This window comes from Cupriavidus sp. 05N39, assembly GCF_056397325.1.
In genome coordinates this window covers 1-42,547 of sequence record NZ_JBFTNE010000115.1, presented here as the reverse complement: position 1 = coordinate 42,547, position 42,547 = coordinate 1, and the positions used below count along the sequence as shown (strand labels likewise).

Below are 42,547 nucleotides of genomic sequence, written 5' to 3'. Positions count from 1 at the left end.
CCTATTCGCACACCGCCCTCCATTTTGCTTCACTAAGGAAACGGAGGCGACAAGTATCCTGACATGGAGGGCGAGTAAAGAAAAGTGACACCTCCGTGTGCGTAAACGGCCAACCCCGTACAGCCGCGACAGCAGCTAGAAGCAACAAAACCCCGCCAAAAAACGCTAAAACCGTGCCAAAGAGATGCGCCCCCCCAATCAAACCACCTCCAACCGAAAAACAGCAACCGACCTCTCCATCCTCTGCGCCTGCTCCCGCAAAGCATCAGCCGCCGCCGCCGCCTGCTCCACCAACGCCGCATTCTGCTGCGTAACCTGATCCATCTGCGTCACCGCCTGATTCACCTGCGCAATCCCGCTGCTCTGCTCGCGCGACGCCCGGCTGATCTCATCCATCATCGCCGTCACCCGCCCGACCGCGCCCACGATGCTCTCCATGGTCGTGGTAGCGTCGCCGGCCAGCGCCGAGCCCGCCTCCACGCGCTGGACCGATTGCGAGATCAGCGTGCGGATCTCCTTGGCGGAACTGCCGGCGCGCTGCGCCAGGTTGCGCACTTCGGCAGCCACCACGGCAAACCCGCGCCCGTACTCGCCGGCACGCGCCGCTTCCACCGCCGCATTGAGCGCCAGGATATTGGTCTGGAAGGCAATCCCGTCGATCACCGCGATGATGTCGACGATGCGTTTCGAGTCGGCCTCGATCTCGCCCATGGTCTGTAGCACGCGCCCCACCGAGGCTCCGCCGGCCACCGCGATGTCGGAAGCCGCGCTGGCCAGCGCGCTGGCCTGGTCCGCGCTGCCGGCATTCTGTTGCACGATCGCGGTGAGCTGCTCCATGCTGGCGGCGGTCTGCTGCAGCGACGATGCCTGCTCTTCCGTCCGCTGCGACAGGTCCAGGTTGCCTTGCGCGATCTCGCCCGCGGCCACCAGCACGTTCTGCGCGCCCTCCTTGGTATCGCCGATCAGCACGCGCCAGGTATCCACCAGCGACAGCAGGTGCCGCTTCACATGGCTGAGTTCGTCGCTGCCATGAACCTCCAGCCGGATGCCAAGGTCGCCGGCGTTGATCCGGCCCACCATGTCCGCCACTTGCCGCACGTCCTCGCGCATGCCGCAGCTGAAACCGGCGAACAGGTAGAACGCCGCGCCCACCGCCAGCAGGGCCACGCCGCCGAGCACTTCCAGTTCCAGCTTGTCGGCTGCGATGCGCTGCTCCAGCATGGCGCGGGCAAGTGCGGAGAACTCCTTGTTGACCGAGGAGACCGCGTTGATGGCGGCGGTCGCTTCGTCGAAATAGGCCTTGGCCTCGATGTTGATGCCGCTGCTGCCCAGCATCCTCTCCTTCAGCGTGCGGTAGAAAGCATCCACGGCGGACAGTTGCGCCTGTGCGTTTTCCACCCGTGTGCGATACGCCGGCGCGCCGCGCGTCACGCGGCCGATGTCGCGCCGCACCGATTCCAGTCCGTCCTGGATCTGCTCCCCGAGCGCGGCCAGCTCAGCCTGTTGCGCCGCATCGGAATAGCCGCCCTGGCTGATGATGGCGGCCCCCCTGCCACGCGCCAGCGCGCTCAGCTCGGCCAGCCTTGGCATCGGCCCGACCATCAGCGTGACCAGGTAGTACGAACCGCTATCGGGGTCGAGCGCGAGCGATGAGCGATCCGCCACATCGCCGATAAACAAGCGGGTCTGCTTGACCAGCGCGCTGTGCATGTCGAACAGCGGCCCGGCCGTCGTGTTCAGGCCCGTTTCATGCATGCGTCGCCACGACTCCCCGAGTTTTTTCGCATCGGGCATAACGTCGAAGCCCGCCGCCGCCCCGGCTTGCTGCATCAGTCCGTCGAGGTGTGCAGCGGCCTTCGCATCCGCGCCATCGAACGTGGCGCGAAATGCCGCGTTACCCGCCAGCACGGCGTTGGCCGCACCGCGCCTGACCTGTGTCTCGCGCATGAAGTCGAGCGCGCGGTCGACGATGGCGAGGCCGCGCAGTTCGTCCTGGCTGGCGCGGATCGACTGCGCCGAGAGGCTCAGCACCGCATAAAGCGAGCCGCTCAGCGGGATCAGGAACAGGATCGCAAGCAAGAGCAGCTTGCGCGTGATCGTCAGGCGCGCCATCAGGCGCATGGCAGGAGAAAGGAAAGTCACCACGAAAGACCCCAGAAAAAGCACTCGCATGTGCCTTGTATCGGCCGCATCAAGGCGTACTGGAGCGCAGTTTTCCAGCTTTTTTTTCATGCACAACTGCGGGGCGGAAACAGCACAAGACGGGTGCAGAATGCCCGTAATTCGGGCGAAAAACAGGCACAAACCGCGTGTAGAACAGGCACAAGACGATCACGAAAGAGCGGATAAGAAAGCCGACACAAAACAGACGCAAATCAAACGTAGAACGGTAGGCATTGCGATGTCAGCGCGCCGGGCGGGTTCCGATGTGGGAAACACCCGGGCCAATGCGCGTAAGCAGTGTCCTTCTTGGGCGCTTGCGCCCCTGCTGGCCCGCGAGACCAGGATTCCCAACCCAGGAGATGCCGATGCTGAGTCCGCACGAATTTGCTACCTTGATGCTGGTCCACGATACGCAGGACCGCCTGGAACTGGATCCCGTGGATCTGGAGGCGTTGCTGGAACGCGGCCTTGTGTCGCTGGAGGAATGCGGGGCCGGCCATTGGTGCCCGCATGTCACGCCGCATGGTTTCGCCTTGCTCAGGGCGATGGGCTGGCAGGGCGATATGGCCAGGGTGCGGCATGGCGCGTCACGCGGGCAGGAAGCATCCGCGCGGTAAAGCGGCAAGGTGGTCTCGCCGCGTCCTCGCGGCTCAATGAAAGTCGCGGCTGGACACCATCAGACGGCCCAGCAGCGGACTCAGGTCCACCAGTTCCTGCGCCACCAGGTGCCTCACCTCGCCCTGGCGCTGCCACATGCCGATCACGCCCAGCAGCGTGGCGCCCAGCACTTCCTTGCGCTGGCGCTCGATCAGGTCCGGCCAGAGAATCACATTGACGGCACCCGTCTCATCCTCGATCGACGTGAAGATCGTGCCGCTGGCGGTCGCCGGCCGCTGCCGCACCGTGACGATGCCGCAGGCCCGCACACGCCGGCCGTTGCCGCAATGGGCCAGATCCTGCGCGGTGGCGTACTTCATGGCCGCCAGCCGCGGCCGCAGCAGCGCAAGCGGATGCGACTTGAGCGACAGGCCCATGCTGGCGTAATCAGCGGCCACGTCCTCGCCCAGGCGCGGCGCCGGCAGCGACAGCTTGCTCTCGGCCGGCGGTGCCTCGTAGAGCAGGTCATGATGGGCGGCCTGCAGCGCGGCGGCGCGGGCCTGCCAGCGCGCCTGGCGACGATGCCCGGCGAGGCTGGCCAGCGCATCGGCGGCGGCCAGCGCGTCGATGTCGTGGCGATCGAGCCGCGCCCGCAGCACAAGGTCCTCGACGCTGGCAAAAGGCTGCCTGGCGCGTGCCTGCTCGATGCGACCGGCAGCCGCCTCGCGCATGCCGCTCACGCGGTTGAGCCCGAGCCGCACCGCGGGTTGGGCGCGCTCGCGTCCTCGCGCCGCCCGCCCGTCCGCTTCCAGCTCCAGCGTGCTTTCCCAGCAGCTCACCGTGACATCCACGGGCGACGTACGTACGTGGTGGCGCCGCGCATCCTGCACCAGTTGCGAAGGTGTGTAAAAACCCATCGGCTGGCTGTTGAGCAAGGCGCACAGGAAAGCCGCCGGATGATGGCACTTGATCCACGCGCTGACATAGACCAGCTTGGCGAAGCTGGCGGCATGGCTTTCCGGGAAGCCATATTCACCGAAGCCTTCGATCTGCTTGCAGATGGCCAGCGCGAAGGCTTCCGGATACTTGTTGCGGGTCAGCGCGCTGACCAGCGCATCCTGGTGCTGCTTCAGATCGCCCTTGCGCCGCCAGGCCGCCATCGAGCGGCGCAGCTGATCGGCCTGGCCTGGAGTGAAACCGGCGGCGTCGATGGCCAGTTGCATCACCTGTTCCTGGAAGATCGGCACGCCCAGGGTCCGGCCCAGCACCTTCTCGATGACGTCGTTGTGATACGCCGGCGGCTTGCCGGTGCGCCGCACCTGCTCGCGCCGCTTCAGGTAGGGATGCACCATGCCACCCTGGATCGGCCCGGGCCGCACGATGGCCACCTCCACCACCAGGTCGTAGAAGGTGCGCGGCTGCAGCCGCGGCAGCATCGACTGCTGCGCGCGCGACTCCACCTGGAACACGCCGATGGTATCGGCGGCGCAGATCATGTCGTAGGTCTGCGCGTCCTTGCCGGGGATGTCCTCCATGCGGTACGGCGCGCCCGAGCGGCTCGGGATCGTCGCCAGCGCGCGGCGGATGGCCGACAGCATGCCCAGCGCCAGCACGTCCACTTTCAGCAGGCCGAGCGATTCCAGATCGTCCTTGTCCCACTGGATCACGCTGCGGTCTTCCATGGCCGCGTTCTCGATCGGCACCAGCCGCGACAGCTTGTGCCGCGCGATCACGAAACCGCCCACGTGCTGCGACAGATGCCGCGGAAAGCCGCGCAGTTGCGCGGTCAGGCTGGCCCACTGCCGCACCGCCGGTGATTCCGGGTCCAGCCCGTACTGGGCAATGCGGTCGAGAAAGGTCTTGCCGCCGTCCCACCAGGCCTGGCCCTTGACCACCTGCTCGATCACGCTGGCGTCGATGCCCAGCGCGCGGCCCACGTCGCGCAGCGCGCTGCGCGAGCGGTAGGTGATCAGCGAGGCGGCCAGAGCGGCGCGGTGGCGGCCGTATTTCCCGTAGATGTACTGGATGACTTCCTCGCGCCGCTGGTGCTCGAAATCGACATCGATATCGGGCGGCTCATCGCGCTCGCGCGACAGGAAGCGGCCGAACAGCATGTTGGCATCGCCGGGATCCACCTCGGTGATGAACAGGCAATAGCAGACCAGCGAATTGGCCGCCGAGCCGCGCCCCTGGCACAGGATGCCGCGCCCGCGGGCAAAGCGCACGATGTCGTGCACGGTGAGGAAGAAGGGCTCGTATTGCTTCTCCCGGATCAGTTCGAACTCCTCCTTCAACTGCTTGCGCCACTCGGGCTTGAGTCCGCCGGGGAAGCGCCGCAGCACACCCTTCATGGTCTCGCGGCGCAGGTAGCTGAAGGGGGTCTCACCGGGGGGCACCAGCTCTTCCGGATACTCGTAGCGCAGCGTATCGAGCGAGAAATCGCACAGCGAGGCGATCCGCACCGTCTGCGCCAGTGCCTCGCGCGGGTACAGCCGGGACAAGCGCTGCCGCATGCGCAGGTGCTGCTCGGCATTGGGCGCCAGCGTCATGCCGCACCCGGACAGCGGCTGGCCCACGCGAATCGCGCTCAGCACATCGGACAGCGGCTTGCGCGAACGCACATGCATGGTCACCGCGCCGGCCGCCGCCAGCGGCACGCCGGATTGCACCGATGCGTCCGCAAGACGCAGCCGGTGCAAGGCATCGGCATGGCCCTGCAACTGTTCGAGCGCGATCCAGCCGCGCGCGCCAAAGGTCTGCCGCATCCATTGCGCTTGCTGCAGCAACGCCTCGGGCTCGGGGCAATAAGACGGCAGCAGCAGCGCCAGGCAGTTGGGCATGCCGCGCAGGTGAGCCTGTTCCGGCTGCGGCGGCGCGGCCAGGTCGTCGGGGTGGAGCCGGTAGCTGCCCTTCTCCGAGCGCATGCGCCCCAGGGTGATCAGTTCGCTCAGGTTGCCAAAGCCTTCCCGGTCCTGCGCCAGCAGCACCAGCCGCAGCACCGGCTGGCCGGCGGAGTCCGTCAGCGTGAAGCGGCTGCCGACCAGCAGGCGGAAATCCTGCGCGGCGCGGGCCAGCGCGTCCAGTCGTTCATGGCGGCGCAGGCGGGCCTGGGTGGCTTCGCCAGGGGCCAAGGCGTCGCCGGCGGCGGGCGTGGCATCCGGCACGGCGAGGGATTCATCATCCACCCCATGCCCGCCGTCATGCTGATCGCCCTCTTCGCCGTCGTCCTCGATGAGATCGTCATCGTCGCCATCCTCATCCAGCCCCGCGGCCAATCGCGCCGCGCTGCGCGCCGCGGCGTCGCCGATGCGCTCACGCAGGTCCTTCAGCGCATGATGCGCGCGCGCCGTGCCGGCCACCGAACATTCATCGGTCAGCGCCAGCCCGCGATAGCCCAGCGCAAAGGCGCGCTCGATCAGCTCGACCGGATGCGACGCCCCATCCAGGAACGTGAAATTGGAAATGCAGTGCAGCTCCACATAATCCGGCAATACCGGCAGCAACGCGGAAAGCGCCGGCGGCAAAGCGGAAAACGAGGGCATGGCGGGCTTGCTGGACATGACAGGGAGGCAAAGGCTCAGGCGAATCTCAGGCGAACAGGCCGTGCAGGAACCAGCGGTATTCACCGCTCTCCTCGTGCCCGGGACGCTGGCGATAGACCCAGCAACGCAGGCCATCCGCACGTTCGGCGACGAAATAATCGCGCGTGGCCAGCGCGCCATCCCACCAGCCGCTCTCGATGCGCTCCGGCCGCGAGAGCAAGGTCAGCGGGCCGCCATGACAGGGCCGGTGACGCTGCACGGTGAGCGGCATCGGCTTGTCCAGCAGCCACGCCGGGCGCTCCGGCATGGCGCCTGCCGGGGCCGGCTGCGGCGCGCGCGCCGGCATTTCGTCGACGGGGCACCAGCGATTGGCGCGCTCGGGCCGGTGGTCGGGCAACGGCTGGGGTTGCAACACGTTTTCGCGGCCGAGCCGCGCCATCAGCGTATCGAGCAGGCGGCCCAGTTCGGCCGGCGTGCCGCCTGGTTCCGGAAACAGCGAATCGCTCTGCGGCAGGCAGGTCTCCATGGACTCCACCACCAGCATCAGGCCCACCGCCGGCACGCTGAACTGCACCTTGTCCAGCCGCTCCTGCAGCAGCCTGGACAGATGGACCGGATCGCGGCTGGGCTGCGCCAGGCTGACCGTCACCGGCGTAGACGGGGTCTCGGTGCCGAGCCGGTAGCGCTCGTGTTCGAGCCGCAGCACCAGCCGCGTCACGCCCGCCTGCTGTACCGCCAGCCAGCCGGCCAGCGCCAGCAGCAGGCGCTGCGCGCCCGCCATCACGCCCTGCACGGACTCGGTACGGCCCGGCAGCTCCATGCGCTGCGCGAAGGCTGCCGGCGCGCTGAACCAGGTAAAGCGCACCGGCACCTCGCCATAGGCCTGGTCCAGCCGCGCCAGCAGATCCGGCCCCAGCCGGCGCCGCAGGCCGGCACGCGGCAGGCCCCGCACCTCGCCCACGGTCCGGCAGCCGATGCCGTCGAGCCAGCCGTCGTCGGCCACGCCTTGCAGCATGGCCACCGGCAGCCGGTCCAGCAGCCGCGCCATGCGAGCAGCCCGCACCGCGCGCCGCGCCGGCCGCACCATCGCGCCACGGCGGTCCCGCCGCAGCGGCTGCGCCGCCAGCCACGCCGCCCCGAAGGCCGTGGGCCCGCAGCCAAGCTGCGGAAACACACCTAGCCGGCGCACCCGCGCATACACCGCGCGGCACAGCGCCAGATGGCCGCCGAACAGCCGCAGGCTGGCGCCGGCATCGATCATCACGGTAGCCGCATCGGGATCGGGATGGCCCGTCACATGCGGTGTGAAGTGCAGCAGCGCCAGCGCCAGCGCCGTCATCAGCTGCGCCTCGGCGGCCGGCTCGCGCTCCAGTTGCACCACCTGCGCCGACAAGGCCTGCACGCCGCCACGCCGCATCCCGGCCTGCACCCCCAGTGCCACCGCCGGCCCGTTGGCCAGCACCACCCGCTCGCGCTCCATCACCGCCACCGGCACCCGGTGGTGCAGCAGGCCGGAGGAAGCCGGGAGCGCGGCGGGCTCAGGCCAGTTCGGCTGCAACGCGTCCAGCGACAGGCGCGGCAGATGCACCGCGATCCAGTACGACATGGGCTTGCTCTCCCGCAACGGCTTGGGAAACCGGGAAATTGAAAGGGACCGGCGGCGGCGCGGACGGCGAAGCGGTCCTGGCCGGCACCGCCATCATCTCGCCCAGCGGCAGCACCAGCGGCGCATCGCGCACCGGGCCGCGCCGCTTGTGAAAAGTGATCGACAAGACATTGCCGGGTGCCGGAGACAACAGCAGCCGCAGCACCGCCGGCGACGACTCGTGCAGCACGCCGGCCGGGCGGCACGCCCAGACCACCGCGTCGCCCGCCTGCGCCAGCACCTGCAGGCGCCGCAGCGCCTCGGGACGCGCCGTTGGCAGCCACACCATCACCCCGCCAAAAGCCTGGCTGCGCAGCACCTGCTCCGCCGCCCACAGCACATCCGCCTGGGCCGCGGCCCGGCCCGCGCCAGCGGGCGGACGCACCCAGAACAGCTGGCTTGCCGGCAAACCCCATTCGGCCAGGCACATCGCATTGGGCAGGTACGGCGGCCCCACCAGCGCCACCCGGCGCTGTGCCGCCGCCAGCGCCAGCAACGCCGGGCGCAGCAGGCGCAACTCGCCCACGCCGGCGTCGGCCAGCAGCAGTTCCGTCAGCGCCCCCATCGGCCAGCCGCCGCCTGGCAACTCGGCCGAGAGCGCCGCATGGCCGGTGGGCAAGGCCGGCACGCTGCCCGCGCGGCCCAGATGGCCGAGCTGCCCCGCCCGCCACAGGCCGGGATAGCGTCGTTCCAGTGCGTCCAGCGCACCCTGCCGGTCGGCGGCGGGCGAGGCTGGGGAGAGATGGGTGGTCATGTGATGCTTGCGCCCCGGCTTGGGGACCGGGTGGAAATTTCTGATTACTGTATGTTTGTACAGTATCACGGAAGCGCGCAAGGAGGCAAAGCCGGGGTCGACAATGTGGAAACTGACAATAGTTAGCGTTCGCCATGGTTCGGTTAAACGCTGTGCGACGGCGATTGGGGAAGCGATGGCCGTGGCATTCGCTCACAGCTCCGCAACACACCCCGCCTTTGGCTGCTCCCCTATACTACGAAATATCGTATAGTGCTACTCGCCACTGTATCTCCAGCCAGCACTTCTTGAAACCAGCATGCCCACCCTGATCCCCGCAGCCAGCCGCACCATGGCAGTTTTTGAATTGTTTGCCAGGGAAAAACGCGAGCTGTCAAATTCCGATGTGGCTCGTCTGCTTTCGGTTGCCGAGAGCAGTTCCCTTGACCTATTGCATACGCTGCATTCGCTCGGCTACCTGATGCGCACATCCCGCACGCGGCGCTTCTACCCGACCGCCCGTCTGTTGGAAACCGCGCGCCAGATCTCCGAAAACGATCCCCTGACGACACTAGCGCAGGAAGCCGTCGAGCAAGTGGGCGCAAAAACCAATGAGACCGTCTTCTTCGGTGTACTCGATACCACCGCTGTCAAGGTCGTTGCCGTGCAGCCGAGCCGGATGCCGTTGCGCTATATCATCGAGGTCGGCTCACGGGCGGCCTTGCACGCCTCCGCACTGGGCAAGGCGCTGCTGGGACTCCTGCCGGAAGACGAAGCCCGCGCAATACTTGGCAAGAGCAAGCTTCGTCCTTTCACCGAGCACACAGTGGTTGACGTTGACGAACTGATGGCGCAAGTGGCGCACGGCCGCGACCTTGGCCGATACGAGGCGCGGGAAGAAGGCAGCGAGGGCGTCCACGGGCTGGCGGTGTCCGGATGGTTGGGCGGCCAGCCGGTCGGCATTTCCCTGGCCGGGCCCGCGGAGCGCATGAGAAAGAACCAGGAGGCCTATTTGACGGCCATGCGCGAAGTCCGTGATTCGCTGATGGCTGACACCTGAGCTGCCCACGACGCATAGAAATCGGCGGCCTACGCATTGCGGCGTCCTCTTCATCATTAAAAGCGCTCCCCCTTGCTCCGTGCCACGGTCGCCCCGCTGACTTACGCTGAAGGCCGCTTTCACAGATCCGCGATGGCAAGTGGAAGGTCATTTCGCCGTACATGAAGCCACCGCTGCCGCGGCAGTCCGGCGCGGTCAAAGCCGGAGCGCGTGCTCAACCCTGCCGCCAGTTGCGTCGTCTTCCTTGCAAAAGGCAACCAGCTCATCGCGGAATTCAATGCAAAGCGGAGAGAGATAGCCATCGGCGCGCCAGAACATGGCGATTTCCGGCTGCCGCAACATGTCCGGCTCGCCGATCACGCTGAGATCCCGGCCTTCGGGTTGCATAAGCGTGCGCTGCGGTACAAGGCCGAGCAGATCGGTATCCCGAAGGAGTTCGGCAATGGAAATGCCGGATCCAGTCCATTCCACGGCAACGAGCGGCGCAGGCAAGCCATTGTTGGCAAACTCATCTGCCAGCACCTGGTACAAGCTGGACGACGCCTGCGGCAGCGCCCAGCGCTCTTGCGCCAGGTCCGCCAGGGTCTTGAAAGCGCCGAGTCTGGGATGGCCTGACCGAGCGACCACTTGCAACCTCAGCGGCCGTAACGGAATGTGGCTGACATCGCGCGGCACATTGGCGGTCATCCCGCCACAAGCGAGGTCCGCATCCCCCGACTGCAGGGATAGTATGGCTCCCTGCGTCAGCCGCGTCTCAATGGAAAAAGTCGCCAGCGGCCGCCTGGCAAGGAAGCGTGCGACCACGGGGGACAGCAACCAGGAAAAGAGGTAGGGCGTCGCCGCAAGCCTGATTTTTCCTGCGCGCGCCGCGGCCTGTGCCTCCACTTCCCCCTGGAGATCGTTGGCTGCCAGCACCACGTTTCTTGCCCGCTCCAGCAGCGTCTGTCCAACCGGCGTGAGCGTGACGCCGCGAGCCGTGCGCTCGAACAGGCGCATCCCCGCATCGGCCTCAAGCCGTGCCAACGCCTTCGACAAGGCCGATTGCGTCACCCCAATGTGTTCCGTCGCCCGGTGCAGGCTTCCGTGTTGCGCCACAAGCAGGAACACCCGCAGGTCGTCGATTCGCATGGCACCTCCGGCCTGTATTGAAGTCTCCGCGAAGTATGCCTGAATGGAATCGCTTAACCCAACCGGGGAATCACTGCCAGACCTTGCGGCGGATAGAGTTGACCCCCGATGCGACAGGCTTCACCGACTCAGACAACTTGGAGACTGCTATGAATACGAATTCGGAACCCCTCGATCCGCACCTCATCGATGCGCTTGGCAAGGACGTGCAATGCCATGAGCTCCAAACCGGACGGCCGCCGCTGTTCATCGAGCCGAAGGGAGGCGAGTTGCTGGACCGTGCCCAATTTCGCGCCTGGACGCGGCGCGTGAAGCCGGTCCTGGAACAGCTCATCACAAAGCATGGCGGCATTGTGCTGCGAGGCTTCCCGACGCCGGAAACCGATGATTTTGCTGACATCGTCAATCAATATCCGCCATTTGAGGACGGCTATGTGGGCGGACGCGCCCCGCGCACGCAAATCAGCGGCAAAGTCATGGAGGCCACAAGGCTGGAAGCCAGCGCCGGGCTTGGCGTGCATTCGGAAATGGCATACCGGCGCCATTATCCGAAGCGTATCGCCTTCTTCTCGCGAGTCACGGCTCCCGTGGGCGGTGCGACTACCATCGCCGATGCGCGCAACTTTGCGTACGACATGGCACCGGAACTGGTTGCCAAGATCACTGAACTCGGCATCCGCTCCGCGCTGAGTTACGGCCCGAAGTCCGCGGCTGTCGAGAAGTCGTATGCCGACATGGACCGGCACGGCTGGAACCATGCTTTCAATACCGAAGACCCGGCGGAGGTAGAGGCGCTGTGCGCCGCCCGCGGCCTCGAACCGCTGTGGCATGACGACGGCTCGCTGACTGTCTTCACGACGCTCGAGCCGTTCATGTGCCATCCAGTGACCGGAAAGAAGCTCTATCGCTCGGGGCTGCACAGGTCGCACACCGCGACCCTGGTCCTGAGCACCGACATTCGCAAGAACCAGAAGTATCCGACCGGGATGTTCCTGGGCAAGGAGCAGCGCCTCGAACCGGCGGAGGTCGACCATATCAACGCGATTTGCGACAAGGCGACCCTTCGCTGGCAATGGCGCGACGGCGACGTGATGATCCTGGATAACCTGCAGGTATGGCACGGCCGCGATGCGTATGAGGGTCCGCGTGACGTGCAGGTCGCCCTGCTCGACTAAAGGCGAGGCGACAGGGCGGAAGCGGCGCGTTGCAGCGGTGAAGTAGCGCCCGCGGCGTGCCGGCATACCAAGGAAGGGGCGAGTTGTTCGCCAAATCTCCTTCATTGAGCTCACTCGGGCTTTCTCGCACCTCGATGCTCGATGCTCGATGGCGTCCGCGAAGCGCTTCGAGAATATACAGAAGACCTAATTACAGAAGGAGACAAACAATGATTTCAGTCAATGGACTCAGGCGCTTCGCCGGGAGCCTGGCCGCCGCGGCAATTGCCGCGTGTGGCGTTGGTTTTTCCCATGCCGCGGAGCCCGCCTATCCCTCCCACCCGGTCAAGGTCGTGGTGCCTTCCGTGCCGGGCGGCCCGATTGATGCCGTGTCGCGGTTGGTCAGCAACAAACTGTCGACGCGCCTTGGCACGAGCTTCATTGTCGAGAACAAGCCCGGCGGCAATGTGCAGATCGGCACCAACTATGTGGCGAAGTCCGATCCGGACGGCTACACGCTGCTGACCACGGCACCGGCCCACATCATCAATCCGCTGCTGTACGGCAAGCTGTCCTACGATCCCGTCAAGGACCTGACCGGCGTGGCCATGATGGCCAAGGTGCCGCTGCTCCTTGTAGTGAATGGCGACCTGCCTATCCACTCGGTTCCCGAGCTGATCGCATGGGGCAAGGCACACCCGGACCGCCTGAGATATGGCAGTTCAGGCACGGGCTCCAGCGCAAATCTCGTCGGCGAGCTGTTCTCCATGAACGCCGGTCTCAAGCTGGAGCACATCCCGTACAAGGGTGCCGCAGCCGTCCTGCCGGACCTGCTGGCCGGCCGGCTTGAAATCATGATCGACACGTTGCAACTGTTTTCGCCCTACATCAAGGCAGGCAAGTTGCGCGCCATTGCCTTCACCGGCGCAACGCGCATGCCTGCCTTGCCGAATGTGCCCACGCTGGCGGAATCCGGTTATCCGGACGTGGTTGCCAATTCCTGGCTTGCCATTGTCGCGCCGAGCAAGACGCCTCAAAGTGTGATCGACAAGCTGGCGCGCACCGTTGGCGATGTGCTGCAGGAACCCGACGTCCGCAAGCAGATCGCCGACTACGGCATGGAGCCGGACCCCATGACGCCCGCACAGCTCAACCGGTACTTCGACTCGGAAAGCAAGCGTTGGAGCAAGGTAGTCAAGGCCGGCAATATTCGAGTGGAGTGAGGAGTACAGATGACCAACGCAATGTCCGTTCCGCGCGAAACCGTGCGGGCCCAAGTCAGCGAAGCGGAGTGGACAGCCCGCGTGCAGCTCGCTGCCTGCTACCGGCTGATGGACCGGTTCGGCATGACCGACCTGATCTACAACCACATCACGCTCAAGATCCCGGGCACGGAGCATCTGCTCATCAACGCCTACGGCTACCTGTATTCGGAGATCTGCGCGTCGAACCTGATCAAGATCGACCTGGAGGGCAACGTGCTCCTGAGCCCCCAGAACGAGCACGGCTACCAGGTGAACCGGGCCGGCATGGTGATTCACACCGCTGTCCACAAGGCAAGGCCTGACGTGAGTTGCGTGATTCACACCCATACCCGGGCCGGGATGGCGTTGTCCGCCATGAAGACGGGTCTGCTACCGATGACGCAGACGGCGCTCAGGTTCCACGAGAAAACCGGCTACCACGACTTCGACAGCCCGGTGGTGGAAATGAACCAGCAGGCGGGCCTGGTCCGCTCTCTCGGCAATCATGAAGTCGTGGTGCTGCGCAACCACGGGCTGCTGGCTGTGGGCCCCAGCGTGGCCGAAACGTTCAGCCGCATGTACTGGCTGGAGATGGCCTGCCGGACCCAGGTCGATGCCATGACGTCGGGCACCGAGCTGATCATGCCGACGCCGCGTGTCATCGACGAAACGCGGGCCGTGATGGATGCACGTGCGAACACCTTCGGCACACGTGAATGGCCGGCGCTGCTGCGCCTGGTGGAGCGCATCGACCCCGGCTACAAAGACTGACTGACGTCAGCCGGCTCGGGCTCAGCGAATCGGCTACTTTCGCATGCACTGGCGCCTGATGGACGCCATCGGCGAAGTACCAACCAAGGAGCAGAACAAGCCGCTGCCGCTTAACGCTGTGGGCGCCATCGCTGCGGTGGTGGCAGCCATGGGCCTCGATCCGCTGATCGCGCGCGGCCTGTCGCTGGTCGGCCAGTGCGCGACGAGCAGCGCAACGTGGTGGCGGCCATCAGCGCCAACCTGCTGTCCGGTGAGGTCGGCCGGAGCAGGCTGTCAGGGAGATCCTGCCGGCCCTGCGTGCGGCGGCGGAACAATTGTCGGGCTTGGCCCCCGCGTTCCTCGGCCCGGCCAACCAGCCGTTCTCGCGGACAAATGGAGCCCGCCAGACCGGAGCCGACCGAGTTTGCCACGCCTGCCGCATTCGTTGTGTCGTCGTACGCGAGCGCAACGGCAACGGCAATACGCTTAGAAACGCCCCGAGTACTGGAGCATGTAGAAGTTGATGCCGGGATTGGGCTCCTTAATGCCTGCGTTGGAGTAGTGCTGGAAACGCACCGCCAGTTCCGAGTCGAACGGATCGCCAAACCGGTAGCCCGCGGCAATGCGATCGCCAAACTGGAACGCCGTCGAGAAACCCTTGGAGTCCGAGATGTGCGTCCGCGACAGCAGGTGCATGCCTGCGCCAATCTCCGCGAAAGCACCCGAGCGGCCCGAGCCCTGGATCCGGAAGATGGGCGTAAAGCCGATATCGCCCATCACGCTGCTGTTGCCGCCATGTGGATTCCAGCCACCCACGGAAGCCTCGAGACCCAGGCGAACCCGCACCGACTGCGAGCTCGTCGCCCAAAGGTCGTTCTTCAAGTTCCATCGCGCCTCCAGGCGTGCAATCGAAGCCGCGTCTCCCGCACCCAATGCGACCCCGAGACGAACCGGATCGAACCACGAGGCGTCCTCGCTGGTGGGCGCGGCACCCGCGGCGCCGCTGGCAAACGCACTGGAAAGCAGAATGATGGAGATGACGGATCGAAGCATGACTAAGGCCTTGTGAAAAGTAATTCTTGCTTTTGGTGACACGTTGCACGGCGCTGAAAGTGAGCACGAGCCATGAGGATTTCATCGCCGTGCCGAACACGCCCCAGGTTCGCGCACCTCCAGGGCGGGCTCCGCGCGAAAATCCGGAAGTATGCTTTCAGCGCAAGCGGTCGAATAGATGCCGCCAGCGCATATCTGCGTTCCACATTTGGAACGACGTGATCGCATGGAATACTGTCCGTGGAAGAAGACGCGTCGTTGGTCGCGTGGAAGGTGGTTTCAGGAAGCTTCCCGATGTATGGCCAACGAGGGGGCGAACATGGCGCGAGTCGACAGGTCGCCGGCGGCGTGGCGCCTGCAATCAAGCTGGGCACCGGCACGCTGGAAAGGTGCTTTTGGGGTTGACTGCGGAGGACTCGTTCGTAAAGCGAGTGAATTGTTGAAGGCCGGCACGGGTAATGGGCCAAATATGGGCCAAATATCCGGTGCCGGCCTGGTGCCTGAGCTAATTGGCGACCAACTGCGTGAAAGACATGACGATCTCTCACACAGCGGCAGCACGGACGATCAGCGAGCCGAGTCCAGCACCTCGCTGTCCTTCACGACGTTCTGGGCCTTGGTATAGCTCTCGATCAGCAATTGGTACGCCGGGAAGATCTTGGTGTAGATCTCGGCCCACTGCATGGCATCGTCCCGGCGCCAGGTTTTCTGCAGCTCCGAAGCCACCGCGGCGGGCCCCGGAAATATCGTCGTGCGAATTTAGCGAACCTGGGCGCCGCCGGTTTCCCGGTCAGTCGGCGCGCACCCCGACATAACGGCCAGGAGCGGGCTCGATTGGCTCGAACGTGTCGTTCCCCAATCTGGACGGCGCTGCGACCTGCTTGCCGGCATGGCGTTTCAGCCAGGCAGCCCAATGAACCCACCAGCTCCCCGGCGTGGACGTCGCCGAAGCCAGCCAGCCGTCTGCATCATCGCATCGCTCGCCGGCACGCCAGTAGCCACGCTTTTGCTTCGATGCCGGATTGATAACACCTGCAATATGTCCGCTCTCGCCAAGAACAAACTCCGACTTTCCGCCCAGTAGCTGAACGCTGCGATAGGCCGACCGCCAGGGAACGATGTGATCGTCCTTCGTGGCAAGGATATAGTTGGGCACGTCGATGCTGCCCAGGTCCATCGGATGCCTGCAAACGGTCAATTGCCCCGGCTCGCGCAGCTTGTTCTCCAGGTACATATTGCGCAAGTACCATGCATACATCGGCCCGGCCAGGTTCGTGGCGTCGGCGTTCCAGTAAAGCAGGTCGAAGGCTCCCGGCGATTGCCCTTTCAGGTAGTTGCCGACGAAATAGGGCCAGATCAGGTCATTCGGGCGCAGCATCTGGAAGACAAACGCCAACTCCTTGCCGGGATAGATGCCACTGCGCCCGATAGTCTGCTCGCGTTGCGCAACCGTCGGCTCGTCGATGAACACGCCAAGTTCGCCTGGCTCGCTGAAATCCAGCATGGTCGTCAGCAGCGTCATGCTGGCTACCGTCTTTTTACCGCGGGCCTGCTGCACGCCCAAGGCTGAAGTCAGCAACGTACCTCCGACGCACCAGCCCAGCGCGTTCACCTGAGCCGCGCCACTGATGGCCTGGCTGACTTCCAGCGCCTTCAATACGCCGTGCTCAACATAGTCGTCCCATGTGGTCTCGCTCATATCCGCTTGCGGATTGCGCCACGATACCAGGAACACGGTATGCCCCTGCTCGCAGGCAAAGCGCACGAATGAGTTCTCCGGCTGGAGGTCCAGTATGTAGAACTTGTTGATGCACGGTGGCACGATGACCAGCGGCCGCGAGGCAACCTTATCGGTCAGCGGCTTGTACTGGATCAGCTGCATCAATTCACACTCGAAGACAACGGCCCCCTCGGACGTGGCCACATTGCGGCCTACCTCAAAGGCGGATTCGTCCGTGATTGCGATGCGGCCTCGCCGCGCGTCTTCAACGTAGTTGGCAAGTCCGGAAACGAGGCTTCCGCCCTGGGATTCCAATGCCAGCTGAATGGCTTCCGGATTCGTGCCAAGAAAATTGGCGGGGCTCAAGGATTCAATATACTGGCCGACAAGGAATCTCAGCCTGCTCTTGTCGTCTTCCTCGAGACCGATTGCTTCAGTGATCTCCGAGAGAGTTCTGGCGTTATTCAGGTAGCTTTTCTTGAGAAAGCGGTACCACGGATTGCGATTCCACTCGTCCGCGGCGAAGCGTCGATCCGGATTTTCCCCACCCGTCTCTTCGCTCCATACCGACCTCATCACGGCTGCCTGCCCTTCCAGATGGCGCAGATTGGAGCGCAGCAGGCCAGAAAAATCCATGCTGCAGGACAAGAACCTCTGCCCGGCCATATACTCGGCCGTTTTTTTAAATGGAGCAGAATATACTTGGAGCAACTTATCTGAAAATGCCAAACACGCGTTTCTCCTTAATTTTTGTCTATTTTGAGATTGGCGGTGGCTAACCAGCCAGCTCCGCGGCATTACTGGACCCTGCGCGCCAACGACGTCGGCATCACCAGCGCGTCCCCGTCCACCACGACCTTGTCTTGCACCGTACAGACCGTAGTCAGCGAGACGCGCTGCTTCCCTGGCTGCAACTCCTTGACGGTCACGGTAACCTTGACTGTTTCCCCTGGCCTTACGGGCGCTCTGAAGCGAACGTTCTGGCTCAGATAGATCGTCCCAGGCCCCGGCAAGCGTCCGGCAATGGCTGCCGAGATCACGCTGGCGGTCAGCATGCCGTGGGCGATGCATCCGCCGAACTGGGTCGTGCGGGCAAATTCCTCGTCGAGGTGCACGGCATTGTTGTCGCCAGAAGCGGCCGCAAACAGTGCGATATCCGCTTCGGTGATGGTTCTGTCGAAGGTGGCGCTCATCCCGAGCTCCAGGTCTTCATAGTCATAGCCATTCAGTGCGTTCATTACGTTTCCTGGTAGTAGTTGAATCCGTCTCGCCCTGGCAGTGACAAGCTCGCAGGGACGCACATGCGCTACCGGGGCTTCGCAGCCTCGGTCCTTGGCAATATGGGTTTCCATCTTCGAGGCCTGGGGTGAGGTGAGCGCGATGCCCGAGGAAAGGCGCTGCGAGGATCGATTGGGCTCACGCCGGCAGCACGGTGCCGAAATTTCCAGAGGCGAAGCTTAAGGCCGGCGCGATAACTACCTAAAACGGTTTTTCCCGCTGATATTTATCGAAAAAAACGATTGATTCCAACGATGGGCATGTATCGCAACATGCGTCGCCTCCCCCCCGCTCCGAGGGGGGAACGGCGTCGCTCACAGCCATACACTGGGAAGTCATGACGACATGATGAGAGATCGGCGCGATGTTCTGTGCTGGAACAACGACCTGCTTCGGCGCCACAGAACAGGATGCCGGTGTAGTGGTGGTCGGGATTCGTCAGAGGAAGGCCTCCCGAGGCCGCGCCATGCGCCGCCAGCCTATACGGCTTGCGGCAAGGGACCGAGCAAGTTACAGAAGCAACGCCTCCTCAAAGTCCATCTGGTCTTGCGCATGGAACAACGCCCCAAGGCTCGCCGCGCCCTCTGCCGCCATCCCGCCATCGTCGCCGCTGCCCGCCCCACCCCGCATGGCGTCCAGGCTCCGCCTCATGCCCGCGACCGCTGCGCCCGGCAGCAGCGTGGTAAGGCTGACCCGCCGGACGCCCAGGCCGCGCAGCCGTTCCAATGGCAGGCTTGCGGCGGATGGGCTGGGCACCAGCCCGGTGCCGGCGCTGAGCGTCACCGGGATATCTAGCGCGCGCACCAGGCGAGTGATGTCGTTCTCGGTCCGCGGCGCGATGGGCAGCAGCATATCGGCGCCCGCCGCCTGATAGGCCCGGGCCCGTTGAATGACCTGCTCGGTGGACTCGCACGCAAACGCGTCCGTGCGGGCGATGATCATGAAGTTGCTGTCGCGCCTGGCACGCTGCGCGGCATCGATCTTGGCGATCATCTCGCCGACCGGCACCACCTCCTTGCCGCCCGGCGAGGCCCAGCGCCTTGGCACCACCTGGTCCTCTATGTTCAGGCCGGCGGCGCCGGCCTCTTCGAACAACTCGACGGCATAGTGCACGCCGCGTGGATTGCCATAGCCCGCGTCCGCGTCCGCGGTGATGGGGATGGATGACACGCGCGTCAGGCGGCGGCAGTGCTCCACGCATTCCGTCAGCGTGAGCAGGCCGATGTCCGGGACGCCGAGCAAGCTGTAGGAGAGCATGGCGCCGCTGATGCACGCGCTCTGGTAGCCCGCCTGCTCCACCAGCCGGAGACTGAAGATATCGTGCACGGCCGGCGCCACGACAAACGGCTCCGTGCGCAACAGCGCGCGCAGGGATGCCGTCTTTTGAGACGTGGCGGGTCTTTGCATGGACTTGGGCTCGCAACGAGGAAAAGAAGTCATCACGCCGTTCACTCCTTCGGCATGCCGTCGGCCAGCTTGCGCATCATCGGCTTGCGGGCCGCGATTTCCCTGGCCCAGTCGTCGCCGGGCAGGTAGGCCAGGACCGGTGCGTCGTTGCCGGCCTTCTTCAGGTACTCGGGATCCCTGAGCGTCGCCCTGACAGCTACTCGCAGTTTCTCCACGATGGCGGGCGGCACACCCGCGGGCACGGCAATCCCCCGCTCGGCAGGCATTACGTCGTCGAACCCCTGCTCCCTGGCCGTCGGCACATCGGGTAGCGAAGCGGCCCGCTTCTCCCCCATTTGCGCGATAATCTTCAGCGGCACAGCCTCCTTGCCCGCATCCTGCAGTTCACCCGTAGTGACCGCCGCGAAGTCGATATGCCCGCCAAACAACGCCGTCTTGGACTGCGCCGTGCCGTTATACGGGATGTCGTTGACCTTCACGCCCGCCACATTCTGCAATTGCAATAGCGCCAGGTGCCCGTTCGTCCCGACCCCGTTGTGACCAAAAGACAAGGAGGCAGGCTTCTTCTTCAATGCCGAAACCACGTCCTTCAGGTTGTTGTACGGACTCTCCTTCCTGGCCACCAGGATGGTCGGGTCGCTCAGCACGCGCGCTACCAGTTGCAGCCCGGCCGGATCGAAATTCGTCTTCTTGTAGAGCGGCGCGAACGCCATGGCAGGCAGGTTGACCACGCCGATGGTGTAGCCATCCGGGGCCGAGCGCATCAGGCCGATGTTCGAGATCTCGCTGGCGGCGCCCGGCTTGTTCTGCACCACCAGGCTGGCGTTTGCGCCAAGGTAGCGCTGGATGAACGGCGCCATCGTGCGCGCCATGGTATCGGTGCCTCCGCCGGCGGCAAAACCGACGAAGACCTGGATCGGATGATCGGCGGGCCACTCCGCCCGCGCCGCGGTCGCCGCCAACCCGAGCGACAGGAGCACTGTGGTGAGCACGTTGAACGTCCCGCGTGTCTTGTTGCGTGTCTTGAAGCTGTGCCGCATGGCCTCCCCCTTTCCGAACCGATATTGACAATGGCCGAACGATACGTAGCTCCCGCTCCGGAAGAAAGCGAGAAATCTTCACTGCCCCCGGTGAGAATTTGGAATGGCAGCGCGCTGGCGGCGCCAGGCCCCCATCGCGGGACAGGGGCGGCGCCATGACCCTCAAGCAACTGGAAGCCTTCTACTGGGCCGCAAAACTTGGCAGCTTTTCCGTGGCGGCTGCACGCCTGCATGTCACGCAGTCATCGCTGTCGAAGCGCATCGCGGAGTTGGAGGACGACCTGGGAAAGGCGCTCTTCGACCGTACCGGGCAACGCTCGGTCATCACCGACGCCGGCGAGCGACTGCTTGAGCATGCTGCCCAGATTCTCGAGATTGAAAGCCGTATCCGCTCGGACCTGGACATGTCCGGCGCACTGCGCGGGAGTTGCCGGTTCGGCATCAGCGAACTGGTGGCATCCACCTGGTTCCCGGGACTAGTCGCCCGCGTTCGCGAGCTGCATCCGCATCTCGTGCTGCAACCGCAGGTCGACCTGACGCTGAACCTCGAACGCAAGCTGGAGCGCGGCGAACTCGACTTCGCGATCATTCCCGGCCCGTCCTCCTCCTCCAACCTCTCGCAGGAAAAGGTCGGTGAGCTCGCATACCAGTGGATGGCATCGCCAGAGCGGCTGGCATCCGGCACTGTCCTGACAGCCCGGCACTTCGCGGAGCATCCGGTGATCACGCTCAGCGCCGAAGCGGGCCTGACGCTCGCCTTCGAGAAATGGGCGGCGGAGCAGAAACTCGAGATTCCCAGGGCGCTGGTTTGCAACAGCCTGTCGGCCTTGATTGCGCTGGTGATTGCCGGCGTGGGGATCAGCCTCTTTCCGCGATCCTATGTGGCGCCTCTCGTGCGCGCCGGCAAGCTGGCGGAGCTGGCAAGCCAGCCGGCTCCGCACAACCTGTCCTACTATTTCCAGTGGCGCACGGGCGACACGCGTGCCGTGGTCCGGTCACTGAGGACGGTCACGATGGAAGAGGCGGATTTTTCAGTGAGTTCGCCGTTATGGCCCGGCGAGGCAAGGATCGGCTAGCGCCGGGGGCGGCGCGGGCTTTTCCCGGAGATTGTCCTGACGCTAGCGTGTGGCGAATGACCGCGCGGGCCGGACGCGCGGCGATGCCGCCGGACTACGGCCGCAGCGGATGTGCGAGAAAGAAGCGCACCATCTCGGCGCTGGCGTCGGGCCCGCTGTCATCGGTGTACGTCCCGCGCGAACTGCCCCCCGCCCATGCGTGAGGCGCCCCGTGGATGAGCCAGTATTCCGCGTCGACGCCTTCGGGCGATGTCAGTTGCCGGTGTGTGAAGGTGCGCCCGCCCCGGCTGCGCTGCTGCTTGTCCCGGTGCGTACCACCCTGGAAATCACGCAGCAGGCGCTCGCCGTTGGACACATGCACCGTGGCGTCGGCATCGCCGTGAAATACGATGAGGGGCCGCGACTGCGAGACAGCACCGTTGCCCCGGGGCGCGGTCCGCGCTTTCTCCATCAGCTTCGCGGCCAGGTTCCCGCCCTTCATCGCAGCCAGTGCCGATGGCAGGTCGTGCGCGCTGCCACAAGGCAAGCCGGAATGAATCCCCGCCGCGGCATACAGCTCCGGATGCGTCTGCACCATCACGGCAGCCATGGCGCCGCCGGCGGACAAGCCGGCCACGTACACGCGATCCGCGTCAACCGGGTGGTTCGCCATGACTTCCCGCGTGATGCCCGCGATCAGCGCTGGCTCGCCCTGGCTGCGCTGCTGGTCGCCCGGCTTGAACCAGTTCCAGCATTTGGACGGGTTGGCCGTCATTGGCTGGATGGGATACGCAACCAGGAAGCCGTGCCGCCCGGCCAGCGCATTCATGCGCGTGCCCGCCGCGAAATCATCAGCGTCCTGCGTGCACCCGTGCAGCATCACGACCAGCGGCAGCGGCTGGCCATCGTAGCCGCCAGGCACGTAGAGCTTGTAGGCGCGCTCGCCGGCGTGACTGGCGTAATGCCTTGTAGTGAAGTGCCCGGTGTCCTGCACGCCGGGCCGCGGCGCCGGCTTTGGTTCCCGCCGGGGCTGCGTGCGCGCCTCGCCGGCTTTGGCGGCGGGACCTTCCGCGTCCGCGTCCGCTGCCGGCGCCGTGCGCGGCAGCAGCGCCTCGACGACTTGCGCAGGCTGGAAACCGGCGGCGGCGCCGCTATCGCGCAGCGCGCGCTGTATGACTTCGGTGGCCTCCGACTGGATCGTGGCCAGGGCCAGTTCGGGCGTGACGTCGGCGGCGATGCTGGCAAGGCCCAGCACATGAATGTCCAGACGCTGCCGTGCCGCTTGCGCGGCCTCCAGGTCCTGCCGGGAAAAATGCTGCAGGCCGAGTACCAGCGCGCGCCGCGTCACGGTCTCGCTGACGGCCTGCGCATGGATCGCAAGCTGGTTGCGGATCGCGGTACGGATCAGGTCGGTGCGGTTCGAGTAAAAGCCTTCCTCGACCAGCAGGTCGATCTGGCCGAGGTCGACAGGGCCAAGGTTGATCGTGATCTTCTCGGTCTCGCCGCCTTTGGGCCGGGGAGGTGCTGCAAGTGCTCTTTGTTGCTCGTTCATTGTGACCCGCCATCCAAATACCATCCAATGGGATGGTTATAGGATGGAGACCGGTCCTAGTCAAGCAGGAATACTGCTTTGTGACGTCCAAGGCTGAATGGGCTTCGTTCCGGCTGGCAGGCAGCGAATTCAAGGGCTTCCCGGCGGCATATGAAATCTTTCACCCGGGGGTGGGGAGGAAACGGTTCCCCGGTATGCTCACTCGAAATACCGGAACCGGGGGCGGACAATGCGCTCTGGTGCCACCTCTGTGTCCGCCCTGCCGGGCCATTCCAGGATCCATATGCATTTCCCTACCTTTGCCAAGTGCGCCAACCGGTGGTCCCGCCATGCCGGACACAGGATTGCCTTGGCAAGTTGGGCGGCAGCGCTAGCGCTGACAGCCGGCTGCACGCCGGACTCGGTCCGCAACATCGAGGCGCAAGGCTTCGACGCGTACCTGGATAGCCTGAACCGGCGTTGCCCGAACCTGATGATCGGCAATAACAATGTGAGCGAGTGGCTGCGCACCGACGGCAGCCAGGGCGACAGCGACTATGTCTACTGGCTCGACCAGACCTCGCGCCTCTACTACCACCGCATTACACCCGCGCAGTACCGCGACTCGGTCATCGGCGGGCTGGGGCAAGGCAAGTCGGACACGCGCGCGGTGGACTGCATCATCAACAGCCTGCCTGCGCAGCGCCCGACGAGCCCGGCCAGCGACAAGCGGCCGTAGTTTCCGCTCAGCGGGTGACGCCGCTTCCGGACACTGCAAGCAAGCCGGATTGCGGCGCTTGCACCCGATGCCCGGATAGTGATCCAGCCGGCAGGCCGCCCTCGGAACTCGCCCCAAAAAGCCAATTGACAATGCCGCCCCCGTGGCATTTGATGAAGCGTCAGCCATGCCTGTTCCAAGGGTGAGCGAGGAGCCCGGCTATGCCAAGCGGCCGCAACATGACGACGTGGGAAACCGCGCTACAGGCGGTCGAGCGTGCCGAGCGCTTGCATCGCCAGTTCTTTCGCCCGGCCGGCCAGCTTGGCCTGCGCCCGGTGTGGGAGCCGCCCGTGGAAATCTTCGAGCAGGGCAAGCAGATCGCCGTCGTGGTGGCGCTGCCCGGCGTGAAGCCAGAGTGCATCGACATCGGGCTGGATGCCAACACGCTCAGCATCCGTGCCGAACGCGCGCTGCACCGCGCCTTCGCCGGCGGTACCGTGCACTGCCTTGAGATTCCCTATGGCCGCTTTGAGCGGCACATCCAGCTTCCTCCCGGGCGCTACGGCATGCAGCAGAGCGAATCCGTGGATGGCTGTCTCGTGCTGATCCTCGAGAGATCGGAGTAGGCGGGACCTGCGCGAAGCCGACTTTGCGCGCTGCCGAATTTTTTCGCGAAGACCTGGCTACACGCGCCAGGCCCGCAGGAGACACCACCATGAGCACCTATATCGGAGGCGAATCCGCCTTGACCAGGGAGAGTGGGCAGATTGCGCAAAGCGTGGAACAGGGCAGCGTTGCGCAAGCTACCGAAGTGGCCGACGGCGGCACGGCGTCCGCCCTGCCACCCGATGGACTCATCCTGCTCCCGGTCCGCGATATCGTCCTCTTCCCCGGCCTGGCAATCCCGCTGGCAATTGGACGCGAGCGCGCGAAGGCAGGCGTGAGCGCGGCCGTACTGGGTCAGCTCCCGCTCGGGTTGGTGCTCCAGCGTGACCCGCAGGCCGAAGATCCGGAACTCGATGCGCTCTATGGCATGGGTACCGTGGCCAATGTGCTGCGCTATGTGACCAGCCCGGATGGGACCCACCACCTGGTTTGCCAGGGCGCCCAGCGCTTCCGGCTGCTCGAACCGCTGACCGGCTACCCCTTTCTGGCCGCCAGGGTGGAGATGCTTGCCGAACCCACGCAGCGCGACCCGAACATCGAAGCACGCGCGCTGGTCCTGAAGGAACGCGCGGCGGACATGTTCGCGCTGCTGCCAGGCACTCCGGCGGAATTGACCGGTTCCCTGCAGGCGATCGAGTCGCCCGGCTTGCTGGCGGACACGCTGGCCGGGTTGGTCGACATCGCGCTGGAGCGCAAGCAGGAGATCCTCGAAACGCTTGAGCTGTGCAAGCGGCTGGACCGGGTGACGGATGCCGTGGCGGCGCGCATCGAAGTGCTGCGCCTGTCCCGCGAGATCGCGGAACAAACCCGCGGCAGGCTGGACCAGCGCCAGCGCGAGATGATGCTGCGCGAACAGCTCAAGACCATCCAGCACGAACTGGGCGAGAACACGGAGAGCCACGAGGAGATCCGCAAGCTGGCCGAAGCGATCGCCGCCGCCGGCATGCCGCCCGAGGTCGAATCGCATGCGCGCAAGGAACTGGCCCGGCTGGAACGGATGCCGGAAGCCTCCGGCGAGTACTCGATCAGCATCAGCTACCTTGAATGGCTGACCGAGATGCCGTGGCGCCTTCCCGATGAGAAGCCCATCGATATCGCGCGGGCGCGCCAGATCCTTGACGACGAACACTACGGGCTGAACAAGATCAAGCGCCGCATCCTGGAGTATCTCGGCGTCAGGAAGCTGAATCCGCACGGCAAGGGCCCGATCCTTTGCTTCGTCGGGCCACCCGGCGTGGGCAAGACCTCGCTTGGTCAGAGCATCGCTCGGGCGATGGAGCGGCCTTTCGTGCGGGTGAGCCTGGGCGGCCTGCATGACGAGTCGGAACTGCGCGGCCATCGGCGCACTTATATCGGTGCCATGCCAGGCAACATCATCCAGGCAATCCGCAAGGCCGGCGCGCGCAACTGCGTGATGCTGCTCGACGAACTCGACAAGCTTGGCCAGGGCGTGCACGGCGATCCGGCAGCCGCCATGCTCGAAATCCTGGATCCCGGCCAGAACGCGAGTTTTCGCGATAACTACCTGGGCGTGACCTTCGACCTGTCGGCCATTGTCTTCATTGCCACCGCGAACCAGTTGGAAAGCATCCCGGGCCCCCTGCGCGATCGCATGGAAATGCTGGAACTGGCCGGCTACACAGAGGCCGAGAAGGCGCAGATCGCGCGGCGCTACCTGCTGCCCCGCCAGCTCGAAGCGTGCGGCCTGGCGCCGGCGCAATGCGAACTGACCGAGGAGGCCTTGGCCGCCATCATCCGCGACTACACGCGCGAGGCCGGCGTGCGCAGTCTCGAACGGCAGATCGGCGCGGTCCTGCGCCATGTGGCAATGCTGGTGGCCGAGGATCCGGCCATCCGCAAGCGCATCGGGCCTGACGACCTGCCGTCCATCCTGGGGCATCGCCGCTTCGAGAGCGAATCGGCTTTGCGTACCAGCCTGCCTGGTGTGGCAACCGGCCTGGCATGGACCCCGGTTGGCGGCGACCTGCTCTTCATTGAAGCGGGCAGCACGCCGGGCGGCGGCAGGCTGCTGCTGACCGGCCAGCTTGGCGACGTGATGAAGGAAAGCGCGCAGGCGGCGCTGACGCTGGTCAAGTCGCGCTGCGCGTCCCTGCACATCGATTGCGGCAGCTTCGACAAGCACGACATTCATGTCCACGTGCCCGCCGGCGCCGTTCCCAAGGATGGGCCCAGCGCCGGCGTAGCCATGTTCATCGCCACGGCCTCGCTGCTGATGGGCCGGCCGGTGCGCAGCGACTGCGCCATGACCGGCGAGATCAGCCTGCGCGGCATCGTGCTGCCGGTCGGCGGCATCAAGGAGAAGGTGCTGGCTGCCCTGCGCGGCGGTATCAAGACCGTGCTGCTGCCCGCGCGCAACGCCCCCGACCTTGACGACCTGCCGGCGGACGCGCGCAGCCAGTTGCGTTTCGTGATGTTGGAAACGGTGGATGACGCGCTGGGCGAGGTGCTGGAAAAGGAGAGCGGAGGCTAAGCCCGGAGTCCGCCGCAGGTACGGGAATCCGGACCTGCGCGTCGGCTGGGGCAACGCCCTCAGCAAGATCGCGACGCGGTGCGAGGAGGCGGCACCGGCGCGAAACGGATACCGCGGGACAGGTTGTTGTTTCACTACCGCAACAACAATTTCTTGATTTCGTTATATTCCGCACATAAGATCACCCGGAACAAGAAAAAACATCAAATATCCGGGCGGGCGTCCATGACGCCGAACCACCCTGGCGGCACAGCCAGGATGGGGGTCGAAATCCGAAGGTGGTGGGTGCTGCCATAGCGCTGGTCCGCGCTGGCGGCGCCGCGCCATGCCTGCGGGTTCAGCCTGCTCCATTGCATCTGTACGGGGAGGTAAGGCATGAACGCGCTGCTCGTCGAAAGCCATCCGTTGCTCCGCATCGCCATGCTCACGCTGTTGCAGCGTGTTGCGGGCATCGATCATGTCCTTGCCATCGACCCCACGGAATTCCCCGCCGCTTGTCATGCCGGAGGCGACGTTGACCTGATTGTCTTCGGCATGCCCGGCAATCCGGACACGGGCTGGCAGTGGCTCGGCATGGTACGCAGGATATGGCCGGCACCGCGCTTGCTGTTGCTATCCGATACCGTTCCCCTGGAATTGCCCCAGGGCGGGATCACGACGGGTTTTTGCGGCTGTCTCGCGAAATCGGCGCCGCTCGACGTGATCGAGTCGGCTGTGCGGCGCATCGCCACCGGTCATGCGAGGCATTCCGGCATTGGCCAGCTGCCACTGTTCCCGGCCCTGCCCGCGGCGAAGCAGGCATCGCAACCCGCCGTTGGCAGTGAACGGCCCGGTGCAGAGGCCATGATGCTGGGACTGACCCAGCGCCAGTACGATGTGCTGGTATTGATTGCCCGGGGCCATGCGTTCAAGACCGTGGGCCGCTTGCTGAATATCTCCGTGCCCACCGTCAAGACCCACGCCCGCACCATCTACAAGCACCTGCAGGCGGGCGGGAAGGAAGAAGCCGTCTACAAGGCACGGGAGCGGGGCCTTAACCTGGCACGGGGGGCAGGCGGTGGCAGCACGCCGCGCGGTGGCGCAGCACCGCTGGCCCTGGCCGGCGGCAACGCCCCCACCATGCGGCAGGAGGACCTGATCTGAACCGGGCCTCGCACCCGGTCAGCGCGGGGGAAGCCTGCGGTACGCGCGCCGCCCTGTCATGCCAGGCTGATCCACGTCGTCTTCAGGTCCGTGTACTTGTCCAGTGCGTGCAATGACTTGTCTCGCCCCGAACCCGACTGCTTCACGCCGCCAAAGGGTACCGTCACGTCGCTGTCCATATAGCAGTTGACCCATACCAGCCCTGCCTGCAGCTTGCGCGAGACCCGGTGGGCACGGGAGAGACTGGATGTCCAGAGCCCCGAGCCAAGTCCATAGGGGGAATCGTTAGCCATGCGGATGGCCTCCTCCTCCGTATCGAAGCGGGTCACCGCCAGCACCGGGCCGAAGATCTCTTCCCGCACGATGGTCAGCGACTGCGTCTGGCATTCGAAGATGGTCGGCTGCATGTAAAAGCCGCCGCTGTCCGAATGCGCGCGCTTGCCGCCGGCAAGCAGCCTTGCGCCTTCGTCCTCGCCGCTCCGCACGTAGGACATCACCCGCTGCAATTGCGCGCCGTCGACGATGGCGCCCATGGCGGACGCCGGATCCAGCGGGTCGCCCGGCTGCATCCGCGCGGCGTGCGCTTCCAGCTTTTCCAGGAACGCATCGTAGACGCCGCTCTGCACATAGAGACGCGAGCCGGCGATGCAGATCTCGCCCTGGTTGCTGAAGATGCCGATGGCCGCCGCCTGCGCGGCGCGGTCCAGGTCCGGGCAGTCGTCGAAGACGATGTGCGGGGACTTGCCGCCGCACTCCAGCCAGACGCGCTTGAGGTTCGACTGGCCGGAATATTCCATGAAGCGCTTGCCCGTCGCGGTGGACCCGGTGAAGGCGATGCAGTCCACGTCCGGATGGCGGCCCAGCGCCTGGCCCGCGGCGGCGCCAAGTCCCGGCACCACGTTGAAGACACCCGCCGGAATGCCGGCCTCCTCGGCGAGCTCCGCCAGCCGCAGCGCGGTAAGCGGGGACTGCTCCGCCGGCTTCAGCACCACGCTGTTGCCCGCGGCCAGCGCGGGCGCCACCTTCCAGCTGGCCATCAGCAGCGGATAGTTCCAGGGAACCACCGCCGCGACCACGCCGAGCGGTTCGCGCGTGATGGTGGCCAGTACGCCGGGCGCCGTCGGCGCGATCTCGTCATAGATCTTGTCGATGGCTTCGCCGTACCACGCGTAAGTGCGCCCGGCTTCGGGAATATCGTATTGCAGCGTTTCGGCGATGGGCTTGCCCATGTCCAGCGTTTCCAGCAACGCCAGCTCTTCGCGATGCGCGTCGATCAGGTGCGACAGCCTGAGCAGCACGGCCTTGCGGGCGCTGCGCGGCAGGTCCGACCACACGCCTGACTGGAAAGCCTTGCGCGCCGCGGCCACGGCACGGTCCACGTCTTCGGCACCGCAAGCCGCGACGCTGGCCAGCACCTTGCCGGTGGCGGGGTTGATGGTCTCGAAGGTGGCGCCGTCGACGGCGTCGGCCCAGCGGCCACCGATATAGGCCTGTGTACGGATGGGCACCGTTTCCGCCTGCTTGCGCCAGTAGGCGAGATCTCGCAAATCGCTCATCATGCGTTCCTGTATTCGTTGTGTCCGGGCCGCTCAGGCGTTCGCCTGCGCCACCATCGCGCCCAGCAGCACATTGGCCCCTGCTTCCAGGTGCTCTGGCTTGGCGTCTTCGATTTCGTTGTGACTGATGCCGTCCTTGCAGGGCACGAAGATCATCGCTGTCGGCGCGATGCCGGCGATATAGACGGCATCGTGGCCGGCGCCCGTCACGATGTCCTGGTGGGTATAGCCCCTCGCGGCGGCTTCCTGGCGCACGTGGCCAATCAGTTCGGGGGCGAACGGCGTCGGCGCGAAGTACTGCACGTCCTCCACCGCCACATCCAGTGCCGCGCCGGTGGTGCTGCCATCCGCCACGGCCGCGCAGGCCGCGCGAAAGCGGGCATCCATTTCCGCAAGCCGCGCCGGATCGAGGTGGCGCAGATCCACCGTGAACTTCACCGCGCCGGGGATGACATTGCGCGACGACGGATGCACATTGACCACGCCCACCGTACCGCGCCCGTGCGGCGCGAAATCGTTGGCGATCCGGATCACGGCCTGCATCAGGAACGTGGCGCCATAGAGCGCATCCTTGCGCAGCGGCATCGGCGTGGGGCCGGCATGCGCCTCCATGCCGGTCACGGTGACGTCGTACCAGCGCAAACCCAGCGACCCGGTCACGACGCCGATCACCTTGTCTTCGGCTTCCAGCACCGGCCCCTGTTCGATATGGGCCTCGAAATACGCGCCTACCTCGCGGCCCACCTCGGTGTCGCCGGCGTAGCCGATGGCCGCCAGTTCATCCGCCACGCGCTTGCCCGCCACGTCCGTGGCCGATAGCGCGGTCTCCAGCGGGAAGACGCCGGCGAACACGCCGGAGCCCATCATCACCGGGACAAAGCGCGAGCCCTCCTCGTTGGTCCAGATGGCGACTTCCAGCGGCGCCTCGGTGGTGATGCCGTGGTCGTTCAGCGTGCGCATGACTTCCAGCCCCGCCAGCACGCCATAGCAGCCGTCGAACTTGCCGCCGGTGGGTTGCGTGTCGATATGGCTGCCCGTCATGACCGGCGCGAGGCCGTTGTTGCGCCCTGCCCGGCGGCCAAAGATATTGCCGAGCTTGTCCACCGTCACGCTCAGGCCGGCGTCGCGCATCCATCCGGTCACGAGGTCGCGGCCTTGTCCGTCCAGCGCCGTCAGCGCCAGGCGCGCGTTGCCGCCCTTGGGCGTGGCACCGATCGCGGCGAGATCCATCAGCGACTTCCACAGCCGGTCGCCATTGATTGCGAGTGTCGTCATCTCTTATCTCCTTGCGCCGTCGTGGCTTTACTTGGCGTCGGCCTGCCGGGCGAAGGCTTCCGACCGGATCTGCGACAAGGTCATGCCCGGCGCGATGCCATCGGCGTCATAGCGCAGTTCGAGCAAGGCGGGCAGCTGCTGGCTGTTGGCGAATGCCAGCGCGCGTGCAAAGGCGGGGCCGAACTCGGCGTCGCTGGCGACAACCTCGCCGTAGCCGCGATAGGCGCGGATCAGTTCGCTGAATTCCGGATTATCGAAACCAAGCGCCACGGTGCGGCCCGGAAACTCGCGCTCCTGGTGGGCGCGGATGGTGCCCCAGATGCCGTTGTTGAACACCAGCACCACAATGCCCGCCCGGTACTGCATGGCGACGCCCAGTTCCTGCAGGTTCATCTGGAAGCAGCCATCGCCCGCATAGCAGATCACGGTGCGTTGGGGATTCTCCAGCTTGGCGGCGATGGCGGCGGGCAGGCCGTAGCCCATCGACCCCACCGTCGGCGCCAGGCTCGTGCCGACGCCCTTGAAGCGGTAGTAGGCGTGCGGGTACAAGGCGTAGTTGCCGGCGCCGACGGTGATGCAGGTGTCCTCGGGCACGTTGTCGCGAACGTGGCAGGCCGCCACATTGAGGTTGAGCGCGCCGGGCGCTGCCTTGGGCTCCTGTTCGGACAGATAGACCCGATGGGCTTCATGGCCGGCGTTGCGCGCGCCACGGGGGCTAGATGGCGCAAGCGCGCTGACCGCGGCGGCGAACGAAACGACATCGGCGGCGATCGGCAGCGTGGGATGGAACACGCGCCCGAGTTCGTTCGCGTCGGGGTACACATGGACCAGGCGCTGTTTCGGCAGCGGGCTTTCCACAACCGTATAGCCCTCGCTGGTTGCCTCGCCCATGCGCGTGCCCACGGCGATCAGCAGGTCGCTTTCCTGCACGCGCTTGCGCAGGGAGTCGGGCATGGCCCAACCCACATGCCCGGCAAAATTGGGATGATGGTTATCGAAACATTCCAGGCGCCGCCAGGCCACCCCGACCGGCAGCGCGAAGCGCTCAGCAAAGCCTTCCAGCTGCCGGGATGCGGCCGGCGTCCAGCCGGAGCCGCCTACCAGCAGGAACGGGCGCTCGGCCTGCTCCAGCATCTGCGCGAGCGAGGCCATGGCGTCGGGGGTCGGCGCGCTATGCGCACGGCGATAGCGCGGCACATCGGCCACGCTGGCCTTGCCCCACAGCGTGTCCTCGGGCAGGGCCAGCACGACCGGGCCGGGCCGGCCGCTGGTCGCCACCGCGAAGGCGCGCGCAATGAATTCAGGAATGCGCTCGGTGCGGTCGATCTGCGCCACCCATTTGGTCATCTGGCCGAACATGCGGCGGTAGTCGATCTCCTGGAACGCTTCGCGCTCGTAGAAGTCGTTGCCGACCTGGCCGACGAACAGGATCATGGGCGTGGAGTCCTGGTAGGCGGTATGCACGGCGATGCTGGCATTGGTCGCGCCGGGCCCGCGCGTGACGAAGCAGATGCCGGGCTCGCCGGTCAGCTTGCCGTGCGCTTCCGCCATGTAGCCGGCCCCGCTCTCCTGCCGGCAGACGATGGGCTGGATCTTGTCCTGGTGGTCATACAGCGCATCGATGCAAGGCAGGTAGCTCTCGCCCGGCACCAGGAAGACGCGCTTCACGCCCTGGATAATCAGTTGGTCGATCAGGATCTGGCCGCCGTTGCGCTCTGACAGCGCCGGCAAGGCACGGGGCGAGGGATGATTCATGTCGTGGGTTCCGTTGCGCGATTGCCGCGGCACTACCGCGGCAATCCTTCATTTGCTTGAATTCGATGTCGACTGGCTTGCTGCCTGGCGGTCACTGCAGCAGCGCGGCTTCCAGGATGCCCAGGCCCTCGTCCATCACGGCGTCCTGGATGGTCAGGGGGAACAGGAAGCGAATGACATTGCCATGCACGCCGCAGGTGAGCAGCAGCAGGCCTTTCTCCAGGGCGTGGTCCTGCACTTGCCGTGTGAACTCCGGGTTTGGGCTGCCATCCGCCTTGCGGAACTCCACGGCGATCATCGCGCCAAGTCCCCGGACTTCGCCGATCGCCGTCACGCGCGACTTCAGGCCTTCGAGCTTGTCCTGTAGCCGGCGGCCCAGCGCCGCGCCTCGCTCGATCAGCTTCTCGCTCTCCAGCACGTCCAGTACCGCCAGCGCCGACGCCACCGCCAGCGGATTGCCGGCATAGGTGCCACCCAGGCCGCCGGGGGCTGGTGCATCCATGATCTCGGCCCGCCCGCACACGGCCGACAGCGGCATGCCGCCCGCCAGGCTCTTGGCCATGGTGGTCAGGTCCGGCGCCGCGTCATAGTGCTCCATGGCGAAGAGCTTGCCGGTGCGGCCGAATCCGGTCTGCACTTCGTCGGCGATCAGCAGGATGCCGTGCTCGTCGCAGATGCCGCGCAGCGCGCGCACGAATTCCGCGGGCGCTACGTTGAAGCCGCCCTCCCCCTGGACCGGTTCGAAGATGATGGCGGCAACGCGCCTCGGATCGATATCCGTCTTGAACAGCTGCTGCAGCGCGTTGATCGACTCCTGCACGCTCACGCCATGCAGGGCATTCGGATATGGGGCGTGGAACACATCGGCCGGGAACGGGCCGAATCCCACCTTGTACGGCACGACCTTGCCGGTCAGGGCCATGCCCATCATGGTGCGCCCGTGGAAGCCGCCCGCGAAGGCGATCACGCCGGGGCGCCCGGTGGCGGCACGCGCGATCTTGATGGCGTTCTCCACCGCTTCGGCGCCGGTGGTAAAGAAGGCGGTCTTCTTGGCGAAGGCGCCGGGCGCGCGGGCATTGATCTTCTCGGCCAGCTCGATGTAGCTGGCGTAAGGCACGATCTGGTAGGCCGTGTGGGTGAAGCGCTCCATCTGCGCCTGCATGGCTTGCATCAGGCGCGGGTGACGGTGACCGGTATTGAGCACGGCAATGCCGGCCGCGAAGTCGATATAACGATGGCCTTCGACATCCCACAACTCCGCGTTCTCGGCGCGCTCGGCGTAGAAATTGCACATCACGCCGACGCCACGGGGCGTGGCGGCATCCTTGCGGCGTACCAGGTCTGCGTTCTTCATTGCGTCCTCCTTTGGATTTACTTGTGCGGCGGGGTCCTGACCCCTTTCCGCCGTGTCTCGTGCGCTCCCCGGATCGCTTTCTTACATGGCGATCATTGGGCATCAACTGGTGGCCGGACCAATTCTATGATTCATGCCAGAAAAATGCCAAGCAATTTCGATTATTTGACTGGTGGTCCGGCCACTAGTAGCGAATAGCTTACGTTTTTCACAAGACATTTCGCGGATAAGCGTCGTATAAGATACTTATCATCAGGAGACTGGAGCCTGACGGCAGCCCGAACGGCGCCGGCGGACCGAGACCCCGCTTTTCGCCAGGCCGATATGCAAGCGCCTCATACGCTACTATATTGGCCGGACCACTGCCCACGGTTATCCGCAGACAGAGCGAAACCCGCCTACACCCTTGAATTGAGAGCCTGTTTTGCGGTATTGATCTGACCACCAGTCAATTTGCAATTTGCAGCGGCGCCTACCCATGTCATCTCTTCAAGCAGTTACAGCGCAGCGCCTCTACCGCCTGATCGCGGACCAGATCGCTAAGAAAATCAGCGCCGGGGAATTCGCGCCGGGCGAGCGCCTGCCGGCCGAGCGCGAACTTGCCGAGCAGCTCAACGTGGCGCGCTCGACGTTGCGCGAGGCGTTGATTGCCCTTGAGATCGGCGGCTACATCGAGGTGCGCGTCGGCAGCGGCGTCTTCGTGCTGGAGCCCAAGGAGAACGGGATTGCCGCAGCCAATGGCGCCGAGCCCGGCATCGGAACCGCTATCGAAACCGATCTTGAAGCCGATATCGACCGCCGCCTTGGCGCGGCCCTGGAAGCCAGCCCGTTCGAACTGCTCGAGACGCGCACGCTGTTCGAGCCGGAATGCGCTGCCCTGGCGGCCCAGCACGGGACGCCGGAGCAGATCGCCGCCATCGAAGAGGCCCACCGGGGCATGAATCCCGACCAGTCGCCGGAAGCCGGAGATTTCGCCCATGACCGGGCCTTCCATGAGGCCATTGCCGCGGCCTGTGGAAATGCGGCGCTTGCGTCGGTGGTCGCCCATGTCTGGGACTTGTGCGAGGCCAGCCCCGTGTACAAGCGCCTTGACAAGCACTTTGTGGGCGCGTCGGCCTGGCGCGCTGCGGTAGGCGAGCACGATCGCATCGTGACAGCCATCGTGGCCCGGGACCCGATCCGGGCGCGCCACGCCATGTCCTTCCACTTGCTGGCAATTGTCTCCCGCCTGTCAGAGGAAATCGCCGAGTAGATCACCCGGCGGGCCGGGTCCCGGCTCCCGCCTCCCCGCCCACATCGCCGGCTGCCATCGCGCATCCGCACACAACTGGTGCAAACCGGTTCCCGCCCCCGCTTCGTCAGCGGCAGTGGCACGCACCATTCCCACGCATCGACCCGGACATGACGTGCCGCATTCGCATCTTTCCGCTGGCACGCGGCTTGCGTGAATGAGAAAGAACGTAGCCTTTTGCCATAATTGGCCTGACCACCAGAACACCAGACCTAGAACAACTACCTATTACACTGCCATTCGGGCTCGCCTACGATATATTGGCCTGACCACCAGAACACAGATGCACTACGCCTCGCCATCCAGGAACGCCTCATGAACACTGACCACGCCTCCACTACCCAGCCGGAAACCGGTCATCCTCCTCGCAACATGAAGAAGATCGCCGCCGCCAGCGTCATCGGCACAACAGTCGAATGGTATGACCTGTTCATCTTCGCCACGGCTTCGGCCCTGGTCTTCAACAAGGTCTTCTTCCCCGCCTTCGATCCCCTGACCGGGACCTTGCTCGCCTTCGGCACCTTTGCATCGGCCTATGTCGCCCGCATGGTCGGCGCCGCGCTGTTCGGGCATTTCGGCGACAAGGTCGGCCGCAAGTCCATGCTGCTGGTATCGCTCATCATGATGGGCTCGGCCACGTTCGCCATCGGCCTGCTGCCCGACTACCGCTCGATCGGCATCTGGGCGCCCATCCTGCTGCTGACGCTGCGCGTCATCCAGGGGCTTGCGCTAGGCGGCGAATGGGGCGGCGCTGTACTGATGGCGGTGGAACATGCACCGGCCAACCGGCGCGGCCTCTACGGCTCGTGGGTGCAGATCGGCGTTCCCGCGGGCACGCTCATCGCCAACCTGGCATTCCTGCTCAGCAATGCGGTGATGTCCAATGAGGCGCTGCTGTCCTGGGGCTGGCGCATTCCGTTCCTGGCCAGCGTATTGCTGGTCGGCGTGGGCATGTATATTCGCCTGAACACGTCGGAAACGCCGTCGTTCAGCAAGGTCAAGGCCAGTGCCGCGCAGGTCAAGATTCCCCTGGCGGAAGTGCTGACCAAATCCTGGAAGCAGGTCCTGCTGGGCGGCATCGCGACGATGTCGACCGGCACTGCCTTCAACCTGATCGTGGCGTTCGGCCTGACCTACGGCACCCAGACGCTGGGCTTCTCGCGCAACCAGATGCTGTCGATCGCGCTGATCGCCTGCGCGCTGTGCGTGGTGCTGCTGCCGCTGTTCGGGCTGCTGTCCGACAAGATCGGCCGCAAGCCGGTGATCATCGGCGGGATCCTTGCCGAGGCGCTGCTCGCCTTCCCGCTGTTCTGGCTGCTCGACACCAAGGTGTTTGCCTTTGCCCTGCTCGGCTACCTGCTGATGATGAGCGCCTTCGCGGCAAACTACGGTCCCATCGCCACCTTCCTGGCCGAGCTGTTCGGCACCAAGGTGCGCTACTCGGGCCTGTCGATCAGCTACATGCTGTCCGGGCTGCTGGGCAGCGCGGCCACGCCGATCATCACGACCGCGCTGCTGTCCGCCACGGGCCGCGGTTCGTCGGTGGCCTGGTACATGATCGGGTCCGCGCTGATTTCCGCCGTTGCGCTGTTGCTGCTGGCAGAAACCCTGCGCAAGGATGCGCCGGCGGCAAGCGCCGCGGGCAACGCCACGGCTTCGCTGTCCTGAGCCGCGGATACCGCGCCACTGCCAGATCGTCGTCCCGGGTTGCGGCCTTGATGCCTGCTGCCGGCCCGGGACGACGTCGTCATACCTGATACCGATCATGCAAACGAACATCGACCCCACCCTGCTGAGCCAGCTGGAACGCGTGAGTTTCCCCACGCTCGGGCACTTTCTCGAGGACGGCTTCGCCAGCCACGGCATTCGCGCGCTCGTCCCCAACGTCAAGGTGGCCGGCCGCGCCGTCACGCTGCGGCTGGCCACGCCCAACGCCATTGCGGTGAACCGCGCGCTGGCCTGCCTCACCGCCGGCGATGTGCTGGTCATCGATGCCTGCGGTGACCACGCCCACGCGCCTGTCGGCGCCGTCACCGGCACCGCTGCCTTGTGCGCGGGCGCAAAAGGGATCATCGTCGACGGCGTGGTCACGGACATCCTGGAACTGCGCGCCATGGGGATACCGGTGTTTGCACGCGGCACCAGCGTCCTCACCACCAAACGGATCGACGAAGGCGGCAGCGCCGTCAACGAGCCGGTGATCTGCGGCGGCGTCACCGTCAATCCGGGGGACATCGTGCTGGCCGACGACAACGGCGTGCTGTTCCTGTCGGCGGATGCCGCGGCTGGCGTCATTGCCCGGGCGCTGGCTTCCGACGAGGCCGAGCCGGCCATCCTCGCCCGCCTGCAAGCGGGCGAGCCGGTTGCCTCGGTGCTGTTCCAGGGCGCCGGACGCCAGCCGGATCGATTGCCTTGCCTCACTGGCCCCCTATGAGAGATATGCGATGAACACGCAGCCCCGACACGCCTCAAGACGCCCGCCAGCGCTCCGGCGCAGCTGGATGTTCGCGCCAGGACTGGACACCGTCCGCCAGCAGGCGGCGCTTGAAAGCGGCCCGGATGTCATCGTCGCCGACCTGGAAGAGTTCACCAGTCCCGCAGACCGCCCCGCCGCGCGCGCGCGGATTGTCACGCTGATGGCTGAATGCCGGGCGCGCGGCATTGTCGGCGCCGTGCGCATCAACAAGCTGGATGGCGACGGACTGGACGATCTTCGCGGCGTCATGCCGGGCGCGCCCGCGGCCATCTTCCTGCCGCACACCGAAACGGCCGCGCAAATCCAGGCGCTCGACCAGCAAATCACCGCGCTGGAGCGCGAGTTCGGCCTGGCGCCCCGGCAAACCGAAATCGTGCCGACGCTGGAGTCCGCGCGCGGCATCGTCGCCACCGCCGCCATCCTGTCGGCCAGTACGCGCGTCAGTGCCTGCCTGCTGGCGGCCGAAGACCTGAGCGCGGATCTGGACGCGGTGCGCGGGCCGGATGGCATCGAGCTGCACCCTGTGCGCGCGCGCTTCCTGGTCGAATGCATCGCGGCGGGCTGCGTGCCGGTCGACTGCCCGTTCAATTACCAGGACGCAACGGCGCTGGCGGCCGACCTGGCCTGGGCACGCCGGATCGGACTGAAAGCGAAATGCACGGTGTATCCGCATCAGGTCGCCGCCATCCACGCGGCCTTCACGCCCTCCGCGCAGCAGGTCGCGCAAGCGCAGGACATGATCGGCAGATACGAGGCGGCCCGTGACGGCAAACCCGCCGGAGGCACGCGGGTGGATCCGCCGGACTACAACACCGCGCGCAGGCTGCTGGCGCGCGATGCCAGGTTCCGGGAATGGGCGCAGGCCAGCGGCGATACGGCCCTCAGCTAGAACCGGACGGCCGGGCAACCGGGGACGAACGCCTCCCAGCGATCCGGCCTCGTCTTCATGAATGCTCCGCCGCGTCGGGCTTTGCCTTGCGCAAACGCCGCGCACGGGCATGCAGCCGGCGCAATATCACGTCGAAGGACTCCAGCTGCCGGTTGATTTCCGCCTGGCCCTGCTCCACCAGATAGGCACGGAAGGCCACCGCCACGCGCGGCAGGCGCACGCCCGGCAAGTTCAGCACGTACCAGTCGCGCTCGATGGGATTGCCCTGCAGCGGCAGCAGCCCGATCAGCCCGGCCTGGAACTCCAGGGTGCAGGCGTGCAGCGAGAGAAACGCCACGCCCAGCCCGGCGGACACCATCCGCTTGATCGCCGCGTTGCTGGACAGCTCGGAACCCAGCGGCAGCCGCAGGCCAGCCTCCCTGAACAGCCGCTCCACGGTATTGCGCGTGCCCGAGCCGCGCTCGCGCACCAGCAGGTTCGCCTCCACCAGGTCTTGCAGCGTCAGATGGCGGCGCGTCATCAATGGATGGTCCGGCGCCGCGATAAACGCCATGGGGTGCTTGGCGAACGACGTCGCCTGGGTGCGCATATCCGTGGGTGGCCGGCCAATGATGGCCAGATCGATCTCATGCATGGCCAGCATCCGGACAATCTCCTCGCGGTTGCCCACGTGAAGCTTGATCTTGACCTCCGGCCGGTCCGCCGTGAATGCCACCAGCATCGACGGCAGCAAATACTCCGCCGTCGTGATGGCACCGACCCGGAGCGTTCCCGCCAGGTTGCCCTTGAGCGCCGCGACTTCTTCGGTGGCATCGCGCCAGAGCCGCAGGATCTGCCCGGCGTAGCCCGCCATCACCTCGCCCGCCGGCGTGAGCTGCGTGCCCCTGCCCGCGCGCTGCACCAGTGGCGCCCCGATCGCTTCCTCCAGCAGCTTCAGTTGCAGCGACACCGTTGGCTGGGTGATATGCAGCTCCTCCGCCGCGCGGGAAACACCGCCCAGGCGGGCGATCGCATCGATGGCGTTCAGCTGGCGGAAGGTGGTGGTGCGATTCATAGTAGAAAACCTATCAGTCGGTTTTATAAACCAATTTTTCAATATGAAGGGCCTACCTTATAGTGCCTGGATCGGAAACGCAATCACCTCCGCGTGTCGCAACGCGGTGCTAATGGAGACGGAGAATGTCGCTTGAATTGCTGGTGCTTACCCTGGACGATGTGCTTATCCGGACTGACGAACTGCGCCGGGCCGGCATCGATCTGGCACCGCGGGAACGCGGCACTCTCCGCGCGCACGAAGACGCTTTCGTCACGGCTTGCGGCCAGCAGGCGATCCCCGTCCGCCCCCAGGCCCTGGCACTCATGCGCAGCGCCGAGTCAGGCGGTGCGCGCCTGGCGCTGGCCGCCCCGGTCTCGTCGCGCATGCTGTGCGCATTGCTCGATGGCGCCATCGGGCCGGACTGGACCGATCGCTTTGCCGTGGTCGCCACGGCGGACGCGCTATCCGCCCGCGAGACCGAGGCCGATCTCTACCGCCTGGTGCTGCGCACCGCCGAGGCGCCGGCGCACCGGGCCTTGCTGGTTGGCGCCACGCAAGGCAGCCTGCGCGCCGCAAGCGGCATCGGCATGCATACAGCCGCTGTACTGCCGCAGGGCAGCGATACGCCGCGCCATGCGGATGTATCGGTAACGCTTTCGGGCACAGCGCAGGCGGCCTGGCCGGACTTCCACGTACTGGAGTCGATCGTGGCCGGCCAGCATCGTGGCCACAGCGCAAGCCGCGCCATGGCCGAGCCTGTGACGAACTGATGCGCCCACCGTGGCGCCACCCACGCATCAGACACACATCGCGGAGGTTCCCATGAGAAGAATCGTTATCGTCGGCGGCGGCGCCGCGGGCCTGCAGGTGGCCACTCGCCTGGGCCGGCGCCTTGGCAGGCGCGGTCTCGCCGAGATCATCCTGATCGATCGCAGCCCCACGCATCTGTGGAAGCCTCTGCTCCATGAAGTGGCCGCGGGCCGGATCGAGCCCGTCGTTCACCATACTTCGTTCGCCTTGCAGGCCGAGCGCCATCATTTTCGCTTTGTGCAAGGCGAGCTGCTCGCGGCGGATCGCATCAACCGGACCGTCTCCGTGGCGATTGCCGGCACATGCCACGGCGAAGGCGACCAGGTCCGGTCCATTGCTTACGACAAGCTGGTTCTTGCCGTCGGCGGTGTCACCCAGTACTTTGGCGTGCCCGGTGCGCGCGAGCACGCCTTGACGCTGGACAGCGTCGCCAGCGCGGAACAGGTGCGGGACCGCGTGTTCACCGCCCTGCGCCGCAGGACTGCCCAGGCCGATGTCGAGCGGCAGGCATCGCCGGCAAAGGTCCGCGTGGCCATCGTCGGCGCAGGTGCGACCGGCGTGCAGCTCGCCGCGCAGTTGCGCCGGACCTCTAGCGTGCTGAATCGCTATGGCATACACCGGCTGGACCCGGTGACCGGCGTGGATATTTGCGTCATTGAAGCGTCCGCCGCGGTCGTCCCTGGCATGGGCGCCCGGCTCGCGGCGCGCGTCGGCGAGCAGCTTGCGCGCCTGCATATCGGCGTCCAATGCAGCGCACGGGTGACGTCCGTCAGCGAAAACGGCCTGACCATTGCCGGCCAGGCGCCGATGCAGGCGGATGTGGTGGTGTGGGCGGCCGGCATCACGGCGCCTGCCCTGCTGGGCACCTTCCAGCTTCCGGTGAATGCCAAAGGGCAGATTCGCGTGTTGCCGACACTGCAAAGCATCGATGACGAGCATATCTACGCCATCGGCGACTGCGCCAGCTGCCGGCCGCAGGACCTCGATGCGGAACTCCCGACCCGCGCGCAGGTTGCTTACCAGCAAGCGCTATATCTCTCGGAGGCCTTGCCACGGCGCCTGGCAGGCAAGCAGCCGCCGGGGTTCAGGTATCGCGACTATGGTTCCCTGGTCTCCCTGGCGGGCAGCAGTGCCATCGCCAACCTGAGCGCTACGCCAGGCAAGGACAACGGCTGGCATATCGAGGGCAGGCTCGCCGCCCTGCTCCACCATGCCGTCTATCGCCGGCACGTGCTCGACATCCACGGTTGGGGACGGGCGCTGGGGATGACGCTGGCGCAGGGTCTGGAGCGGCTGCTGGCGGCGGGGACGCGCTTGCATTGAGCGCACCCGGCGATCCCGCGCCGCCCCGTGCCCTGGGCAGGCCGTCGCGCTTGGTATTCAGACGGCCGCTCCAGTACCGCGGGCGTGACGCGTGACACGCAGGCCAGCTTGCGTTGCGCATCGTAGAAGCGGACGCTCCATACATGAGATCTCCGGCCGAGAGCCTCGGGCATCGCCACAGCCTCCACAAAGCCGGCGCTGACCGGCCTGACGTGGTTCGCATTGATCTCCTGCCCCACGCAGTGAAAGCGGTTGCGGTCCACCGCAAAGCTCCCGGCCCATGACGCCAGCGTTTCCGCGAGCACCACGGACGCGCCGCCATGCAGAACTCCTGCCGGCTGGAAGGTCCGGTGATCCACCGGCATGCGCGCCTTCACGTAGTCGGGCCCCAGTTCGGTCTGTTCGATTCCCAGCGCGGCATTCAATGTGCCGTGCGCCTTCTCATTTGCGTAGGTGGTCCAGTCGGGTACGGTCCAGATAGTCATTGGCAAACTCGTGTTGTCGGCATTTGCGTCGTCAGGCCACCTCCATCGCCATGTCCCCGTCTCGATCACATACCCATAGTCCGCCACCTGCAGCGCCGCGCGTGCGTTCTGCTCGATCAGCAGTGTCGCCACACCGGTCTTGCGCAGGTCGTTGATGATGTGGAAGATTTCCTTCACGA

34 protein-coding genes and 2 pseudogenes are annotated in these 42,547 nt (G+C 65.6%); 16 read left to right on the top strand and 20 right to left on the bottom strand.

Annotated features, from left to right (window positions below):
* Positions 1-198 precede the first annotated feature (198 nt).
* Entirely contained in the window at positions 199-2,172 is a 1,974-nt protein-coding gene (locus AC1DN0_RS34850; protein ID WP_441637316.1) for a methyl-accepting chemotaxis protein, read from the bottom strand.
* A 356-nt stretch (positions 2,173-2,528) separates the two neighbouring features.
* Between AC1DN0_RS34850 and AC1DN0_RS34845 the strand changes: the two genes are divergently transcribed.
* Entirely contained in the window at positions 2,529-2,780 is a 252-nt protein-coding gene (locus AC1DN0_RS34845; RefSeq protein WP_441637318.1) for a hypothetical protein, read from the top strand.
* A 33-nt stretch (positions 2,781-2,813) separates the two neighbouring features.
* Here AC1DN0_RS34845 and AC1DN0_RS34840 read toward each other — a convergent pair whose 3' ends face one another.
* From AC1DN0_RS34840 to imuA, 3 genes are read right to left on the bottom strand one after another with little or no spacing between them, the layout of a single operon-like run.
* Positions 2,814-6,302, bottom strand: coding sequence for an error-prone DNA polymerase (locus AC1DN0_RS34840; RefSeq protein ID WP_441637320.1), 3,489 nt, complete (start codon positions 6,300-6,302; stop codon positions 2,814-2,816).
* Positions 6,303-6,348: 46 nt separating this feature from the next.
* Positions 6,349-7,908, bottom strand: coding sequence for a Y-family DNA polymerase (locus AC1DN0_RS34835; protein WP_477104333.1), 1,560 nt, complete (start codon positions 7,906-7,908; stop codon positions 6,349-6,351).
* Positions 7,841-8,701 carry a translesion DNA synthesis-associated protein ImuA gene (gene imuA / locus AC1DN0_RS34830; RefSeq protein ID WP_441634228.1) on the bottom strand — a complete coding sequence of 287 codons (861 nt, stop codon included), beginning with the start codon at positions 8,699-8,701 and terminating at the stop codon, positions 7,841-7,843. The genes AC1DN0_RS34835 and imuA overlap by 68 nt, the downstream gene beginning before the upstream one ends.
* Before the next feature lie 298 nt (positions 8,702-8,999).
* Between imuA and AC1DN0_RS34825 the strand changes: the two genes are divergently transcribed.
* The gene (locus tag AC1DN0_RS34825; RefSeq protein ID WP_477104335.1) at positions 9,000-9,740 is read left to right on the top strand and encodes an IclR family transcriptional regulator; all 741 of its coding nucleotides are present in this window, start codon (positions 9,000-9,002) and stop codon (positions 9,738-9,740) included.
* A 195-nt stretch (positions 9,741-9,935) separates the two neighbouring features.
* Here AC1DN0_RS34825 and AC1DN0_RS34820 read toward each other — a convergent pair whose 3' ends face one another.
* Entirely contained in the window at positions 9,936-10,868 is a 933-nt protein-coding gene (locus AC1DN0_RS34820; RefSeq protein WP_441634224.1) for a LysR family transcriptional regulator, read from the bottom strand.
* Positions 10,869-11,017: 149 nt separating this feature from the next.
* Between AC1DN0_RS34820 and AC1DN0_RS34815 the strand changes: the two genes are divergently transcribed.
* The 3 genes from AC1DN0_RS34815 to AC1DN0_RS34805 all read left to right on the top strand — a co-directional run bounded on the left by AC1DN0_RS34815 (position 11,018) and on the right by AC1DN0_RS34805 (position 14,037).
* Positions 11,018-12,043, top strand: a complete 1,026-nt coding sequence (locus tag AC1DN0_RS34815) for a TauD/TfdA family dioxygenase (RefSeq protein WP_441634222.1) — start codon at positions 11,018-11,020, stop codon at positions 12,041-12,043.
* 209 nt (positions 12,044-12,252) lie between these two features.
* Positions 12,253-13,245: a Bug family tripartite tricarboxylate transporter substrate binding protein gene (locus AC1DN0_RS34810; RefSeq protein ID WP_441634220.1), complete on the top strand. Its 993-nt coding sequence runs from the start codon at positions 12,253-12,255 to the stop codon at positions 13,243-13,245.
* Between the two features lie 9 nt (positions 13,246-13,254).
* Positions 13,255-14,037, top strand: coding sequence for a class II aldolase/adducin family protein (locus AC1DN0_RS34805; protein WP_441634218.1), 783 nt, complete (start codon positions 13,255-13,257; stop codon positions 14,035-14,037).
* Between the two features lie 465 nt (positions 14,038-14,502).
* On the opposite strand, the gene AC1DN0_RS34800 is transcribed toward AC1DN0_RS34805, so the two are convergent.
* The 6 genes and pseudogenes from AC1DN0_RS34800 to AC1DN0_RS34775 form a co-directional block, all read right to left on the bottom strand.
* Positions 14,503-15,069, bottom strand: a complete 567-nt coding sequence (locus AC1DN0_RS34800; protein ID WP_441634216.1) for an acyloxyacyl hydrolase — start codon at positions 15,067-15,069, stop codon at positions 14,503-14,505.
* A 567-nt stretch (positions 15,070-15,636) separates the two neighbouring features.
* Positions 15,637-15,801, bottom strand: a pseudogene (locus tag AC1DN0_RS34795) (hydrolase); the annotation flags it as partial.
* A gap of 58 nt (positions 15,802-15,859) precedes the next feature.
* Positions 15,860-17,518 (bottom strand): PHA/PHB synthase family protein, encoded by a 1,659-nt coding sequence (locus tag AC1DN0_RS34790; RefSeq protein WP_477146365.1) that lies wholly within the window; start codon positions 17,516-17,518, stop codon positions 15,860-15,862.
* Between the two features lie 68 nt (positions 17,519-17,586).
* Positions 17,587-18,027: a MaoC family dehydratase gene (locus AC1DN0_RS34785; RefSeq protein ID WP_035869587.1), complete on the bottom strand. Its 441-nt coding sequence runs from the start codon at positions 18,025-18,027 to the stop codon at positions 17,587-17,589.
* Between the two features lie 550 nt (positions 18,028-18,577).
* Positions 18,578-19,474 carry an isocitrate lyase/PEP mutase family protein gene (locus AC1DN0_RS34780; RefSeq protein WP_441634212.1) on the bottom strand — a complete coding sequence of 299 codons (897 nt, stop codon included), beginning with the start codon at positions 19,472-19,474 and terminating at the stop codon, positions 18,578-18,580.
* Positions 19,475-19,515: 41 nt separating this feature from the next.
* The gene (locus AC1DN0_RS34775; protein ID WP_441634210.1) at positions 19,516-20,514 is read right to left on the bottom strand and encodes a tripartite tricarboxylate transporter substrate binding protein; all 999 of its coding nucleotides are present in this window, start codon (positions 20,512-20,514) and stop codon (positions 19,516-19,518) included.
* Positions 20,515-20,669: 155 nt separating this feature from the next.
* On the opposite strand from AC1DN0_RS34775, the gene AC1DN0_RS34770 reads away from it, so the two are divergent.
* Entirely contained in the window at positions 20,670-21,590 is a 921-nt protein-coding gene (locus tag AC1DN0_RS34770; protein WP_441634208.1) for a LysR family transcriptional regulator, read from the top strand.
* 94 nt (positions 21,591-21,684) lie between these two features.
* Here the strand turns inward: AC1DN0_RS34770 and AC1DN0_RS34765 are convergent, their stop codons facing one another.
* Complete coding sequence (locus AC1DN0_RS34765; protein WP_477146364.1) at positions 21,685-23,121, bottom strand: extracellular catalytic domain type 1 short-chain-length polyhydroxyalkanoate depolymerase; 1,437 nt, start codon at positions 23,119-23,121, stop codon at positions 21,685-21,687.
* A gap of 283 nt (positions 23,122-23,404) precedes the next feature.
* On the opposite strand from AC1DN0_RS34765, the gene AC1DN0_RS34760 reads away from it, so the two are divergent.
* From AC1DN0_RS34760 to lon, 3 genes are all read left to right on the top strand, one after another.
* Positions 23,405-23,839, top strand: a complete 435-nt coding sequence (locus AC1DN0_RS34760) for a hypothetical protein (RefSeq protein WP_477111958.1) — start codon at positions 23,405-23,407, stop codon at positions 23,837-23,839.
* Between the two features lie 200 nt (positions 23,840-24,039).
* On the top strand, positions 24,040-24,444 hold the full coding sequence (locus AC1DN0_RS34755) for an Hsp20/alpha crystallin family protein (protein ID WP_035869573.1): 405 nt from the start codon (positions 24,040-24,042) through the stop codon (positions 24,442-24,444).
* Between the two features lie 89 nt (positions 24,445-24,533).
* Positions 24,534-26,975, top strand: coding sequence for an endopeptidase La (lon, locus tag AC1DN0_RS34750; protein WP_441634203.1), 2,442 nt, complete (start codon positions 24,534-24,536; stop codon positions 26,973-26,975).
* A gap of 203 nt (positions 26,976-27,178) precedes the next feature.
* Here lon and AC1DN0_RS34745 read toward each other — a convergent pair whose 3' ends face one another.
* Positions 27,179-27,352 (bottom strand): hypothetical protein, encoded by a 174-nt coding sequence (locus AC1DN0_RS34745; RefSeq protein ID WP_441634201.1) that lies wholly within the window; start codon positions 27,350-27,352, stop codon positions 27,179-27,181.
* Between AC1DN0_RS34745 and AC1DN0_RS34740 the strand changes: the two genes are divergently transcribed.
* On the top strand, positions 27,351-28,118 hold the full coding sequence (locus AC1DN0_RS34740) for a response regulator transcription factor (RefSeq protein ID WP_441634199.1): 768 nt from the start codon (positions 27,351-27,353) through the stop codon (positions 28,116-28,118). The genes AC1DN0_RS34745 and AC1DN0_RS34740 overlap by 2 nt on opposite strands.
* Before the next feature lie 56 nt (positions 28,119-28,174).
* Here the strand turns inward: AC1DN0_RS34740 and AC1DN0_RS34735 are convergent, their stop codons facing one another.
* The 4 genes from AC1DN0_RS34735 to gabT all read right to left on the bottom strand — a co-directional run bounded on the left by AC1DN0_RS34735 (position 28,175) and on the right by gabT (position 34,058).
* The gene (locus tag AC1DN0_RS34735; RefSeq protein WP_441634197.1) at positions 28,175-29,674 is read right to left on the bottom strand and encodes an aldehyde dehydrogenase; all 1,500 of its coding nucleotides are present in this window, start codon (positions 29,672-29,674) and stop codon (positions 28,175-28,177) included.
* Positions 29,675-29,707: 33 nt separating this feature from the next.
* Positions 29,708-30,949, bottom strand: coding sequence for a Zn-dependent hydrolase (locus AC1DN0_RS34730; RefSeq protein WP_441634195.1), 1,242 nt, complete (start codon positions 30,947-30,949; stop codon positions 29,708-29,710).
* Between the two features lie 27 nt (positions 30,950-30,976).
* A complete protein-coding gene (locus AC1DN0_RS34725; RefSeq protein ID WP_441634193.1) occupies positions 30,977-32,704 on the bottom strand; it encodes a thiamine pyrophosphate-binding protein in 1,728 nt (575 codons plus the stop codon).
* A gap of 91 nt (positions 32,705-32,795) precedes the next feature.
* Positions 32,796-34,058, bottom strand: coding sequence for a 4-aminobutyrate--2-oxoglutarate transaminase (gabT, locus tag AC1DN0_RS34720; protein WP_441634191.1), 1,263 nt, complete (start codon positions 34,056-34,058; stop codon positions 32,796-32,798).
* Positions 34,059-34,536: 478 nt separating this feature from the next.
* On the opposite strand from gabT, the gene AC1DN0_RS34715 reads away from it, so the two are divergent.
* The 4 genes from AC1DN0_RS34715 to AC1DN0_RS34700 all read left to right on the top strand — a co-directional run bounded on the left by AC1DN0_RS34715 (position 34,537) and on the right by AC1DN0_RS34700 (position 38,714).
* Positions 34,537-35,310 (top strand): FadR/GntR family transcriptional regulator, encoded by a 774-nt coding sequence (locus tag AC1DN0_RS34715; RefSeq protein ID WP_045242741.1) that lies wholly within the window; start codon positions 34,537-34,539, stop codon positions 35,308-35,310.
* Positions 35,311-35,664: 354 nt separating this feature from the next.
* The gene (locus AC1DN0_RS34710) at positions 35,665-37,017 is read left to right on the top strand and encodes an MFS transporter (RefSeq protein ID WP_441634189.1); all 1,353 of its coding nucleotides are present in this window, start codon (positions 35,665-35,667) and stop codon (positions 37,015-37,017) included.
* Positions 37,018-37,114: 97 nt separating this feature from the next.
* Positions 37,115-37,783: an RraA family protein gene (locus AC1DN0_RS34705; RefSeq protein ID WP_441634187.1), complete on the top strand. Its 669-nt coding sequence runs from the start codon at positions 37,115-37,117 to the stop codon at positions 37,781-37,783.
* Between the two features lie 67 nt (positions 37,784-37,850).
* On the top strand, positions 37,851-38,714 hold the full coding sequence (locus AC1DN0_RS34700; protein ID WP_441634185.1) for an HpcH/HpaI aldolase/citrate lyase family protein: 864 nt from the start codon (positions 37,851-37,853) through the stop codon (positions 38,712-38,714).
* A gap of 55 nt (positions 38,715-38,769) precedes the next feature.
* Here AC1DN0_RS34700 and AC1DN0_RS34695 read toward each other — a convergent pair whose 3' ends face one another.
* Positions 38,770-39,768, bottom strand: coding sequence for a LysR family transcriptional regulator (locus tag AC1DN0_RS34695; RefSeq protein ID WP_441634183.1), 999 nt, complete (start codon positions 39,766-39,768; stop codon positions 38,770-38,772).
* Positions 39,769-39,893: 125 nt separating this feature from the next.
* Between AC1DN0_RS34695 and AC1DN0_RS34690 the strand changes: the two genes are divergently transcribed.
* Both AC1DN0_RS34690 and AC1DN0_RS34685 read left to right on the top strand, forming a co-directional pair.
* Entirely contained in the window at positions 39,894-40,520 is a 627-nt protein-coding gene (locus AC1DN0_RS34690; RefSeq protein WP_441634181.1) for an HAD family hydrolase, read from the top strand.
* Positions 40,521-40,572: 52 nt separating this feature from the next.
* Positions 40,573-41,883: an NAD(P)/FAD-dependent oxidoreductase gene (locus tag AC1DN0_RS34685; protein WP_441634179.1), complete on the top strand. Its 1,311-nt coding sequence runs from the start codon at positions 40,573-40,575 to the stop codon at positions 41,881-41,883.
* Here AC1DN0_RS34685 and AC1DN0_RS34680 read toward each other — a convergent pair.
* The gene (locus AC1DN0_RS34680; RefSeq protein WP_441634232.1) at positions 41,778-42,248 is read right to left on the bottom strand and encodes a hotdog fold thioesterase; all 471 of its coding nucleotides are present in this window, start codon (positions 42,246-42,248) and stop codon (positions 41,778-41,780) included. The genes AC1DN0_RS34685 and AC1DN0_RS34680 overlap by 106 nt on opposite strands.
* Before the next feature lie 153 nt (positions 42,249-42,401).
* Positions 42,402-42,547: pseudogene (locus AC1DN0_RS34675) on the bottom strand (ABC transporter ATP-binding protein); the annotation flags it as partial.

What these genes read in the sequence shown, in the direction of transcription:
- AC1DN0_RS34775 (WP_441634210.1), bottom strand. Translation starts at nt 20,514, where the DNA reads ATGCGGCACAGCTTCAAGACACGCAACAAGACACGCGGGACGTTCAAC.
- AC1DN0_RS34805 (WP_441634218.1), top strand. Translation starts at nt 13,255, where the DNA reads ATGACCAACGCAATGTCCGTTCCGCGCGAAACCGTGCGGGCCCAAGTC.
- AC1DN0_RS34810 (WP_441634220.1), top strand. Translation starts at nt 12,253, where the DNA reads ATGATTTCAGTCAATGGACTCAGGCGCTTCGCCGGGAGCCTGGCCGCC.
- imuA (WP_441634228.1), bottom strand. Translation starts at nt 8,701, where the DNA reads ATGACCACCCATCTCTCCCCAGCCTCGCCCGCCGCCGACCGGCAGGGT.
- AC1DN0_RS34800 (WP_441634216.1), bottom strand. Translation starts at nt 15,069, where the DNA reads ATGCTTCGATCCGTCATCTCCATCATTCTGCTTTCCAGTGCGTTTGCC.
- AC1DN0_RS34730 (WP_441634195.1), bottom strand. Translation starts at nt 30,949, where the DNA reads ATGACGACACTCGCAATCAATGGCGACCGGCTGTGGAAGTCGCTGATG.
- AC1DN0_RS34815 (WP_441634222.1), top strand. Translation starts at nt 11,018, where the DNA reads ATGAATACGAATTCGGAACCCCTCGATCCGCACCTCATCGATGCGCTT.
- AC1DN0_RS34700 (WP_441634185.1), top strand. Translation starts at nt 37,851, where the DNA reads ATGTTCGCGCCAGGACTGGACACCGTCCGCCAGCAGGCGGCGCTTGAA.
- AC1DN0_RS34680 (WP_441634232.1), bottom strand. Translation starts at nt 42,248, where the DNA reads ATGCCGGTGGATCACCGGACCTTCCAGCCGGCAGGAGTTCTGCATGGC.
- AC1DN0_RS34745 (WP_441634201.1), bottom strand. Translation starts at nt 27,352, where the DNA reads ATGCCTTACCTCCCCGTACAGATGCAATGGAGCAGGCTGAACCCGCAG.
- AC1DN0_RS34695 (WP_441634183.1), bottom strand. Translation starts at nt 39,768, where the DNA reads ATGAATCGCACCACCACCTTCCGCCAGCTGAACGCCATCGATGCGATC.
- AC1DN0_RS34760 (WP_477111958.1), top strand. Translation starts at nt 23,405, where the DNA reads ATGCATTTCCCTACCTTTGCCAAGTGCGCCAACCGGTGGTCCCGCCAT.
- lon (WP_441634203.1), top strand. Translation starts at nt 24,534, where the DNA reads ATGAGCACCTATATCGGAGGCGAATCCGCCTTGACCAGGGAGAGTGGG.
- AC1DN0_RS34845 (WP_441637318.1), top strand. Translation starts at nt 2,529, where the DNA reads ATGCTGAGTCCGCACGAATTTGCTACCTTGATGCTGGTCCACGATACG.
- AC1DN0_RS34820 (WP_441634224.1), bottom strand. Translation starts at nt 10,868, where the DNA reads ATGCGAATCGACGACCTGCGGGTGTTCCTGCTTGTGGCGCAACACGGA.
- AC1DN0_RS34780 (WP_441634212.1), bottom strand. Translation starts at nt 19,474, where the DNA reads ATGCAAAGACCCGCCACGTCTCAAAAGACGGCATCCCTGCGCGCGCTG.
- AC1DN0_RS34685 (WP_441634179.1), top strand. Translation starts at nt 40,573, where the DNA reads ATGAGAAGAATCGTTATCGTCGGCGGCGGCGCCGCGGGCCTGCAGGTG.
- AC1DN0_RS34735 (WP_441634197.1), bottom strand. Translation starts at nt 29,674, where the DNA reads ATGAGCGATTTGCGAGATCTCGCCTACTGGCGCAAGCAGGCGGAAACG.
- AC1DN0_RS34715 (WP_045242741.1), top strand. Translation starts at nt 34,537, where the DNA reads ATGTCATCTCTTCAAGCAGTTACAGCGCAGCGCCTCTACCGCCTGATC.
- AC1DN0_RS34835 (WP_477104333.1), bottom strand. Translation starts at nt 7,908, where the DNA reads ATGTCGTACTGGATCGCGGTGCATCTGCCGCGCCTGTCGCTGGACGCG.
- AC1DN0_RS34725 (WP_441634193.1), bottom strand. Translation starts at nt 32,704, where the DNA reads ATGAATCATCCCTCGCCCCGTGCCTTGCCGGCGCTGTCAGAGCGCAAC.
- AC1DN0_RS34770 (WP_441634208.1), top strand. Translation starts at nt 20,670, where the DNA reads ATGACCCTCAAGCAACTGGAAGCCTTCTACTGGGCCGCAAAACTTGGC.
- AC1DN0_RS34825 (WP_477104335.1), top strand. Translation starts at nt 9,000, where the DNA reads ATGCCCACCCTGATCCCCGCAGCCAGCCGCACCATGGCAGTTTTTGAA.
- AC1DN0_RS34740 (WP_441634199.1), top strand. Translation starts at nt 27,351, where the DNA reads ATGAACGCGCTGCTCGTCGAAAGCCATCCGTTGCTCCGCATCGCCATG.
- AC1DN0_RS34705 (WP_441634187.1), top strand. Translation starts at nt 37,115, where the DNA reads ATGCAAACGAACATCGACCCCACCCTGCTGAGCCAGCTGGAACGCGTG.
- AC1DN0_RS34710 (WP_441634189.1), top strand. Translation starts at nt 35,665, where the DNA reads ATGAACACTGACCACGCCTCCACTACCCAGCCGGAAACCGGTCATCCT.
- AC1DN0_RS34840 (WP_441637320.1), bottom strand. Translation starts at nt 6,302, where the DNA reads ATGCCCTCGTTTTCCGCTTTGCCGCCGGCGCTTTCCGCGTTGCTGCCG.
- gabT (WP_441634191.1), bottom strand. Translation starts at nt 34,058, where the DNA reads ATGAAGAACGCAGACCTGGTACGCCGCAAGGATGCCGCCACGCCCCGT.
- AC1DN0_RS34850 (WP_441637316.1), bottom strand. Translation starts at nt 2,172, where the DNA reads ATGCGAGTGCTTTTTCTGGGGTCTTTCGTGGTGACTTTCCTTTCTCCT.
- AC1DN0_RS34785 (WP_035869587.1), bottom strand. Translation starts at nt 18,027, where the DNA reads ATGAACGCACTGAATGGCTATGACTATGAAGACCTGGAGCTCGGGATG.
- AC1DN0_RS34755 (WP_035869573.1), top strand. Translation starts at nt 24,040, where the DNA reads ATGCCAAGCGGCCGCAACATGACGACGTGGGAAACCGCGCTACAGGCG.
- AC1DN0_RS34765 (WP_477146364.1), bottom strand. Translation starts at nt 23,121, where the DNA reads ATGAACGAGCAACAAAGAGCACTTGCAGCACCTCCCCGGCCCAAAGGC.
- AC1DN0_RS34690 (WP_441634181.1), top strand. Translation starts at nt 39,894, where the DNA reads ATGTCGCTTGAATTGCTGGTGCTTACCCTGGACGATGTGCTTATCCGG.